Below are 57,671 nucleotides of genomic sequence, written 5' to 3'. Positions count from 1 at the left end.
TACCCGGGGCCAGGGCCCGAATGACCTGGCTGGCTTCCCCAAATTCGGGGCCGAAGACGGCCGTGAGCCAAGCTGTGGGCACGGCGGCCAGCACCAGCACGGCTCCGGCTGTGGCCAGCAGCGTGAGCCGGCTGCCGCGCAGGGCCGCGTAGGTCTGGCTGCGCTTGTCGGCGGCATTCACCAGGGCCACGTACTGAATAAGGGCCGTGCTGCGCGGAATCAGCCAAATGGCCTCGGCCAGGGCTACCCCCACCGAGAGGATGCCCAGCGCCCGGGCATCGGCTAGGTACGCCACGGCGTAGTAGCCAAAGCGGTAGTTGGCAAACGTGAGTAGGTTGGAAAAGTGCGCCCCCGGCTGTGCCGGGCCAGGCTCGCGGGCAGCGGCCCGGCGGCGCGACGCCCGGCTGCCCCACACGTCGGGCAGGCGCAGCAGCAGGGCCGTGCTCACCAGCCAGGGCAGGCCGTAGGCCACGTAATTGGCGTAATAGTACGCCCCTACGCTGGGCCACTGCAGGGGCCCGAAGGCCAGCACTAATGCCCCGGCCAGCAGGGCGGCCTGCGCCATTGTCAGCACGTTGTAGGTCCGCTCGCGTTGCCGCCCCAGCAGCAGAAACGCATTAATGGAAAGCAGAACCTGCACCAGCGTGACCCCGCCCAGATGCAGCACATATTCCAGGCTCACCGGCCGCAGCAGGCCCACCACGGTCGCGCCCACTACGCTCACCACCACAGCCCAGCCATAGGCCGGCAGCAGCAAGTGCCACACGTTGCGCCGCGGCACTAGGTAGATGAGCGACGACCCGCCCACCAGCCCGGCCAGCAGCACCAGCCCCGACATATCGGTAAAGAACAGGCTAACCTGCCCGCGCCCCGCCGCCCCCAAGTACCGCGCCGTGAGCCACACCACCGCGAAGCTGAGCCCCGCCGTGAGGACCCGCGCTGCGAAGTGCTGGAGGATGCGCTTTATCATACTGGATAAGGACTGGTAAACCTTAGATTAGGAGCACGCCAGGACTTCTCTGCTTGCCCGGCTGATTTTGCAGTGCTTCGTGCCAGCACCCCACTGGCACCTTGGTTGAGGTGCTACTGGTTGAGCTAAATCGGTGCTTTTGTACTCAATTCGCACTTTTATTACCCGTTTAATACTCTTTGATATAATTCCCCAAATGCCTGCCCTATCGCGGCCGGGGCGCAGCGCGCCGCGGCACCGGCCCGCAACCGGCTGGCGTCGAACTTCACGGTGCCCGCCAGCACGGCGGTGAGGGCCCTTTCCAGCGCTGCTTCGTCGTCGGGCGTCACCAGTAGGCCGAAGGCATTTTCGGGCTCGAATAGCTCGGGCACGCCGCCGGTGCGGGTGGCCACCACCGGGCAGCCGCAGGCCCGAGCTTCCAGCAGCACGCAGCCAAAGGTTTCGGCGCGGCTGAAAGACACCAGGGCCGTGGCGCGGGCCATTTCGGCGGCCACGGCCGTGTGGGGTAACTTACCCAGAAACTCCACCGTGCCATCGGCCAGCAAATCCAGCAAGGCCGCGTAGTCGCGCAAATGGGCTTCGTCGGGCCCGTAGCCGGCTATGCGCAGGCGCAGCCCGGGCCACCGGGCCCGTAGCCGGGCCACCACGCGCAGCACCCCCGAGAGGTTTTTGACTTGGTCGTGAAAAGCGGACACATGCAGCAGCGTCGGTCGAGCCGGGCTTGCGGTAACGGACTGGGCAGCATAGGGCTCGACTTCCTCTCCCGCCAATTGCCGGGGCCGAAACAGGTTTGTATCGACCACGTTGGCGATGACCACCGAGCGGGAATTTACGAAGCCAAGCGCCGCCATGGCATCGCGCAGCCCCGCCGATACGGTGTGCAGGGCCGCCGCCCGGCGCACCACAGCCCGCGTGAGCACCCGGCGTAGCCAGGAAATGTGGCCGGCCCGCTGCGGCAGGTACAGGGTCCAGTGCTCGGTGATGATGAAGGGAATGTTCCGAATGGCTTGCAAAGCCCAGGCGAACAGGCCGGTACGCAGCAGCACGTGCACGTGCACCATATCGGGGCGCTGCCCCCAGTGCCGACGCAGACGGCGGTAGCCCCGCAGCAGGCACCAGAAGTACAGCAGCAGCTTCAGCGGCTTGTCGAGCGCCGCCAGGCCGGTGGGCGCGGCGCGGTAGTAGTAGCGCAGCGTGGGCCAGAGGCCGCTGAAATCCTCCTCGGCCTCAACCAGTGCGGGCAGCGGGCCGCGTGCTACGGCCGCAAAAAGCACCGCCACGTCGGCGCCCGCGTGCGCGGCAATGGCCGCCACGTGCCGCTCCACAAAGTCGCCGTCCTGGTCGTCGTAGCGGTGCGGATACCACTTGGGCAGCATCAAGACGCGGGGCCGTTGCAAGGAGGAAGAAAAATGAGGCGTGAGGAATTCGGCACAAAGTACGGCCTCGGCTATTCCTCTTCCTCCCGGGGCCGGCATCAAGGAATCAGCTCAGGAAGGCGGGCCGCTCAATTTTGCATGAAAGCGAGTGCATAAGCCGGGAATCAACCCAGCCGTTAGGTCTTTCCCTGGGCCGGCCCAAACAGCAATCAACCGTCCACGGACGGTGGCGCTTGGCGGGTCGTTTCTTTGCGGCTCCATTCAGCCCCACGCACATGCTTATTTCCATGACCGGCTACGGCCAGGCCCACCGCGAAACCGATTCCTACACCGCCGCCGTCGAGCTCCGCTCCGTCAATTCCAAGACCTTCGACCTGACCCTGCGCCTGCCCCGGTTCCTGATGCCCCACGAGCTGGAAATCCGCAACACCGTAGCCAAGGCCTTGCTGCGCGGCAAAGTCAACCTCAACCTTGATTTTGTGCGGCCTGCGGCGGCCCGAGCATCGGCCACGCTCAACAAAGACGCCCTGGTGGCGGCGTATCTGGAGCTGAAAGGCGTGGCCGACAGCCTGGGCCTGCCCACCGGCGAAGACACCCTGCTGGCCGCCCTGCGTCTGCCCGGCGTCATCCCCAGCGCCTCCGAAGCACGCGACGCCGAGCCCGCCGCCGAAGAAGTAACCTGGGTTGAGCTACAGCCGCTGCTCACCGAGGCGCTGGCCGCCATGCAGCAGTTCCGACAGGACGAGGGCACCACGCTCACCGTCGAAATATTGGGCTACGTGTCGCTTATCCGCCAGCAGGCGGCGGCTGTGGAGGAGCACGACCCCGCGCGCATCGAGCACGTGCGCCAGCGCCTGGCCGGCCACCTGGCCGAGCTCACCAGCCACGAGCAGTTCAACGCCACCCGCTTCGAGCAGGAAGTGCTCTACTACATCGAGAAGCTCGACATTGCCGAAGAGAAAGTGCGGCTGGCCGCCCACTTAGCTTATTTCGAGCAGGCAATCCACCAGCCCGACGAGGCCGTAGGTAAGAAGCTCGGTTTTCTGGCCCAGGAAATCGGCCGCGAAATCAACACCATCGGTTCCAAGGCCAACGACGCGACGGTGCAGCACCTGGTGGTGGGCATGAAGGAAGAACTTGAGAAAATAAAAGAACAGCTGAATAATATTCTTTAAGAACAAGATATTAAGCGCGTTTAGGATTCCTGAAATACACTTCGGCAGACTCAAATCCTCAAAAAACTTGCCTTTAATTGCACTCTGCCATTATTTTTTACAACCAAACATCTCAATAAATCATTTTTAGAAGGGTTTTGAACCACAAATCAGGGCTTGCCTATACTTGTCGCAACCTGCCGAATCTTAAGCTGTTATTGATAAAAACACCTGGGCCTCCTGGGCACTTTGAAAAATAAATGCAATATTTGTTGCCACAAAGTTGGATAGTTGAATATTGTATCTAACTTGGGTTTATCAAACGGCTTTTTAGTTACTCACCCCTTATCCTCATTAGCATGAAATTTACACTTCTACTCTGTATTCTGGGATTGATACTGACATCGGCCAGCCCGGCTTCTGAAATTGAGCTGGTTAAAAAGCGCGTGCTCAGTGAGCGGGTGGAAATCCTGATTCCCAAGGGCTTCGAGGTGATGACCGAGGAACAGATGGACTTCGCTTACGCCAAAGCCCAGAGCCGCCCGAGTGTAATTTTCACGAACAACAACCTGGTGAGCCTCGCCTTCAACTACAGCGACAACGACGCCGACCAGGACATGGTCGACATCTACGCCGCCTCGTTTGGCAAGACCTACCACAAGCAGTACAAAGACGCCGAATGGTTTGGCGACGGCGTGAAAAACATCAACAACCGCAAAGTGGGCTACATCGAGTTCATGAAGCCGGAGATGGGCCACACGGTCTATACCCTGGTGTTCTTCACCGATGTGGAAGGCAAGCTGATGATTTGCACCTTCAACTGCGCCGACCGCCAGAAGCCCGAGTGGGAGCCCATCGCCAAGCAAATCATGCTGTCGGTGAAAGCCAAAGGCTAGCCTACCCTCCTCTATTCTAAGGTTATTGTTATCAAAAGCCTCTGCAGCCCCTGCAGAGGCTTTTTCGTGCCCGTTACCTGGCGGCGCCCAGGCTCGTTGAGAAAGTCGCGCACCAGCCCAAACGCCCCGGCGAAGCCCGCCAGGGACAGTGCCTCGGGCCGGTCTTGCACGTCATGGTAGGCCGTGCTGCCGCCCCGGGTGTACAGGAAGAATGCCGGCACGCCCGCTTCCGAAAACGGAAAGTGGTCGGAGTTGGCGGCGCGGCCGCGAGCGCCCAGGGCGGGCAGGTAGCGGTGGGTGTCGTTGAGGGCCAGCAGGCGCTGATAAGCGGCCGCGTACACCTTGCCATTGACGACGGTGGCGCCTTCTTCGCCGGTGCCCAGCAGGTCGAGGTTGACCAGGAACTTGATGCGCTGGAGCGGCACCAGGGGGTGCGCCACAAAGTAAGTTGAGCCAACCAAGCCGGCTTCTTCGGCCCCGAACAGCAGGAAGACCACGGAGTAAGCCGGCCGGTTTTCGGGGCGGGCGTAGTGAGCGGCCAGTTCCAGCAGCAGGGCCACGCCGCTGGCGTTGTCGTTGGCGCCGGGAAAGTAGGTTTTGCGGCCCATGCGGCCCAGGTGGTCGTAGTGAGCTGAAACCACCAGAAAGGAATCGGGCTGGGTGGTGCCACGGATGACGGCGGCCACGTTCTGGGTTTGGTAGCCGGATTGCAGCTCAGCATTTACCCGTATGTGCACGCCTTTCATTAGCATGGGAACGGTAGTAGCCACGGGCCAGGCCGCCGCCGTGGGCAGGGCCAGCAGGCGCACCTGAGTGGTCTGCTCACTGGCAATGGCCGCCGTGAGCTTGGGCACGAGCGTGATGCGAGCGGCGGCCGACTCTACGGCTTGGCGCAGGGCCGGCAGGTTGGCCAGGCGGTTTTCGTCGCGAGTTGTGAGCAGCACCGCGCCGGGCAACTTATTGAGCTGCGCAACGGCCCGGGTGCGCACCAGGGAATCGGTAAATGCCAGCGTATCGAGCCGCACCAAGCGGCTGCCCCAGTCCAGCTTGCCCTTGGCCGAGTTGGGCGCCGCGATAAAATCGCGCCCGGGCTGCAAATGCGCGGTATTGGGCATGCGGCGCAACGGGCCAAACGGAATCACATCCAGCTCAAGCTTCCCCGGAAAGGTGTTCACATTCAGCGTAAACGGCTGCGTGAAGTCCGGCGCCAGCGGCTCCAACTTTAGCTCAACAAAGCGCTTGCGCAGGTAAGCGGCTGCCTTCTGCTCCCCTTCCTTCACGTAGCCGCGGCCGTGCAGCCCCGGCGAGGCCAGCTTCGCGATGGTGCGGCGGGCGCGGGACAGGTCCTGCGCGCGGGCTGTTGTTGGCACGCCGCTAAGCCCAGCGCTAGCTGCGGCCAGCCCAAGCCAGCAAACCGACGCCAGCGAACGCGCCCGGCGCGATTGCCGCCTGGCAACCGCTGTGGCAATGCCCACCGCCAACGCGGCCCCGATGGCGTCGCTTATCAAATCGGTCCATTCGCCGTGGCGGCCCAGGGCCATGGTGTGCTGCAGCACTTCTATGAGCCCGCCAAAGAGGATGCTGCCCACCAGCACCACCCGCCCCACGCGCCGGGCCACCCGGGGCCAGCGGCGCTGCCGGCGCAGCGAAAACCAGCTCAACCCCGCCAAAACCACAAACACGCCCGCATGGGCCGCCGTGTCGAACGACAACAGCTCCCAAACGGGCGTGATGGGCATTTTGTAGGACGGCGTGAGCGTGAGCAGCAGCACCAGGGCCGCCCAGGCTCAGCGGCAGCCCCGCGTACGGGCGCGGCGCCGGGAGCTCGGGCTTGCCGTGAGATACCATGCTCGGCCGAACGATAGGCTTAGGCGCCTACCAGGCTCGCCGTAGGTTTCGGCGGTGAGCAGTTCCTTGAGCTCCTCGGGCTTGGCAATGGAGATTTTTACCATCCAGCCGTCGCCGTACGGGTCCGAATTCACGGTTTCGGGGGCGTCGGCCAGCTTGCTGTTCACTTCCAGCACGGTGCCGGTGATGGGGCTAAACAGGTCCGAAACGGTTTTCACGGCCTCCACGGTGCCGAACACGTCGTGCTGGGCCACGTCTTTGTCGAGCGTGTCGATGTCGACGTACACGATGTCGCCGAGCTCTTTCTGGGCGTGGTCGGTGATGCCGATGTAAGCAACATCGCCTTCAACGCGAATCCATTCGTGGTCCTTGGTATAGTGCAGGGTGGAGGGCAGGTTCATAAAGCGGGGAAGTGAGGGAATGAGGTAATGGCGTGGCGCCAAAATTAGGCAATCCACGGTTGGGGAAGGCCACCAGCCCCAAATTGTTTTGACGACAGATGGGGCTCGAACGGATTAGCTTTTCCGAACCTTTACGAAGCAGCAGCCCTGCCGTTTCATTCCCTACCGGTTATTGGCCCAGGCTGTAGCGCAGCTGCACGCCGCCTTCGGTGGTGGAGTTGCGGAAGGCGTTGCTGATGCGCGGTGTGGTGATGGTCTGGCTGTAGTACAGCTGCAGGTTGAGCCGGGTATTGAGCAGGTAATCGATGGTGGGACGCAGCTGGAACGTGCGCGAGCCGTTGGTAATCTGGCCCTGGGCGCGGCCCACGCGGCCCTCGGGAGTGGTGGGGTCCGTGAGGGGGTCTACCACGTCGAGGATGCTGCGCTGCACGCTGATGTTGTCGCGGATGCTCAGGTCGAGGCGGGCGGTGAGGTTGTTGCGCAGCACCCGCTGCTCGCCGCCTACCTTAAAGGGCAGCTTGAGGCTGTTGGTGGCGTAGCCCAGGCCCAGGATTACCTCGTTGGTGTAGAGCTCGGTAACCTGCGAGTTGGTGGTATTCAGCACCACGGCGCGGTCGGTGCGGTACTCGAGGCGGCCCGTGGCCCGGCTCACCGTCTGGAAGTTGACGCCCACCAGCGGCGCCAGGCGCTCGATGATGCTCACCTGCCCCACGATGTAGTACGGCACAAACTGCCCGGTGGCATTCAGCAGGTTGGGGAAGTCGCGGTCGGGGTTAAACACGTCGGGGTTGTACACCGTGGACGTGGTGTAGCTGCCCACGCTGTAGGTAGACGAGTAAGCGTGGTTGAGCGTGAACGACGTGAAGTACTTCTTTATGAGCGGCAAGTCGGCAAAGCCGTTGTAGTCCAGGCGCCAGTTGGGCAAAGGAAACAGCGAAAATGGGTCGAACTTCTTGGCCTCGTAGCCGTCCGACGACCGGCCGTGGTAGGCATCGATGAAGCTCTGAACGAGCACCTCCTGCGAGTTGAAACCGTACTGGCCGTTCTTGTTGGGGTTGGCATCGCGCAGGCGCTGCTGCACAAACTGCCGGTTTTTCACAAAGCGGTTGAACGCCCGGGACGTCTCGCCGTTTGCCCCCAAATCGCCGAACAGGGTCTGGATGGTAACCGTGGAGGCGTTGAACGAGCCGGTACCCAGCAGCGGGTGCTCGGCCAGCAGGAAGCGGCCGGGGCGGAACGGGTCGGGCACGGGCACCAGCGTCGAGTCGTTCACCAGGTTGCGGTAGTACACTTCGCGGTTGCGGGCCAGGCGGCGGCGGGCATCCACCTGGATGTTGAAGCCCCGGAAGGGCTCGAGCGCGGTGCGCAGCGTGATGGTTTCGGTGAGCAGCGAGCTCAGCGGCGTGTTCAGGTACTCGCTGCTGCCGGTGTACCAGCCGTTCTGGTTGGCGGCGATGTCGTACAGCTCGGGCAGGCCGTACTGCTTGCCCAGAATGAAGGGCAGGCCCGGCGCCGTCAGGTCGTGGTCGAGGCCGAAGAGGTGCGTTTTGGGCAGGTAGCCGGGCAGTAGCGTCCCGTCGGTGTGCACGTAGGTGAAGTTGATGGACCGGGCCGTCATCAGGGCGCGGAGCACGGATTTCACGAAGCGGTTGGTTTCGCGCGTGGTATCGGCCGCGGCCGGGCGCGGCGTACCGTCCGGGTTCTGGGCCGGCTGCATGGTGGCTGAGCGGCTGGGCCGCGCACCGGGCGGCGGCGCGTTGTTGATGATGTTGAGAAACTTCACCTTGTTGTACAGCTTCACCAGGTCGATGCGGCCGTTGGCGCTCAGGCTCGCGGTTGTTCTGAATGGTGTTGCCCAGCCGCAGGCTCGTAGGTGGCCGTGTCGCGGGCTTCGTCGCCGGTGGGCACGGGGTTGAGCGGGGCGCGCAACGACGCCGACGCGGCCTGCCAGGTGTAGCCGGCCGAGTAGCGGGTGTCGGCGCTCAGCCAGTCGGTGAGCGGAAACTTGTCCAGCGGCAGCCGGTAGGTGAGCGCCGCCACCTGGTTGAAATTGGTGGTGCGGCCGCCGCGCACCAGGTTGTCGCGCAGCAGGGAGCGGTTGCGGATGGCCTCGTCGCTCACCCCGATGGTGCGGCCGCGGCCCTCGTCTACCACGCCGCGGTTGGTGGCGGTGTAGTCGAAAATCAGGCTTTTGGTCAGGTCCCATTTAAGGTCGTAGATGCGGCTGATGAAGAACGACTTCTGAATCACGGGCGCAATGCCGTTGGTGCTTGGCAGGGTACCCGGCTCCAGAATGCGCTGCAGGAACCGCTCGTTGTAGCGCCGGTCCAGGTCGGTGCGGAACGAGAAGCGCGAGGGCAGGGGCGTGAAGTTGAGCTCCTGGAAAATATTCAGATACGGGTTGTCCAGGGCCTTTACCTTGCTGAGCGAATAGTTCTTGGGCGTGGTTTGGTACACGTAGGCCACGGCGGCCGTGTACGACTTGGTGTAGTCGCGGTCGGTGCGGATGTCGGTGTGTAAGCGGTCGGTGAGCGAGTAGCTCAACGCCAGGTTTTCCACGTCCCAGGGCTTGGGGGTGGTGGGCGGTGCGCCGGGCTTGCCGGGGCCGCGCTCCTTGCGCACGTTCAGCACCGACACGCTCCGGCTAGTGGTCTGGTCGAGCACCTTCTTGCGGTACTCGGCCTGGGCGGCGGCGTTCGTTTCGCCCTGGTCGTTGGTGAACTTCTCCAGGCTTTGCTTGAGCTTGGTGTCGGGGTCGAGGGGGTCGTAGAGCGGCGCGCGACGCTCGTGGCCGAGCTGCAGCAGCACGGGCACCCGCAGCTGCAGGCTGCTCGGGCAGGAACTTGTCGGCGGCCACGGTGGCCTGCACGTCGCCGCGGAAGGCGTCGTCGATGGAGCGCTGCTGCACCTTGTCCTGCAAGCCGCCAAAACCCACGCTCGTGAAGCTGCCGGTGGCCGTGAGGTTGGCCACGTCGGCCATCTTCACATTGAGCCGGGCCGTGGCTGCGTAGCCGGCCTGCTGCTCAAAGTCAAACACCCGGAATTCGTCGGCCCAGAGGTTGGCAGAAATGGCGCTGGTGTTGCCGTTGGTAGCATCGGCCGTGGGGTTCAGGATGCCGAGCATCACGCCCTGTACCGCCGAAAAGTCGGGGTTGCCGACCACCGTGATGGTGGCGCCGTTGGGCAGCCGCTTGGTGTACGGCACCAGGTAATTAACCGGGGTGCGCTTGTTGCGCTCCGATTTGGCGTCGATGAAATCCTGGAACGAAACGTCGATGCGGTTTTCCAGCGGCCACACCCGCTCGGGGTTGGTTTCGTTGGCCCGGGTCAGGTTCAGCGGCAGCGAGTACTGGTAGTAGTTCTGGGTGTAGTCGGTGCCGATGCGCAGGAAGGCCTGTACGTCGGTATTGCTCAGGTTGGGGTCTTCGCTGTCGCCGTGCAGGAACAGGCGCAGGCGCTTATAGCGCAGCATGTTGATGCTCAAATTCTTGTACGCGGCCTTGGCGTAGCCGTCGCGCAGGTTCGTTACCGACAGGCGCAGGCTTTGCTCGTTCTGCAGGCGCGAGGTGCTGCTGCTGCCGTACTCCTTGTCGCGCAGGATGCCGGGCGGCGACACGTACGGGATTTTGCCCGGGCCGCTGGCCACCGCCAGGCCGTTTTCTTCCACGCTCACGGTCGAGATGCTGAAGGCGTCGGCGTCGGTGAGCTGGCCCACGGGCGGCTGGGTGCCCTGGCGGGTATCCACGATGCGGTAGAGAAAGCGGCGCCACTGGTTGGCCACAAACTGCGGCTGCACCAGGCGCAGCACTACCGGCTGCTGCCAGCCGGTCATGTACATCCGCAGAAAGCGAATGGATTTGAACCCAAATTCCTGCGTGGCCCCGCGCACGGTGTAGCCCTCCCGAATCGGAATGCGGAACTGGTACCACGTCACCTCGTCGCCGTTGGTGCGCTGGTCCTTGTTGGTCACCTTGTCGATGATGAAGTTCTGGCCTACCTGGAGTGCGCCGGGCTTCATCGAGATTTTGTACTCGTAATAGCGCTCCACTTCCTGCACCACGTTGTCGCGGTTCAGGTCTTCTTTGTCGGGGTAGGCGGTTGAGCTGAGCTGGCTGTTTTCGGGCGAGTTGTTCTCGTAGCCGTTGTAGTTTTTGTAGCGGCCCAGCAGGTTGGTGTTGCCCTGGTCGTAGGCCGGGTCGAGGTGGTGGCGGAAGTTGTCGCCCGAGGGGTCGGGCAGGGCGCTGTATTGTGCCCCGTAGTTCTGGGTCTTCTCGTTGTTGTCGTTCAGGCCGTCGAGGCCCACGTCCTGGGCCTGCCGGGCGCCCGGGGCCGCGTTGAAGGCATCGGTAAGGAACTGCTGGCGCGTGACCTGGCCCCACACCGTGCGGCGCGACAGGCCCGTGGTGTCGGTGCCGGGCACGGGCAGGCCGTTCTCGAACTCGTGCTGGTTGTTGTCCTTCAGCACGTCTTCGCTCACGTTGCCGAGGTTGATGAGCAGGTCGCCGCCGGTGGTGTTGTTGGTGCCGGGGTTCTGCGAATCGTTCACCCGGCCGCGCTCGCCGCCCAGAAATGGGTCCATCATCCAAAACTCCAGGTACTCGATGTTGGCGTTGTCGAAGTCGGTGTCGAAGGTGATGGCCCGGCTGATGCCGCCAAACTTATCCTCGGGCCGCTCGGCGCCGGTAAACTTCTGGCCCGAGGCGTCGATGCGGGGGTTGTAGTTGTAGGGGCCCCGCTCGCTGGGGAAGTACGCCATGTCGAAGGTGTACTCGTAGCCGTTGCCGGTGGCGCCCAGGTCCTTGTTCGGGAACACCTCGTCGCGCTTGATGCCGCGGGTGTAGTGGTTGGCCAGGTCACCGGCCCCGATGTTGTTCGGCACGTTGGGGCCGCCGGTGTAGTAGCTCTGGTCCACGGTGTACCAGGCCAGCTTGGCGCGCTGGTAGTTGTAGGGCAGCCCTACGGCGTTGCTGCCCTGGACGGGCAGCGGCGTGGCAGCCAGGCGCCACGCCGGAATAGAGGCCAGCCCGCCCAGGGTGTAGGGCGTGCGGGCGTTCTCGAAGTCGTCGATGTACGACACGCCGTTTTCGCCGTTGCCCAGCCGCGAGCGGCCCGGCAGCAGCTTGGCAAACTCGCCGCTGAAGGCCACGGTCGAAATCTCCTTGGTGGAGATAAACGGCAGCATGTCGAGGTACTTGGTCAGCACCCGGCTGTCTTTGCGGATGCTGCCGTCCAGCCCCACAATGGTGTTGTTGCCCGGCTCGTCGCCGATGTTCACCCGGTTGATGCCCGGCGCCTGGTTCTCGAGCAGGTGCAGCGCGGTACCGCCGATGTTCACGTCCTTATTGAGCCGGTAGTCGAGGCGCACGCCCACCAGCCGGCGCGGCTGCACCTGCACCAGGGCATTTTTCTCAAACTCCACCCGCAGGCTCGTTGGCCGAATTCAGGTAGGCCGGGTTGAGGATTTTCACCTTGGCCTGGTCGTAAAACACCTGGTAATCGACGCCTTCAGTGAGCAGCGTGGAGCCCGACCGCACCCGCACCGAGCCTGGGCAATGCCGATGCCCGGCAGGCTGATTTCGTCGGAGCCGGCCCCGCCCTGGAAGCGCCCGCGCAGGAAGAACTTGTCCTTTTCCTGCCGCTGCTGGGCGTCGCTCTGGGTCTGGTTGTACAGCTCCGAATACACGTACTTGTCAATCAGGCCCGTTTCGCTGGGGTCGAACTGCGTGCGCAGGTACGAGCCGAACGGCTCAACATTGGGGAAGATAATCCGGCCCAATTCCGGGTCGATGGTCACGCCGGGAAAGAAGTCGAAGTTGCCGTCCGGGTTGCGGTCGTTGTTCGCGTTCACGTGGTCGAGGTTGAGCACCTCAATCAGCGGGCGGTTGGCGATTTTGGCGCCTTCCTTCAGCGAAATCAGGTCAACCCCGGTCTCGTCGTCTTTGTAAATGATTTGCAGCTGGAAGTTGTCGCGCTGCAGCTGCGAGGCGTTCAGGGGATAGATGTTTTTCATCATCAAATCCCAGGTCGGCGTGTTGCGCGTGAGCAGGTTCAGGTTTTTCGGGTTTTTGCTGGGGTCGGCCACGCCCACGCCGGGGTTGCTGGCCCGCAGCATCTTCAGAAACACCACTTCGTCGGGCTGCCGGGTGCCGTACTCGTCCTGGGTTTCGCCCACCTGGTAGGTCTTGCCGTTGTAGAGGTACTGGTAGCTCACGCCCAGCACCTGGTCGGGCAGCAGGGCGGTATTCAGCGAAATGTAGCCCAACTGCGCGTTGTAGGTGTACTCGCGCGAGTCGAGCTTGCGGGCCCGCACCCGCTCAAAGTCTACGTTTTTGCTCAGGCGCTGCCCGTCCTGCAGAAACACGTCCACGCCCAGGTTGTCGCGGGCCGGGGCACCGCCGCGCAGCAGCGTGGTGTAGAGCGAGTTGGCGTCGTTGCCGGCCGGGGTTTGGGGGCTGGCGTTGGGCTGGCTCTGGTACTGCTGCTGGTAGAGGCGCAGGGGCTCGGCCAGGTCGGTCAGCGTCACCACATTGCGCAGGTTTTCGGTGGTGCGGTTGTCGTTCGTGACGTACACTTCCAGCCGGGTGATGGTCACGCCGCTCTGGATAGTGGGCAGGTTGCGCAGGGCCTGGTCGTAGCGGTCGCGGAAGAACTGCGACAGGAAGAAGTGCCGGTCCCGCTCGTACTGGCTGGCCTTGATTTCGTACTGCCGGCTCTGGGCGCCGTTCTGGATGCGCACCTCATCGGCGGTGCCGCGCACGGTGGCGGCCACGGCCGTCACGCCCAGCTTGCCAAACTGCAGGCTGGGTCTTGATGCCGAACAGGTTTTGCCCGCCCTGCACCAGCGAGTTGGTCAGCGGCAAGCTCACGTTGCCCAGGTCCAGCTTCTGGATGATGTCGGTCTCCTCCCCCGCGTAGTCGAACTTCATCTGGTTGTCGAAGTCGAACGAGGCCTTGGTGTCGTAGTTGAACACCAGCTTGAGTTTGGTGCCAATGGCCCCCGTCAGGTTGACGTTGAGGTTCTGCTCAAAAATAAAATCGCCGACCCGCTGCTGGCGCAGGGTCAGGGCCGGGTTTTCGTTCTTGTTGAACCGTCCGCCAAACTTGAGCGCCACCGAGCCCGCGGGCCGAATGTCGACATAGCTGCCGCCAAAAATGCGGTTGGCAATGGGCCCGAGGTAGATTTTGGGGATGAGGCGCTGGGCCTGCGGCGTGCCCGCGGCCGCGTCGGGCCCGGCGATGCCGCCCTTGGCCTTCTGCCGGTAATAATTGCGGATGGCCTCGCGCTCCTGATACGCCTCGTACTCCTTGTAGGTGAGCACGCTCGGGTCGCGGTAGTCGATGTCGGCGCCCACTTTTTCCTTGACGTCGACCTGCTTGAGGCTGTCGTCGACCGTGACGTTCAGCTTGACGTTGCTGGGCAGCGGCAGTATCAGCGGCGACTCGCGCCGGCGCGGGCCAAAGAGGGTGCCGGGCCGGTCCTGGGTCCTCACCCGCGGGCGCCGGCTGGGCTTGTACTTCCGCGAGGTGTCGGCCACCGCACCCACCGGCTCGGGGGTGTCAGAGGCCAGCACGTGGCTTGCCCGCCGCCACGCCCCGCTCAGGCGCGAGCCGGCCACCGGTGTAGCCTGGGCCCACCACGTTAGCAAGGAAGCGACCGTAACGACCGACGCAGGGAGTAATTTCTGACCGAATTTCAAGCAGGATAGGTGAATAAAGGCGCGAGCCATTTGGCCCGCGCCAGGCACGGCAATTCAATAAAGTAGCAAGCCCGTCGGGGTGCCCAGACTTAATGCGACTTCAAAGCAAATTTAATCAATTCCTCTACGCTCAGTTCACTGCCGTGCTTGTGCTGAATCTGGTCCAGAAGCTTTTCGGCGGCGGCCCGGGCGAAGCCCAAAGTAACCAAAGCCTGCAACGCTTCTGAGCGGCGGGTATTGTGCTGGCGGGCCAGGGGCACGGTGTCTACGCCGGCTTTGGCCAGCAATTCGTCCTTGCGCAGCTTGTCTTTTAGCTCCAGTATCACACGTTGGGCCGTCTTGGGACCCACGCCCTTAATGCTCTGGATGGCCCGCACGTTTTCGTTCACAATGGCTTCGCGGATTTCGCCCACGCTCATGCTGCTCACCATCACAATGCCCGTGCCCGGCCCAATGCCCGACACCGAAATCAGCAGCATAAACAGCGCCTTTTCGCTGGGGTCGAGAAAGCCGTAGAGCGTCTGCCCGTCTTCCTTAATGTGCTGATAAGTATATATTTTGGTAGCCGCGCCTTCGGCCGGCAGCTTGGAATACGTGGCCAGCGAAATGCGGACCTCGTAGCCCACGCCCAGAATGTCGACAATGGCCTGGGTGGCGTCTTTGTAAGCAAGTTTACCGTCGAGGTAGGCAATCATAGGGTGCGGAAAGGATAAACGAAAGAAACGCTTCTGTGACTACCCAACACCAGGGCCGGGCTTTTATTTCCCAAAAATACTGGCTTTTTAGCCAAAGAATTTGGGCAAAATAAGGATGTTGCCCAACAAAGCAGCCGCCGAAAAAACGGGACGCCGGGCGCCGCAAGGTTGTGCGGTGCCCGGCGTCACGCCTGCTCCTAAAAGCGGCTTTACAGCGCCTTGCTGCCCAGCTGCGCGTCGACCACGGCAATGGCCGTCATGTTCACGATGTCGCGCACGGAGGCGCCCAGGCGTAGGATGTGCACCGGCTTGCGCATGCCCATGAGCACCGGCCCGATTACCTCGGCCCCGCCGATTTCCTGCAGCACCTTATAGGCAATGTTGCCGGACTCTACGTTCGGGAAAATCAGAGTGTTAGCGCCCTTTTCGGCCAGGGGCTGAAGTCGTAGTGTTCCTGTAGCAGGCTGGGGCTCAGGGCCACGTTGGCCTGCATTTCGCCGTCGATGAGCAGGTCGGGGAAGCGGGCCTTGGCCAGCTCGGTGGCGCGACGGGTTTTCTCGGGCAGCACCCCGGCGTTCGAGCCAAAGTTGGAGTAGCTGATGACAGCCATGCGCGGCTCGGTGTCGAAAAAGCGCACCGCCCGGGCCGTGAGGCCGATAATCTCGACCATCTCCTCGGCCGTGGGGTTGATGTTCACCGTGGTATCGGCAAAGAAGTACGGCCCCTTCTTGTGCTGAATGATGTACATCGACGCCACGCGCCGCACGCCTTCCTCGGTGCCAATGACCTGCAGCGAGGGGATGATGCTCTTGCCGTAGTCCTTAGTGAGGCCGGTGATGCAGGCGTCGGCTTCGCCGGTTTCCACCATCATGGCGGCGTAGTAGTTGCGCTCGCGCATCAGGCGGCGGCCTTCGTAGAGGGTCATGCCGCGGCGCTGGCGCTTCTTGTACAGGATGGCCGCGTACTCGTTGCGCTTGTCGTCCTGCTTGAGGATGTTGATGATTTCGCAGCCCTCCAAATCCAGGCTATTGGCCCTGGCAATGGCTTCAATCTTGTCCTGCGGGCCCAGCAAAATGGGCTTGCAAATGCCTTCATCGTGCAAAATCTGGGCGGCTTTGAGAATCTTGTAGTTGTCGGCCTCGGCAAACACCACCCGCTTGGGGTTGGCCTTGGCCGCCGAGGTGATGCGGTTCATCAGCTTCTGGTTCACGCCCAGGCGGGCGCGGAGCTGGTCTTCGTAGGCATTCCAGTCCTCGATGGGCAGGCGTGCCACGCCGCTTTCCATGGCTGCCCGGGCCACGGCCGGGCTGATGGTGGTGATGAGGCGCGGGTCGAGCGGCTTAGGAATCAGGTAATTGCGCCCGAACGACAGGGTGTTGTCGCCGTAGGCTTTGTTCACCATCTCGGGCACGGGCTCCTTGCTCAACTCGGCCAGGGCTCGCACCGCGGCCAGCTTCATCGCCTCGTTGATTTCGGTGGCGCGCACGTCCATGGCGCCCCGGAAAATGTAGGGGAAGCCCAGCACGTTGTTCACCTGGTTGGGGTGGTCGGAGCGGCCGGTGGCCATAATCAGGTCGCCGCGGGTGCTGGTGGCCAGGCTCGTAGCTGATTTCGGGCTCAGGGTTGGCCAGGGCAAAGACGATGGGGCTGTCGGCCATGCGCAGCAGCAGCCCGGGGGCAGCACCTTGGCCGCCGAGAGGCCAATGAAGACGTCGGCGCCTTCCATGGCTTCGGCCAGCGTGGTGATGTCACGCGAAGTAGCAAACTGCATTTGCAGCGGGTCGAGGTCGGTGCGGGCGTGGTTGATGATGCCGTCCTTGTCGAACACCACCACGTTGTCCTTATTCAGGCCCAGCGCCACGTACAGGCGCAGGCACGAAATGGCCGCCGCGCCCGCGCCGCTCACCACCATCTTAATCTGGTCGATGCGCTTCACCACCACTTCCAGCGCGTTGAGCAGCGCCGCCGAGGAAATGATGGCCGTGCCGTGCTGGTCGTCGTGCATCAGCGGGATGTTCATCTTCTCCCGTAGCTCGGTTTCGATGCGGAAGCACTCCGGGGCCTTGATGTCCTCCAGGTTAATGCCGCCGAACGTCGGCTCCAACGACTTCACGATGCGGATAAACTCGTCGGGGTCGTTGGCATCAATCTCAATATCGAAGCAGTCGAGACCGGCAAACTTTTTGAACAGCACGCCCTTGCCTTCCATCACCGGCTTGCTGGCCGAGGGGCCGATGTTGCCCAAACCCAGCACGGCGGTGCCGTTCGTTATCACGGCCACCAGGTTGCCCTTGGCGGTGTACTTGTACACGTCGTCGGGGTTGGCGGCAATTTCCTTGCACGGCTCGGCCACGCCCGGCGAGTACGCCAGTGCCAAATCGAGCCTGGGTGCTCATGGGCTTGGTGGGCACCACTTCCAGCTTGCCCGCCGGCTCCTGGGAGTGGTAATTGAGGGCGTCCTGTTTGTTTATTTTCAGCATCGGCGTAATCAGAGGAAGAAACGGCCCCGCCTATAGCGCGGCCGTATTGGCGAAATTAGCGCGAAATGCTCAGCAAGGCGCCGTTTATTTTGCACCTGGCTTACTGCCAAGCAGCAAGAGCCTCTACTGGAACAGCTTTCCGCATGGCAAGCCAGTTGGGCGTGAGGGCCTTGAACCACCGCGCCGGCCGTAAGCACAACCGCCCCGCGCCGGGCGGGCACGGGGCGGTGTACGGCAGGTTGTTTTGTCGAGCAAGCCGCCAGCGACAAGGTCATCAAACTAAGGAGCGGGTTTTATAGAGGCTGCTAAAGAGTTTCCCTCCGCCTAGCTCTGCGGCACCAACAGCTTCTGTCCCAGCTTCACCTCGTCGGATGTCAGGTGGTTCACTTCGCGCAGTTCCTTCACACTCACGCCGAAGCGACGCGAGATGTTGAACAAGGTATCGCCGGGCTGCACCAAATGCACCTTAGCCGGCCCAATTCGCTTGTCGAGCGTGGAACGCGACGCGGAAGAGGTCATCGTGTTTGAAATGGCTTTGGTCGATTTGCGCGGAACCTCCGGAGCAGCTTCCGTAGCGGCCGGCTCAGTGAAAACCAGGCGTTGACCGGCCACTACCGTTTCAGAATCCAGGTTGTTCCAGGCTACCAGTTGAGCCACGCTCACGTTATGCGCCCGAGCCAGCTTGGTGAGGTTTTCGCCCCGGCGCACCGTGTAAGGAGCCGCTGCTTCTTGCGCTGCGCTTGGCGCCGATTCGACGGCAACTTCCTCCTCTGGCGTGGCGGCTGCTTTCGCAGCGCTCAGCCTGGCTTCGGCCGCCTGGGTCTGGGCCAGCCGGCGGGCGGCCACGCGGGCCTGGGCCTCGGCCGCAGCTTGCTGGATGGCTTGGCGCTGCCGGATAGCAACCAATCGGATTTCCTGCGCTTTTTCCTGGCGCGCCACTTCCTTTAGCCGCGCTACTTCGCGGGCGTTGGCCTCGTCCTGCGCGCGCCGAGCCTCCGCTACTTCGGGAGAAATGGGCGCGCGAACCGGACGTGGAGCCACGGCAATTGCCTCCGGCGTGGGAGCCATCGACTTGGCGGGAGCAGCAGCGGGCACGGGCACGAATATTACCAGGCTGCTTGCCCGGCTTGAGCGAACGGCCTTTGGGCAGCTCGTTCCAGCGGCGCAGTTGAGCCGGGCTCACCTCAAACCGCTCGGCAATGCTGGCCAGGGTTTCGCCCCGGCGCACCTTGTGGGGCACCCGCCGGAAACGCGGAGCAGTGGCTTCCTCTCGGGCCCGGGGTCCTTCGGTGGCGGCCAGCAGCTGCCGGTTCTCCCACGGCTCAACTCCTTCGAGGCGCGGCGGCAGCATGGGCAGCGGCTGCGGCAGCGCGGCGGTGGGCTGGCAATACTCCAGCAGCGTGGCCCGGTCGACATCGCCCAGGTGCACGGCCGCGGCGGCCGGGTAGCGCACCACGTACGGCCGGTAGCCCGCCGGCAGCCCGGCCCGGCGCATCTCGGGGTTGAAGCGGGTGAGGTACAGGGAATCTTCGTAGCCGCAGGCCTGGCTCAGGCGCCGCAGGTCGAAGGCCTGGCCCCGCAGGCCCAGCGTGTCCATGGGCTCGGCGTATTGGTAGCTCAACTTGTCGGTGCGCAGGCCGTGGGACTCGGCGTACTTCATGCTGTACATGATGGCCGTAAACGTGGGCACGTAGTTGCGCGTCTCGGCGGGCATGTGGGGATACAGGTCCCAGAAGGTTTTCTTGCCGGTGCGGCGCATCACGCGCTGCACGCTGCCGGCGCCCCAGTTGTAGGCTGCCAGCACCAGTTCCCAATCGTGAAAGACGCCGTAGAGGTAGCGCAAGTGCTTGCAGGCCGCCTCGGTGGCTTTTTCGGGGTGCATGCGCTCGTCTATCCACTCATCGCGCTTCAGGCGCAGGTCGCCGGCCGTGGGGCCCATGAACTGCCACAGGCCGGTGGCGCCCACCGGCGACTTGGCCGTCGGAATCAGCGCCGACTCCACCACGGCCAGGTACTTCAAATCAAGCGGCAGGTTGTACTGGGCCAGGTATTTCTCGAAGATGGGGAAGTAGAAGTTCTCGCGCTCCAGCACGCGCTGCAGGTAGCTGCGGTTGCGGGCCGTGAAGAGCGTCACGTAGGCCATCACCGAGTTGTTGAACTGGTGGGGCACGTCGGTTTCGAAGCAGCTCACCCGGTCGCACACCAGGTCGCGCATGGTGGGCGGGGTGCGCAGCCACTCCAGCCGGGCCGAATCGATGGCCGCGGGGGTTACGGGCACGGCCACCAGCGAATCGGGCTGGAGCTCCAGGCGCACCTGTACGGTGTCGGCCAACAACGCTGGCATGGTGGAGTTTATCGGGTCCGCAGCGCTGGGCTTAGGCACTTGCTGGGCCCTGGTATCTGTCGTTTTCAGCAGCAGCCAAGGCAGCACCAGCGCAAGCCACAAACGGCCGCCTCGGATGGTTTTCACTTGCATAATCCCTTGCTTCATAGCACTAAGATAGAGCAGGGGTAAAGAACTTGTATAGGTTCTATTTACAATTTTCCATAAAATACGGTCGAGCAAGCGCGTTGGGCTACCCAAATGAGCCCCGAACGGCTGGCCATGCCCAAGCCATTTGTGCCGCTTTTAAACGGAATTCCTCAGCGGCATAGAGCCCCGAGAAATGTGACTGCTAATAATAGAGCGGACAAGACATTCCGCTCCTCAGCAACAACTGGCAATCCCGTATTAGTAAGGTTTATTACACTTCCCTGCCATCGCTTGGTATCGGATTTGGCTCCAGTGCGTCTAGCTATCGGCATGGAATTTTCCTAATTCCACGCCTCCGCATTTACCCCTACCAGTTTGTAGTGTAGGAATGCGATGTACCTTTCGCCCAGCCATGGCCCTTTTATTGAGCCAAATCACTGAACCAACCTACAAAAAGGTCATCGTATGAAAGTCGGAAAGTTTCTATTATTTGCGTTATTCATTGCCTTCTTCACCGTGGCAGCGAGCGGATGTAAAAAGTGCAAAGGCGAACAGCCCCGGGCGCGCATTACCAACAACGGCACCCAAAAGGCCAGCGTGCAGGTCAAGACGTCGGGCGGCAATACCATCAACATCAATAACGTGGACCCCGGCACGTCGTCGGACTACGCCAGCTACGCGCCGGGGCAGGTCACGTTTACCATCACGGTGAACAATGCCAACTACGTCAAAACCACGGACATCAGCACGTGCTACCAGTACGACATCGCCATCGACCGGGCCAATGTCATTACGGTAAACGGTACGGACCGCAACGACTAAGGGCCTATCCCAATAGGACGTCATGCTGAGCTTGTCGAAGCATCTTTACCGCAATACTAAAATCAATTAGTTCCGCGGTAAAGATGCTTCGATAAGCTCAGCATGACGTTTCATTTTTACGGCCTATTCGGATAGGCTCTAAGGGCCCGCCTGTTTGCTACGCGACTACCTCTTCCGTGAGCACGCTGGCAAAGGCCAGCAGTTCGGCTTCGCGGAAAGCGCCGGCCATCACCTGCAAGCCAATGGGCAGGCCGGTGGCGTCCTCCCCTACCGGCACCGAGATGGCGGGCACGCCCGCCAGCGAGGCCTGCACCGTGAAAATGTCGGCCAGGTACATGGAAACCGGGTCCTGCTTTTCGCCGATTTTGAAGGCCGTGGTGGGCGTGGTGGGCAGCACGAGGAAGTCGTACTGGCGCAGCAGGCTCGTCGGTCTTGTCCTTAATCAGGCGGCGTACGCGCTGGGCCTTGGTGTAGTAGGCGTCGTAGTAGTTGGCGCTGAGCACGAAGGTGCCGAGCAGGATACGCCGCTGCACTTCGGCCCCAAAGCCCTGCGAGCGGCTCTTTTTGTAGAGCGACTCCAGGTCGGTAGCATCCGGGGCGCGGTAGCCGTACTTCACCCCGTCGAAGCGGCCCAGGTTGGAGCTGGCTTCGGCCGTGGTGAGGATGTAGTAGGTCGGAATCATGAAGTCCAGGTAAGGAAACTCCACGGCTTCCACCACGTGGCCCTGGCCGCGCAGGATATCGAGCTGGGTTTCCAGCGCCGACTTGATTTCCGGGTTCAGGCCTTCGCTGTCGATAGCATCGGCGATGTAGCCGATGCGGTAGTGCGGGGCTGGCGCAAGCTGCTGGCTGTAGGCCGGCACTTCGCGCTGGCTGGCGGTGCTGTCCATGCCATCGGGCCCGGCCATTACTTCCAGAAGCAGCGCGGCGTCCTGCACCGAGCGGGTGATGGGCCCAATCTGGTCGAACGACGACGCAAACGCCACCAGGCCGTAGCGCGAAATGCGCGAGTACGTCGGCTTCAGCCCAATCACGCCGCAAAAAGCCGCTGGCTGGCGCACCGAGCCGCCCGTATCGGAGCCGATGGACGCTAGGCACATGTCGGCCTGCACGGCCACGGCCGAGCCACCCGACGAGCCGCCAGGCACCCGGTCGGGGTCGGCGGCGTTGCGGGCGGGGCCAAAGTGGGACGTTTCGTTGGAGCCGCCCATGGCAAACTCGTCGCAGTTCTGGCGGCCGATGATGATGGCGTCGGCGTCGAGCAGGCGCTGCACAGCCGTACCGGTATAGAGCGACTTAAAGCCGTCGAGCATCAGACTGCTGCTTTGCAGCGAATGCCCGGCGTAGGCCAGCACGTCCTTGATGCCGATGACCATGCCGGCCAGCGGCCCGGCGGTACCGGCCGCGAGCTTAGCGTCTACGGCGTCGGCCTGGGCGCGGGCCTCGTCGGGCCACACTTCCAGAAAGGCGTTGAGGTGCTGCTGGCGCTCGATGTTGCCCAGGTAATACTCAACGAGTGACGGCAGGACGTGGTGCCCGCCGCCAGCTCGTTGCGAACTTCGGATAAGGAATGAAAACGCTTCAAACGGTTTGCAGATTAGGTGGCCCAAAGGGCACTATACGTTAGGAGTCGGGGATGCCGGGATGTAGGGCTGGCGGGGCTGGGTGCCTTCGGGCGCCAGGTTGGGCGGCAGCGTGGGCGCCACGGGCGGGCCGGGCTCATCGTTGGGGTGCACAAAGGAATAGTCGGCATCGGCCGTCGGAGGTACCGAAGCCGTGGCCGGCGCGGCCCAGGGGTCGAAGCCCGAGCCGGCCTCGGCTACGGGTGCGGCGGGCAGCGGCGTGGTGGGCTGCTGGGCGCTGTAGTTGGGCTGCTGCTGGGCGTAGTTCGGCGGGGTGGGCTGACCGGCATTCTCGAACTCGCGGCGAATTTCGGTGCTGGCGTCCTTGAACTCGCGGATGCCTTTGCCCAGGCCGCGGGCCAGCTCCGGAATTTTATTGGCCCCAAAGAAAATGAGGATGACGACCATGATGAGCATGAGCTCGGAGCCGCCGATATCGCCCAAGAAGAGGATGAAAGGGGTTTGCATGATGCTGGAATGCGCTTACTGGCGCGGCTGGTTGGTGGGGTCGTTGGGGTTGTACACCGGCGGCACGGGCTGCTGGTAACCCTGTTGCTGCTGGTAGCCTTGCTGCGGCGCGCCCTGCTGGGGGTACTGCTGGTTGTAGGGCGGCTGCACCGGCGGAGCCATGGGCTGGTCGCGGTACTGGGGCTGCTCGTTCTCGGCCACTTTGCTGGCGTCCTTGAACTCGCGCACACCCTGGCCCATGCCTTTGAACAGCTCGGGAATGCGCTTGGCCCCGAACAGCAATATGATTACAAACACGATGAGCAGGATTTCGGTGGTACCGAAGCTGCCGATGAGGAACAGGGAATGAAGCATGAGCGGGTGGGCGCCGGGGCCCAATTGGGTTTATAAAGGAGGATATACGAGGTCGAAGGTCGTTTGGAGTTTCAAAGATACCCGATGCGAAGGTTTTAGCGGATATAGCCGGGCTTTAGCAGGCAAATTGAGCTGGTTCGGCGGCGGCAGGTTGGCGTTGAGCCGGATACCCTGCCTACACATCCGAAGAAGGATTAGTTTTGTTACGCTGTATACTGCGGGCTTTTCTACCGCCATTGGGCCCCGCCACTTTATTACCGACTTTTTCACTGTGAAACCATCCAAGCGCATTACCCAGGCCGACGCCACCCTGCGGCAAGTAAACGAGCCCGAGCGCCTGGAGGCCCTGCACACCTACCAGATACTCGACACCGACCCGGAACAAGTATTCAATGACCTGACGCAACTGGCGGCGTTTATCTGCGGCACGCCCATGTCGCTGGTTTCGCTGCTCGACGGGGAGCGGCAGTGGTTTAAGGCCAAAGTGGGCCTGGCCGCCCGCGAAACGCCCCGCGAGCACGCCTTCTGCCAGTACGCCATGCGGGCCGACGACGTGTACGAAGTGCCCGACGCCGCCGCCGATTCCCGCTTTGCCGAAAACCCGCTGGTGACCGGCGAGCCCAACATTCGCTTCTACGCCGGCGCCCCGCTGCTCAGCCCCGAAGGCCAGCCCTGGGCACGCTGTGCACCCTCGACACCGTGCCGCGCGAGCTCAGCGAAGACCAGCGCGAAGCCTTGCGCATCCTGGCCCGGCAGGTGATGGCGCACCTGGAGCTGCGCCGCACCCGCCTGCAGCTTGAAGACGAGCGCCAGAAGCTCGAAGGAGTGCTGCGCATGGCCAACAACAGCGGCGATTCGCTGTACGCCACCAACCGCACCGAAATCTTTGTCAAGCAAGACCAGCGCCTGGTGCGCATCGCCACCGCCGACCTGCAGTACGTGGAAGCCCTGGGCGACTACGTGAACCTGTACACGCCGCTGGAGTGCTACACTGTGCACGGCACCATGAAAGACCTGGAAACCAAGCTGCCGATACGGGACTTTGCCCGCGTGCACCGCAAGTACATCGTGCGCCTCGACCGCATCGTGGCCATCGAAACCGATTCGGCGCTGCTCGACAGCGTGCGCGATGCTTCTCTGGCCCACGCGCCGGTGCGGGTGCCCATTGGCAGCTCGTACAAGGCTGGGCTGCTTGGGCGGCTGAACTTGGTTTAATGTCCGTGCTTGCGGAACTATGCCCCGCTACAGATAGGCAAAGCAGTCATTCGCCGGGCGAATTCGTCCTTTCGCCGAGATAAGGGTTTTGCAGCCCCGTAATACTCCACCTTTGATTCGGTTATCGGTTGCAGCAGGCTAGTACCGCTGCTGCCGACAGCTAAGTTTGTTTTCATAGCTCAGAAAGACCCGCGCCTTTGGCCCGGGTTTTTTGCCCAGCCGCTTCGGGTTCTTTCTACCCTAGCGGTGACCCAGCCATGTTTGCGGGTTCAGGTTGGCCGAGTTGTGCCACACCTGAAACTGCACTTCCGACGTGCCTTCGGTGTCGGTGGCCACGGTGCCGATGACTTCGCGCGCGCTCACCCGCTGGCCTTCGCGCACCGTTACCGAGCGCAGCTTGGCGTACACTGTGAAGAAGTCGCCGTGCTGAATCATGACGATGGTGTTCATGCCCGCGATGTTGGCAATGGTGAGCACCTTGCCGTCGAAGCAGGAGCGCACCGACTCGCCGGCGCCGGTTTGAATGTCAATGCCTCGGTTTTCGACGGTTACGTTCTTGAGCACCGGGTGCGGATGCCGGCCAAAGCGCTGGCTGATAAAGCCGCGGCTTACGGGCCAGGGCAGGCGGCCCCGGTTGCCGGCGAAAGACGACGAGAGCAGCGCCGTTTCGGGCGTGAGGGCAATGCGCACGGCCCGGCGGTCGGCAGCAGCTTCGGCGGCGGTTTCCGGCGCGTCCGACTCGGGCGCGGCGGTGGCGTTGTCGCTATCGGAATTGCTGGCGGTGGATTCGGGTTCGCGGCGGGTGCGCGTTGGGCTGGCTCCACTGGCGGTACTGCGGGCGGCGGCCCGGCGGGCGGCGGCCGCGGCAGCCAATGCCGCTTCGCGGCGGGCCGCTAAGCGGGCAGCCCGGGCGGCGCGGGCAATTTCTTCGCGCACGCGCTCGGCAATCAGGTTGTCGAGGCGCACCACGGCGCGGCGGCGTTCCTCCAGCTCCTGGCGCAGGCCCTGCTCCTGCTGGCTGAGCTGCTGCACTATCTGGTCTTCTTTGGTTTTCAGCGTCAGCAGGTTTTTATTCTCGTTGAGCTGGGAACTGAGCAGGCTGCTTTTGCGGCGCTGCTGCTGCGTGAGGCCCGTGAGCTGCTGATGAAGCTGCTGCTGCGTGCCTAGGATGCGGGCCGCCTGCCGCTGCCGCTCCTCGGTGTACTGCCGGATGTAGCGCAGGCGCAGCGCAAACTGGTTGAACGAGTCCGAGGCAAACAAAAACATGAGCCGGTTGAAGCCGTTGGCCGTTTTCGAGGCCGTGTACAGCAGCCGGGCGTATTCAGCCTTGAGCTGCCCCAGGGTTTGCTGGGTTTGCAGCACCTGCTTGGCGGTTTGATGCACATTGCTTTCGATGCCCTGCAACTGAGTCGAAATACCCTGAATGACCTGCTTTTTCTCCGTCAGCTTCTCCTTAATGACGTGCAGCTGGCCCAGGCTCACCTTTTTCTTTTCCTGGGTTTGGTTCAGCGCCTGGCTGGTTTCCTGAATCTGGCGCAGGTTGGCCAGCCGCTCGCGCTCGAGCCGGGCTTTGCTTTTGGGGGCGCGGGCGCGGGTGGTCCGGGTAGCGGGCTTGCGGCTGCGGGTACGCGTGCCGGTGCTTTTGGTGCTCTTGGTAGTTTTGGCCGGCTGCTTTTTCTGGCGCTGCTGGGCGGTGGCGGGCGTTACTACCCACATAATCAGCAGGCACAGCAGGCCCAATAGCCACTTGTGCCCGCGGGATAGCCCGGCAGTAGGTTTCCCCGTAATGCTTTCCGTCATACCAACTCGTGTTACCTGCTTGTTCAAGGGGCGCCCCTCAAAACTACTACTTATTGCTGGCGCTTATAGCCCTTGGGCACGGTATAGGGAAACGCCAACCGCTCGCGTCCGGCGTTCACCTTGGTGTAGTTGATGGCCGCCGTAATCACCCCCAAGGCCGCCTGCTGGGCCTGAATGAAGGTGGCGTGGGCAAACGGCAAGCCGGCCTGCTCTTCCAGCTGCCGGAAATCGGTGTAGTCCACGGTAAGGTTGCGCTTGGTGGCTTCGTCGCTCACCTTGAGCTGCTGCACCCGGCCGGTAGCCGCCTGCAGCAGGCGCTCAATCAGCACGTCGGCCAGCGGATAGGTTACGCGCTGGCGGCCGGCCTCTTCGGTGGCCACCGTGGGCGTGGTACCCGTGGGGGCGGGCAGGTAGTCGCCCAGCAGCAGGGCCTGCATCTGCTCGAAGCTCACAGGCACGTTCAGCAGCTTGCTCAGGTAGTCGTATCCGCCGGTGAAGTAGGTGTGCTCGATTCGGTTGAGTACCCGCACCGAGTCGGGCGTGAGTACGGCGCGCACGCCTTCGATGCCCGCCAGCGAGGCCGACACCCAGATGATGCTGTCGCGGCGCATGCGCAGGGCTAGGTTGGCGCCCTGCTTGTTGCCCTTCATCGTGATTTGCGCCTTGCCCTTGGCGCTCAGGAAGGTAAACGAGGTGTTGGTGGCCCGCACCGATGGCTCGGCCACGGCCACCGACGTGCCGGGGCCGTTGGTGGAGGCGGTGGGCACCGCTTTGCGGTGGCAGCTGCCCAATAGCAGCCCCAGGGCCAGCAGCAAAGTCACTTTATTCATACAGTTTGCGGTCTTTCAATTTGCGCTCCAGCAGGTTGGAAGCCACGCCGGCTTTGCGGGCCCGCTGCCATTCGGCCACGGCTTTGTCTTTGTCGCCGAGCTGGTAGAGCACATCGCCGTAGTGTTCAATCACGGAGGCGTCTTTGGTGGTTTGCAGGGCCTTTTCCAGGGTGGTTTTGGCGCCGGCGTAATCTTTTAGTTTGTACAGCACCCAAGCGTAGGTGTCCAGGTAGGTGTCGTTATCCGGGAACTGCTTCACCACCTTGCCCGCCATCTGCTTGGCTTTGTCGAGCTTTTCGCCCCGCAACGATAAAAAGTAGCTGTAATTGTTCAGCACCTGCACGTTATTCGGGTCGCTGACCAGCGCGGCTTCGTATGCTGCGTCCGACTTGGCGTAGTCCTTCATCTCGTGGTAGGCGTCGCCGAGTTGCGCGTCGAACTGGCCCAGCAGGCTCGGGGTTGTTTACCACCAGCTTGCGGCCGTGCTCCAGGGCTTTCACCCCCTTCTGGGGCTGCTTTTTGAGCAAATACGCCACCCCGTTGTAGAACCACAGCGACGATTGGTTAGGAAACAGCTCCAGGGCGCGGTCGGTGTGCACCAGCAGCGAATCGGTCTGGTTGAGTTCGGCGTCAATCAGCACCACCTGCTGCCAGATTTGAAACTTGGAGTTGTCGTAGCGCAGAGCCTTCAGGTAGGTGTCGCGGGCGTCCTTCTTCTTGTCCGTCAGCGTCTGAATGTCGCCGGCCACGGCATACGACTTGGCTTCCTTGGGGTAGGTTTTGATGGTAGCCGCGGCCAGGTCCCGGGCCAGTTGGTTTACCGACTCCTTGGGGCTGGGCAGCTGCTTGATGTAGCCAACCAGGATGCGCACCCGCTCGTCGATGTCCAGCGCCGGGCTGGCGAAGGCCAGCTTGAGCTGCTCGGCGGCTTTGTCGGGCTGGTTTTGCTGGCGGTACACTTCGGCCAGAATCATGTGCGCCTGGGGGCTTTCGGCGTCAAGGCGCAGGGCCTGTTCGGCCACGCGCGCGGCGTCGGGCAGGCGGTTGTTGCTGGCGTACATCTCAGCCTGGGCCAGCACGTAGCGGCTTTCGTTGGGGTTGGCCTTGATGAGCTTTTCGCCCTCGGCCAAAGCCAGGTCGAGCTTATTCTGCTTGAGGTAAATTTGCTGCTTTTTGAACGAGACCTCGTCGACCGGTCCAAACTCCTTCTCGGCCAGGTCCAGCGTGGTCAGGGCCTCGGGCAACTTGTTCTGGGCCAAGTACAGGTCGGCAAGGTTGAACAGGTAGCTGCCCGAGTTGGGCACCTGCTTGATGAGCGCCGCGTAGGTCTTGGCGGCGCCGTCGTAAAGCTTCTGCCGCACCTGAATGTCGGCCAGCAGCAGGTAGTAGTAGGCGTTCTTGGGCTCCAGGCGAATGGCCGCATCCGCGTAGTTCACGGCGTCGCGCAGGTTGCCGCTCAGCAGGTTAGCCTCCGCTATCTTGTAGTTGATGGCCGCATTGTCGGGGTTGAGTGATACGCTTTTAGCAGCTGCTCGAGGGCCTTGGTGTAGTCCTCCAGCAGCACGTACTTCACGCCCTCCACAAACAAGGATTCGCTGTGTTCTTTCTCGCGCTCCGAAAGGGGCGGCGCGGCGGCCCGCTTGGCCCGGGCCTCGGCCAGCTTCTTGTCGAGGGCGCGCTGTTCTTTTCCAGCGCCCGCTGCTCTTTGCGGGTCAGCTTGGCGGGCGGGGTTGCGGCGCCGTTGGTGGGCTGCGCGTAGCCCGAGGCCATCAGCCCCCACCAAAACAACAGACTAAGAACAACTTGACGCATACGCAACAAAACCGGACCTTGGGCCCGGCTTACGAATTTACGGGTAATAATGCCCAACGACGCGACCCTACGCAGAAGGCCGCGTCGTTGTAACGCATTTCCGTATCAAAATGTCACACGCGGAGCTGGTTATAATCACCGAGGCTCAAATCGTCGGGCGTGCCGGTCACGGTGGCGAAGTTGCCAATCATCGAATTGGTGATGACAGCGTTGAGCACCGAGGCCGACTGCTGCACGATGGAATTCGACAGGCGCGAGTCGCGCACGTTGGCGTGGTCGCCCAGCGACACGTGCGGGCCCACCACCGAATCCGTAATGATGGCGTTTTCGCCGATGTACACCGGGTCGATAATGACCGAGTTCGTGATTTTGGCCGACGCCGCTACCAGCGACTCGCCGCGCTCCTTCAGGTACTCGAGGTAGCGCTGGTTGGTAAACACGGTGGCGTCCTTGTTGCCGCAATCCAGCCACTCGGTTACGCGGCCGGGCACGAACACCGTGCCTTTGTTCTTCATGTTTTCGAGGGCGTTGGTGAGTTGGTACTCGCCCTTGTCCTTGATGTCGTTGTCGAGCAGGTACTGCAGGCTCGTTGCGCAGGTACTCGCCGTCCTGGAAATAATAGATGCCGATGATGGCCAGGTCCGAAACGAAGTCCTGGGGCTTTTCCACAAACTCGGTAATCTGGCCCTGCTCGTTGAGCTTCACCACACCAAACGGCCGGGGGTCTTCCACCTGCTGCACCCAAATGGTGCCGGGCACGGAAGAGTCCAGCGTAAAGTCTGCCTTGAACAGCGTATCGGCAAAGGCGACTACCACGGGGCCGCTCAGCGACTCCTTGGCGCACAGAATAGCGTGGGCCGTGCCCAGCGGCTCGTCCTGGTACACAATGGTGCCCTTGGCGCCTACCGATTCGGCAATTTTCACCAGGCTCTTCTCCACCGCCTCGCCGAAACGACCGATGATAAAGGCCACTTCTTCTACCTGGTCGCCGCACACTTTGGCAATGTCCTCCACGAGGCGCTGCACAATGGGCTTGCCCGCAATCGGAATCAGGGGCTTGGGAACGGTGAGGGTGTGGGGACGCATGCGTTTGCCCATGCCGGCCATCGGTACGATAATCTTCATGTTACTGGTTGCTGGTTTCTAGTTTCTGGTTCTAATGAGTGCTCAGAAACCTATGCATTGGTATTATACAAAGGTTCTGGTTCTTGTAGGCTTTGGTAACGCTCGCCCTTTATTGCGGAAGAACTGAGATAGGTCAGCATTCCTTTTATGAGTCGGCTGTTATTATCTACTTTTTCGCATAGCGCTTCGAAAGTAGCAGAGTCGAGATAATTCTGGTCAAAAGCGCGATATAGCTGCGATTTTACTTCGCCTGCCGAGCCTTTGGCAAAACCTAAAAACTGCACAAACTCGCCTCGGCTGCCTCGGTCAAATCCCTCGGCGATATTATCCATTACCGAACCCGCCGCCCGACGAATTTGATTCACCAGCCCAAAATCGCGCGCCATTTCGCCAGCTTTGGAAATGCGATAAACGTCCTGCGCTACCGCGCGGGCCGTCTGCCAGCAAGTCAAATCCTCAAACCGTCGAATAGTGGCCATTATGGTTGCTAGTTTCTGGTTGCTAGTTTCTGGTTGTTGGTTTCTGGTTTAAGGCCGTGAGTTAACAAGAAACCAGCAACCAGAAACAAGAAACTACCCTACGCCCGTGCTTCCATACCCGCCCGCGCCGCGTTGGGTTTCGCTCAGGGCCTCGGCGGGCTGCCAGGCAATGGTTTCGTGCTTCGCAACTATCAGCTGGGCAATGCGTTCGCCGTCGTTCACCACAAAAGGTTCGTTGGACAAATTCACCAGCAGCACCTTGATTTCGCCGCGGTAATCGGCGTCTATCGTGCCGGGGCTGTTCACCAGCCCAATGCCGTGCTTGTAAGCCAGCCCGCTGCGGGGCCGGATTTGGGCTTCGTAGCCCACCGGAATTTCCAGGCTCAGCCCCGTCGGAATCAGGGCTCGCTCCAGCGGCCCGAGCGTCACGGGCACTTCCAAGTTGGCGCGCAGGTCGAGGCCGGCGGCGTGGGGCGTCTGGTATTCGGGCAGCGGGTGGTGCGAGCGGTTGATTACGGGGATTTGCATAAGGGCGAAGCAGCAGGTGAGGCCGACAAAGATAGGAACCGCCCCAAACCAGCCACCACCTTTAGGCCACCACGGCGGGCGTGGCGGTTCGGGGCCGCTCCACGAGGTACAGGGCCAGCAAAAAGACCACTGTGAGGCCCGCGTGCCAGGCGTGGCGCATCCACCAGTCGTCGAACTGCACCCACCAGCCCAAGCCCACCAGCGCCGACGCCGCGACCAGCCACAGGCCCAGCCGGAGCGCCGGGTACGGCACCGGGAAGTGGCGCTCGCCCAGCCGCCAGCACAGCACCGCCATGGTGAAGTAGCACACCAGCGTGGCAATGGCGCAGCCCAGGTAGCCCAATATCGGTATCAGCAGAAAGTTGAGCGCGATGGTGAGCACCGCGCCGCCGGCCCCGATGTAGGTGCCGTAGTACGTGCGGTCGGTGAGCTTGAACCATACCGAGAGGTTATAGTACATGCCCAAAAACAGGTTGGCCAGCAGCAGCACCGGCACCACCACTAGGCCCTGCAGGTACTCGGGCCGCCGCAGAAACAGCTGCCCAAAGTCTTCCACGTTCAGGCTGATGCCCACAAAAATCACGGCGCAGCACAGCGTAAACCACTTCAGTATCATGGCAAACGTGGCCGGCGAGTTCTTCTCCGTGCTCTGCGAAAAGAAGAACGGCTCGGCCGCGTAGCGAAACGCCTGAATCACGAGCGACATGAAGATGCTCAGCTTGTAGCACGCCCCGTAAATGCCCACCGCCGTGAGGCTGCTCTGACCGGGGTAGAAGTTGTTGGGCAGCCACTTGGGCAGCAGGATGCGGTCGAGGGTTTCGTTCACCATGCCGGCCAGCCCCATGAGCATGAGCGGGTAGGCATATTTGAGCAAGGGCCGCAGGGGCGCCAGATTCAGACGGAAGCGGAAGTCCAGCAGCTCGCGCCACAGCAGCAGCAGCGTAAAGCCGCTGGCCACCAGGTTGGACAAGAAAACGTAGCCCACGCCCACCGTGGGGTCGTAGAGCCGCGCCACCAGCGGCTGCAGCGCCGGCAGCCACTTGCCGCTAGCCACGGCCGGGCACAGCACAATAAAGAACAAATTCAGCCCAACATTGAGCACGATGTTGGCCAGCTTGATGGCCGCGAACTTGCGGGCATTGTTCTGCAGCCGCAGGCGGGCAAAGGGTATAGCCGACAGGGCATCGAGCCCCAAAATCAAGGCCACCCAGACGGCATACCGCTCGTGCCCGGCCGGAATGTCCAGCATGCCCAAAGGGGCTCGGCCAACAGCACGAGCAGCGTCGTAAGCACCACACTGCTCACCAGCATCAGGCTGAGCACGCGGCTATAGAGCTCACGCCGGTCGGCCCCGCGCTGGTTGGCAAAGCGGAAAAACGTCGTTTCCATGCCGTAGGTAAACACCACGTTCAGAAACGACACGTAGGCGTACAGCGCCGTGACGATGCCGTATTCCGCCGCCGCGAAATAGGCCGTGTACACGGGCACGAGCAGGTACGTGAGCACGCGGCCCACAATGCTGCTCACCCCGTACACGGCCGTTTGCGACGCTAGTTTTTTCGCTACACTCATCCTTGGCAATGAAGAATGAGGAATGAAGAATGAAGAATTGAGAACGGCCAGGTTAAGCCAATTCTTCATTCTTCATTCTTCATTCCTCATTAGAAAAGGCTTATTTACCGGTGAACACCGCCGCCCGCTTTTCCACAAAGGCCTGCGTGCCCTCCTTGAAGTCGTGGCTTTCGAACGCTTGGCCGAAGGACCGCACTTCCATCTCGTAGCCGTCGTCGTTCTTGGCGTAGTGGGCGTTTACGCACTCCAGTACCATGGCCACGGCCAGGGGCGCTTTGCCCAGAATCTTAGCGAGCAGTTGCTGGCAAAAGGGCAAGAGCTCGGCCTGCGGTACCACATGGTTCACCAGGCCCAGGCGCAGGGCCTCGTCGGCTTTTATCAGGTCGGCCGTGAGCAGCAGCTCAATAGCCTTGCCCTTGCCAATGAGCTGCGGCAGGCGCTGGGTGCCGCCGTAGCCGGGCAGCAAGCCCAGGTTCACCTCGGGCTGGCCGAATCGGGCGTTGTCGGAAGCCACGCGCATGTGGCAGGCCATGGCCAGGCTCGCAGCCCCCGCCCAGGGCAAAGCCGTTTACGGCCGCAATCACGGGCTTGGTGCTTTCCTCAATCCGACAGAAAGCTTCCTGGCCCCGCTCGGAGGCGCGCTGGGCCTGCGCGGGCGTGAGGGCGGCCAGGCTCGGCAATGTCGGCGCCGGCCACGAAGGCTTTCTCGCCACTCCCAGTCACGATGATGCCGCGCACCTCGACGTCGTCCAATGCCTGCTGCATGGCCGCGGCAATGTCATCAATGGTGGCCGCATTCAGCGCGTTGAGCTTGCTGGGGCGGTTGATGGTGAGGGTGAGGATGCCGCTGGTGGCGTCCAGGTCGTAGAGCAGGTTTTCGTAAGAAGCAGACATAGCGCAGAGGATAGCCCGGATGATTTGGTTCGGCCAAAGATAGGGCACAGGCACGGCGGGGATACCCGGACCACCCACACGGCGCCACCATGGGCCGCCTCTACCTTTCAAACCTGAACAGTAGACGTAGTTGCGTTTAACAACTTTCGGGGTAAACAGTCAATTGAATTTATATATAATCACTTAACTTTACCCGCATCCCTTACTTTTTTCTTTCACTTAACTGTTTACTGCAATGGGCTTTGTTTCCGAATTCAAAGAGTTTATCTCGAAAGGCAATGTGCTTGACCTAGCCATTGGCGTCATCATTGGCGCATCATTTGGCAAAATCGTCACCTCGCTCACCGACGACATCCTCATGCCCATCTTGAGCGTTTTTACCGGGGGAGTCGATTTCCAGAACATGTTCGTCACCCTCGATGGCAAGTCGTACGCTACGCTGGAAGAGGCCAAGAAAGCCGGCTCAGCCGCCATTGCCTACGGCAACTTCATCAACGCCATCATCTACTTTCTCATCATCGCCTTTGTCATTTTCTGGGTCGTTAAGCTAGCCAACCGCATGAAGAAAGCCCCCGTGGAAGTAGTGGCCGTGCCCGCCCCTCCCACCACCGAGCAGCAGTTGCTCATGGATATCCGCGATTCGCTGCGCGCCGGCCGCCCCTAACCGGCCCTTTCCGTTCGACGTGAAAAAACCGCTGTCCACCGCGTTGTGGGTAGCGGTTTTGTTGTTTTAAGCTCAAGTGTTTATTTTAATAACGACAGATAAGCGGCCGAATCAAAATAAGTTGCGAACTTAGTACTCTCTTAACTCCAGCCCGTGAGGGTTTGCGGTACTTCGTGAACCTCCTCCTGTCGGCATTCGTTAAGCGGCAACTTCTCCTCCCACGCCAACAGCTGTTGACATGAAAATTTTCCTTGCGGCCACGCTCCTGAGCGGCCTGACCTTAGTTGCCGCTTCTTCTGCCCACGCCCAAACCGGGCCTGCGTTTCCCACTCCCGGCCAAAACACCAGCGAAACCAACGCCCGCCGCAACACCGGTGTCAATGCCGAAGAGTTGGCCCGCAACCAGCGCCGCGCGGCCATGACGCCCGACCAAATCAAGCAGGACCAGCAAATGGAGCTGCTGCAAGCCCGCACCGGCAACACCAGCTTCGGCCGCAACGGCGGCCCCGAGCGCCAGTTCGACTCCAACCGCAGCGGCAACGGCTTTATGGTGCGCAAGTACAGGGCCAAGAAAGGCTTTGCGGACTTGAAGCGTGGCTCAACTCACGCGGTTGGCAGCTCCAATCCCAAAGGCAAGCCGCTCGTGCACAAAAGCAAAATGAAGAAGAAGTTTCTGGCCTTCTAGACCACGGATTAGCGCGGATTTTAGTGGATTTCACGGATTTTGTAGACGGCTCTACCAGGCTCCAATTCTAAGCTGGTATAATTAAAAACGAAAAAGGCCACTCACTTGAGTGGCCTTTTTCGTTTTTATGGAATAATTGTGGAGCTTAATCGTCCACAAAATCCGTGAAATCCGCGCTAATCCGTGGTCTAGAGTGTGCGCTTGATTTCCTTCTCTTCGAAGCCTTCAATGTTGTCGCCTTCCTGCAACTCGTTGAAGTTCTTGATGGAGATACCGCATTCGTAGCCTTGGCGAACTTCGTTCACATCGTCCTTGAAGCGCTTGAGGTCCTGAATCTCGCCGGTGTGCAGCACGATGCCGTTGCGCACCACCCGCACGCGGGTCTTGCGCTGGAACGTGCCTTCCGTTACCATACAGCCGGCAATTGAGCCAACTTTGGTGATATTGAACACCATCCGCACCTCGGCGTTGGCCGTCACCACTTCCTGCACCGTCGGGGCCAGCATGCCTTCCATGGCATCCTTCACCTCGTTGATGGCGTTGTAAATGATGCTGTATAGGCGGATGTCAATCTGCTCCTGCTCGGCCAGCTTGCGGGCACTCTGCGAGGGCCGCACCTGGAAGCCGATGATGATGGCGTCGGAGGCCGAAGCCAGCAGTACGTCGCTTTCCGAGATGGCACCCACCCCTTTCGAGAGGATGTTCACCTTCACTTCCGGCGTGCTCAGCTTCAGCAGCGAGTCGGAGAGTGCTTCTACCGAACCGTCCACGTCGCCTTTCACCAGAATGTTGAGCTCTTTGAACGAACCGATAGCCAAGCGGCGGCCGATTTCGTCCAGCGTGATGTGCTTCTTGGTCCGGATGGTCTGCTCGCGGGCCAGCTGCAGGCGCTGAGTCGCGATTTCGCGGGCTTCGCGCTCCGTCTCCATTACCTGGATGCGGTCGCCGGCCTGCGGGGCACCGGTGAGGCCGAGCACCTGCACCGGCGTAGCAGGCGGCGCTGACTTCATTTTCTTGCCGCGGTGGTCGGTCATGGCTTTCACGCGACCGAAGTGCGGGCCGGCCAAGATTACGTCGCCCACGTTCAGGGTACCAGTTTGCACCAGCACGGTGGTTACGTAGCCACGGCCTTTGTCCAGCGAGGCTTCAATTACGGTACCAATGGCGCCGCGGTCGGGGTTGGCTTTCAGGTCGAGCAATTCGGCCTCCAGCAACACCTTCTCGAGCAGGTCTTCAATACCAATGCCCGATTTGGCCGAAACCTCCTGGCTCTGGTATTTACCACCCCACTCTTCCACCAGAATGTTAATCTGGGAAAGTTCCTCGCGGATTTTCTCGGGATTGGCCGAGGGCTTGTCAATCTTGTTGAGGGCGATGATAATCGGCACCCCAGCCGCTTGCGCGTGGTTGATGGCTTCCTTGGTCTGCGGCATCACCGAGTCGTCGGCGGCTACCACGATGATGGCGATGTCCGTCACCTTGGCACCACGGGCACGCATGGCCGTAAAGGCTTCGTGACCAGGCGTGTCAAGGAAGGTAATGGGCTGGCCCGATTTGGTCCGCACCTCGTAGGCACCAATGTGCTGCGTGATGCCGCCGGCCTCGCCCTTGGCCACACTCGCGTCGCGGATGTAGTCAAGCAGCGACGTTTTGCCGTGGTCGACGTGGCCCATGATGGTCACGATGGGGGCACGGGGCTTCAAATCTTCGTCGGCGTCGCCGGCATCGATGCTGATTTCTTCCTCTTCTTTCGACAGGAACTCAACATCAAAGCCGAACTCGTCGGCGATTACCGTGATGGCTTCGGCGTCGAGGCGCTGGTTGATGGACACGAACATGCCCATACCCAGGCACACCTTGATTACCTCGTTCACGTTCACGTCCATCAACGAGGCCAGGTCATTGGCCGAGATGAATTCGGTAAGCTTGAGGGTCTTGGCGTCGAGCTCGTTCTGCGCGCGCAGGGCCTCGCGGTCCTCGGCCAGCATGCTGCGCTTGTCGCGGCGATACTTGGCGCGGTTGGCCTGGCCGGTGGCTTTGTTGCCGCCGAGCTTAGCCAGCGTGGCCTTAATCTGCTCCTGAATCTGCTTTTCAGCCTGCTCGGGAGTAAGGGCGGGAGCTGGCTTGGCAGCCGGCTGGCCGGGGCGCTGGCCGGGACCACCAGGGCGCTGGCCTGGGCCGCCCTGGCCGGGGCGGTTGCCCTGGTAGCCACCGCCTTGGCCGGGAGCACCGGCAGGGCGGTTGCCCTGGTATCCGGGGCTGGGCGGGCTGGTGGTGCTGCCGGGAGGGCCGGGCAGGCGCGTGCGCTTCTTCTGGCCGGGGCCAGCAGGCAAGCCGCGCTTGCTCACATCCGACGAGGCAATGGGACGGGGGCCACGGCCACCCGGACCACGACGGTCGTTATTGATGGACGACAAGTCGATTTTGCCCAGAACCGTGAGGCCCTTCAGCGTATCCGACTTGGCTACGATGGTGCTGGTGTCTTCCGGAGTCGCAGGAGCTTCAGCAGCAGGTGCGGCGGGGGCCACAGCTACCGGCGCAGCCAGTGCCTGGGCTACGGGTGTCGCCGGAGCCAGCGCTGCTGTCGCGGGGGCTGGTGCCACCGGTGCCGGAGCTTCCGTCTTAGCGACGGGTTGAGCTACCGGAGCAGCCAAGGGCGCAGTAGCCGGCGCTTCTACTTTAGGAGCAGCAACGGGAGCTTCCACTTTCGGGGCGACCGGGGCCGGCGCAGGCGCGGCCGCAGCCGGCGTTTCCGCTGGCTTGGGCTTGGGGGCCATCACGCGGCCTTTGCTGTCCAGCTCCATTTTGCCGAGCACCTTCAGGCCCGGTGCGGCAGGTGCCGCAGGAGCTGGGGTGGGCGCAGGGGCCGGAGTGGCTGCCACGGGTGCAGGGGTGCTACCGGAGCAGGCACCGGGGCGGGAGCCGCGGCCACAGGGGCTACTGGTGCCACCGGCTTGGGGGCCGGTGCAGCAGCATGTACCGGACGCGGGGCCGGAGCAGCAGGCTTCGGAGCCGCTTCCAGGTCGCTCTGGCGCTTGGCCTGAATGACTTTCTGAGCCTCCTGCCGGTCGTGGGCAGAGGCCGCGAATTCCTTCTCAAGCGAGGCAACTTGCTCACCGGTCAGCTTGGTGGTGGGCTTGTTCTCTACTTGTATGCCTTTCTTGGCCAGGGCTTCGACCACCCTGTCCATTCCAATGTTCAGGTCTTTGGCCGCCTGTTGTAGCCGTTTCGGGGTTGCTTCCGCCATTCTATCTTTTCTCGCGTACGATACGCTTCTAAGTGCAAAGGTATTACATTAAATCTTGCCAGCAGGGCGCAAACCGCGCCCACTGGCACGATTTGTTACCCTTGCCGTACCGGCCGCGCGGCCGTCATTGGGCTGGCTCGGCGGGAGAGCTTGCGCCCGCATCCTCAGTCGTTGCTTGGGTTTCGTCGGTCATTTCAGCCACCAAAGGGGTGTGTTCAGGGGTAGTATCGGTGGCGGAAGCGTGGGTAACAGCAGCTTCCTCAACCGTAGTGTTGGCTTCCGTCTCGGCGGTTTTATCCGAAGATACACGGCTTTTGGCCGCTTCCAAAGAGCTTTCGTCGAGGTCTTCGTCGTCGGCAAATTCCTGGCGGATAACGCGGTATACATCGTCCACCATTTCTTCCTCCAACTCGGTGCGGCGCACGATGTCGTCTTTCTTGACAGCGAGTACGGCACGGCCGGTGTCAAGGCCAATTTTCTTCAATTCGGCCAGTACCCAAGGCTCAATTTCGTCCTGGAACTCGTCCAGCGAAATATCTTCCTCGTAGTCGATGGCTTCGCGGAACACGTCGATTTCCATGCCCACCAACCGGCTGGCCAGCTTAATGTTGGCACCGCCGCGGCCGATGGCCAGGCTCACCTGGTCGGGCTTCATGAAAACCGAAACCCGGCCACTTTCCTGGTTTATCTTCATAGAACCCACTTTGGCCGGCGATAGTGCCCGGGCAATGTAGAGCTCCAGATTGTCGGTGTAGTTGATGATGTCGATGTTCTCGTTTTCGAGCTCGCGCACCACCGGGTGAATGCGGCTGCCCTTCATGCCGACGCAGGCGCCCACGGGGTCAATCCGCTCGTCGTAGCTCTCCACGGCCACTTTGGCGCGCTCGCCGGGCTCGCGCACCACGTTCTTGATGGTGATGAGGCCGTCGTAAATCTCGGGCACCTCCAGCTCAAACAAACGCTCCAGGAACGCCGGCGCGGCGCGGGAAAGAATGATTTTGGGCGTGCCGTTGATTACCTCCACGCGGTGTACTACAGCGCGCACGGTGTCGCCTTTGCGGAACCGGTCCTTGGGGATTTGCTCGCCCTTGGGCATCACCAGGCTCGTTGTCGTCCTTGTCCATGATGAGGGCCTCGCGGCTCCACACCTGATACACTTCGCCGGTCACGATTTCGCCGACCTGGTCTTTGTATTTCTGGTACAGGTTGTCGCGCTCCAGGTCCTTCACGCGCTGAATCAGCGTCTGGCGGGCCATGAGCACGGCGCGGCGGCCGAAATCTTCCAGCTTCACGCCCTCGGCCACTGATTCGCCAATCTCGAAGTCCGGCTCAATTTTCTGGGCTTCGGTCAGGGTAATCTTGTCGTGGTCCCAGATGTCCTCGGAGTTGTCGTCCACGATTTCGCGGTTGCGCCAAATTTCCAGGTCACCGTTATCGGGGTTGATGATAACGTCGAAGTTTTCGTCCTGGTCGTACTTCTTGCGAATCATCGTGCGGAACACGTCGTCCAGGATGCTCATCATCGTGGGCCGGTCGATGTTCTTGCTCCGGGCAAATTCGCTAAAGGACTCGATTAATTCGTGGCTGTTCATTTTTTGAGCTTTTAGCTGTTAGCTGATGGCTTTTAGCTTTTTTGAATGAATCTGGAACGTCAGCTAACAGCTAAAAACTATTAGCTGACAGCTCATTACTTAAAGGAGATAACCACCTTGGCTTCCTGAATATCCCCGAAGGAATAAAAGGCCGCGGGCAGGGTCGTTTTCTTGGTCTTTTGTTTAATCACTTCTTCAATTTCCACGCCTTCGGGCGTGGCCGCGGTGAGGACGCCGGTTTTCTCGGTGCCGTCGTTGAGCTTGAGGGCCAGCGAGCGGCCGATGTGGCGCTGGTACTGGCGGGGGTCCGTCAGGGGCTGGTCGGCGCCGGGGCTGGTGACTTCCAGCGAGTAGGCAGAATCCTCGCCGTAGTGCTCGTCGATGCGGCGCGCCAGGCGGCGGCTGATGGTAGCGCACGCCTGAATGGCCAGCCCGGTGGCGCCGTCGAGGGTGACGGTCACCTTCGGCATCACCGAATCGGATACGGTAAGGCCCACGATGAACAGCTCCTCGTCGCCGATGGCGTCCTGGAGCATTTCCAGCAGTAGGGTACGGTCGAAATGCATAAATCTTGAAACAAGCGGGCAAAAAAGAGGGGACTGCGCGTCCCCTCTTTGCTAAAGCGAATACCAACTTCGGGTGCAAAGATACGACAATGGGCGGCGGAATGCAAGGCGGGCCCGTCCGCGGCGGCGCCCGCAACTATGCAATAAATGATATAGTAAGCTGCACAGGCACGCAGAAAGCAACCGACAACCTAAATTGCTGACTTTAAAACCCTAATGCCGCCCGCAGGGTTTCACGGCGCGGGCAATGCCTCGAATCAACGCATTCCCTTCACTTTTAAAAGATTCCCGTTCATGAAAACCCTCCAATTACTTCGCCACATTACTTTCGGGCTGGCTACGGTGCTCATGGCTAACACCGCCTTTGCCCAAGCTACTCCGGCCACAGAGAAAAAGGTGCTTCCGCCGAACCCGCAGTCGCGTGCGCTTCTTGCTGACAAGCCCAGCCCCGCCGCCACGGCTACCGGCAAAATTGGCGCCGCTGATGTAACCATTAAATACAGTAGCCCGGCGGTAAAAGGACGTACCATTTACGGTGGGCTGGTTCCTTACAACCAGGTTTGGCGCGCCGGGGCCAACGAGGCCACCACAGTAGAATTCAGCAAGCCGGTGAAGGTGGAAGGCAAACCGCTGGCTGCCGGCAAATACAGCTTCTTCGCCATTCCTACCGAGAAGCAGTGGACGATTATTTTCAACAAGGTGCCCGAACAGTGGGGTGCCTTCAAATATGCCCAGAAGGATGATGCGTTGCGCGTGACCGTGACGCCCCGCAAAGCCGCTACCATGGCCGAGCGCCTGGCCTACGAAGTAAAGCCCACCGGCATGGTACTGCGCTGGGAAAACCTGGAAGTGCCGGTAGCCATCAAGTAACCAAGGCACGACACAAAAATAAGTTGAGCTAAAAGAGGAACGACGGACGGGGGCACACTGCCTCGGCCGGCGTTCCTCTTTTGGCGTTTGGCCGAAGGTTTCACGCCACGCTCGGCGACTCTAAAACTCTTTGCGGACTTTTGTAGTCCCTTACCCAGCGGGGGCGTACCCGATAGGGCGGCCCTGCTTTTCTCTTCTCTATGACTCCCACGACGGAATATAAACTGACCCAATACAGCCACGGCGCGGGCTGCGGCTGCAAAATCGCACCGGCTGTACTCGACCAGATGCTGCACACCAGCATCGTGCAGCCCCACGACGAGCGGCTGCTGGTAGGCAACGCCAGCCGCGACGACGCGGCCGTGTACGACATCGGCGGCGGCGAAGCGGTAATTTCGACCACCGACTTCTTCATGCCCATCGTGGACGATGCGTACGACTTTGGCCGTATCGCCTCGGCCAACGCCATTTCCGACGTGTACGCCATGGGCGGACGGCCGCTCATGGCTATTGCCGTGTTGGGCTGGCCCGTGGACAAGCTGCCGCCCGAAGTAGCACGCCGCGTGCTGGAAGGCGCCCGCAGCATCTGCGCCGAGGCGGGCATTCCGCTGGCCGGCGGCCACAGCATCGACTCGCCCGAGCCCATTTTTGGCCTGGCCGTGACGGGCATGGTCAACATCGTGGACCTGAAGCAAAACGACACCGCCACGGCCGGCTCCGAGCTGTTTCTGACCAAGCCGCTGGGTGTGGGCATCCTCACCACGGCGCAGAAGAAGGGCATTTTGCGCGACGAGGACGCGGCTATTGCCCCTACCCAAATGATGCAACTGAATAAGATTGGCGCCGAGTTGAGCAAGCTCGACGCCGTGACGGCACTGACCGACGTGACGGGTTTTGGCTTGCTCGGGCACCTCTCGGAAGTATGCGAAGGCAGCGGCCTGACGGCGGAGATTGAGTTTTCCAAAGTGCCCCGCATCGCGGCAGCTGAGCCGTATCTGAAGCAGGGCAGCGTGCCCGGCGGCACCGGCCGCAATTGGGCCAGCTACGGCCACAAGGTGGGCGCCATCACGGACGAGCAACGCACATGGCTCTGCGACCCACAGACTTCGGGCGGCTTGTTGGTGTGTGTGGCGCCCCAGGGCCGCGAGGCCGTGCTGGAGGTTTTGCCCGGCACGGGCTGGCGCTGGAAAGCTTTGGCCGGCTGCGGGCGCACCAGGAAGGCGAAGCCTGGGTGCAAGTCGGCGCGTAGCGGCGGCCTCGCGTTCAACTTATGAAGTCATCTTTTCTGCGCCCGCTGCTGGAGATAGCGGCGGTATTGCTGGTGGTGTTGAGCTCGGCCCGCTGGCTCACGGGGCTATTTTCGAAGCGTACCCACGTGTACCAGGCCACCGCGGCGCGGCAGGCTGCGGCTGCTGTTCTGGCCCCTGCTCGCGCTGGGCGCGGGCCTGAGCGTGCTGCCGGCAGTGGCCCTGGGCGACCAAAGCACCAGCTCGGGCGAATGGCTGCTGGCCGCTGGCTTCGGGCTGTTTACGCTGGCCCTGAGCGGACCGGCGCTGCTGCTGTTTGTGCGCTACTGGGCGCTGAACCACGAAACGGTGCTGGTTTTTCAGCCCAACGAAAACCGGTTTGAAGTGTACGAAGCCGGCCAGCGCGTTGCCTTTGAGCGGCGGGACCTGGCCACGGTGGAGCGGGTACGGTGCAGTGCCCGCCGCAGCTTCTGGGCCAAGTATGACTACCTGCGCCTGCACTTGGTAGATGGCCGCGCCATCGTCCTGACTTCGCTGCTCACGGACTTGGAGCCGCTGGCCGTATTCCTGCGCAACCTGCCCAGCGAGCGGCGCACCAAATCCTGGTGCTGGGTATAAAGCGCTATTGCCTGGGCTTGTTGAGCTGGCGGCGGTATAGGCCAGGGGTGCCGGCGGGCTCGTAAGCGCCAAACACGTTGGGCAGAAGCTGCTTGAGCCGGGGCACCTGCTTGGTTTGGTCGAGCAGGTAATCGGGCGGGGTGGGGCCCATGCGCTGGGCGATGCGCACCACGGCGGCGTATTCAGACAAATGCCCGAAATCAACCTGGGAAAGGGCCCAGTCCAGATAAGGCGTAGCGGGCCGGTTGTGGAAATAGGCGCGGTCGTCCTGCCCAAGAATGAGCAACGTCTGCCCCCGCAGGCTGGCGTAGCGCGGGTCGGGATGCAAGCCGAAGCGGCTTTCGGCGGGCATCTGCAGGAGGGCTTCGAGGCCCGGCACCTGCGCCCGGTAGCGTAGTACCACGGCCGCATTGAGGATGAGCAGCAGCAGCAATTCCAACATCCAAGCGTGCTCGTAGCGCTGCCACAAAAAGAGACTGAAATACGCCAGCGGCGGCAACAGCAGCACTAGTACGCCCGGCGCGGCCCCTGCTCCACGGCGGCGGTGGCCATGGCCACTACCAACCACACCAGCATCATTTGCCGGAATTTTATCTGAAACACCAGTCCCAGAGAGGTACCCAACGACCGCGCCAGCCCCAGCCCCAGCACCAGGCCCGGCACAATGAGCAGGCGCAGCTGCAGGCCGGCCGGCAGCCCGCTGGCAATCAAATCGGTGAGTCCCGGCTGCAGGTGCAACTGCACGAAACCCGGCAGGGCATCGGTGTAAAAGAAAAACGTGGCCACCAGGGCGTACGGAAAGAAAAAACCGCACAGCAGCAGCAGCGAGCTCCGGAAGGAATTGGCCGCGAAAATGACCACCGCAAACAAGCCCACTATTACAAACAAGCTGAGCGGCAGGTAGCAAAGCGCCCCCACACCAATGAGGAAGCCGGCCCGGAACAGGCGGCGGTTGTCGTAGCCTTCGCGGGAGGTGGGCAGCAGCGCACTCAGGGCAAAAACGATGAAAGTGTGCCCCAGCAGCAAGGGCGAGAGCGTGTCCAAATCGGTGCTGATGCTGCCCACCAGCAGGTAGGTAAGGGCCGCCAGGTATCCGCGCTCGGGGTGCACGTCGTAGCGGTTGAGCACCACGTTGAGCCGCAGGGCCTGCGCCAGCAGCAACACGAGGGCAAACACCCGGTAGAGCCAAACCGGACGCGGCACCAGGGCGTCGAGCAGGGCAAACGTGGCCGCGGCCAGCGGCGCGGTACCGTCGAACAGGTCGCGGTAGGGCAGGGCGCCGCCATGCAGCCGCTCCCCTACCAGCAGGGCCCGCAGCTCGGCCGCCGTCACAGGTAGGCCCAGCCAAAGCAGCGGCAGCCGCAGGGCCAGCACCAGCACCAGCAGAGCCAGCAGGCTGCGCAGGAAGAGAGCTTTTGAAAAAGCGAAGCAAAACTGGGTTTCTGGTTTCTCGTTTCTCGTTACTGACTGTAAAGATGGCCCCTTTCTCAGCACGTATGGTTGACAGCCAGAAACAAGAAACCGGAAACCAGCAACCCAAATCCTACCTTTGCCAATTATTATGGAAAGCAAACGACAACAAAAAATGGCCAGCCTGCTGCAGCAGGAGCTGGCCCAAGTGCTGCAGCGCGACCTGCCCCACCTTTTCGGAGGCGGCCTGGCGCCCGGCATCAGCCTGGTGCGCGTGACACCCGACTTGGGCCAGGCCCGCGTGTACCTGAGCCTGCTGCTGGGCTCCGACGCCAACGACCGGCTCGAAATTATTCAGGATAACGCCAAGGCCATCCGCCAGGCGCTGGCCAAGCGCATCCGCCAAACGGCCCGCGTGGTGCCCGAATTGATTTTCTTCCACGACGACAGCGCCGCCTACGCCGCCCACATGGACCAAGTGCTCGGCACGCTCGACATCCCGCCCGCGCCCAAAGACGACGCCGACGACGAAGAGCAAAAGCCCACCCGGCCGCGCCTCTTCAAGGGTGAATGAGCAAATGAGTGAATGAGTGAATGGCTTCTAGGTCCTGCGCTTGCTCACTCCATTAGTTCATTCGCTCATTCACTCATTCACCGATTCACTCCTTGTATTACGACCCGATTAAGAAGACGCTCGGCCAGGTATTTAACCGCACGCCGTGGCTGCGCCGACTGTTCTACCATTTGCTCGATTTGCTGCTGCTGCGCACCTGGCACGTGCACCGGGAGCTGCGCCGCTGGGCCAAGGGCCGCACCCAGGAGCCGCTCAATATTCTCGACGCGGGCTCCGGCTACGGGCAGTACACGTACTGGCTCAGTGGCCTGAGCGCGAAATGGAACATCCTGGCCGTGGATGTGAAGGAGGAGCAGGTGGCCGACTCCAACACATTTTTCGGCAGATTGGCCGGCGCAACGTGCAGTTTGCCGTGCAAGATTTGGTGCTCTACCAGGAGCCCAACTCGTTTGACTTGGCCTTGTCGGTGGATGTGATGGAGCACATTCTGGAAGACGTGGAGGTGTTCCGCAACATCCACGCCTCGCTCAAGGACGGCGGCATGCTGCTCATCTCCACGCCCAGCGACCAGGGCGGTTCCGACGTGCACGACGACGGCGAAACCAGCTTCATCGAAGAGCACGTGCGCGACGGCTACAACATCCGCGAAATCCAGCAGAAGCTCAGCAAAGCCGGTTTTGAGCGCATCGAAGCGCGCTACGCCTATGGCGAGCCGGGCCAGATTTCGTGGCGCCTGAGCATGAAGTATCCCATCCTGATGCTGGGCAAGTCGCGCCTGTTTTTCCTGCTGCTGCCCTTCTATTACGCCGTCACGTTTCCGTTCTGCCTGCTCCTGAACTGGCTCGACGCCCGGACCGTGCACGATTCGGGCACGGGCCTGATTGTGAAGGCCTGGAAGTAGCGCCGGCTGGCCAAGTAAGCCCAACGCTGAGGAGTTCGGTAGCTTTACCCGGAATTGATTAACTCTAGCTTGCCCACCCGCGTACCGTCCCAAATTTTTTAGGTGAACGTTCCCCTCCTCATTGCGCAGCGCTACTTCCGTTCCAAGAACAAGCGCAACATCATCACCATCATCTCGAATATTTCGATGATTGGGGTGGCGGTGGGCACCATGGCGTTGATTATCGTGCTGTCGGTATTCAACGGCCTGGAGGAGCCTGGTGCGCACGCTCTACGGCAAATCGGACCCCAACCTGGTGATTTCGGCCACCAAGGGCAAGGCCTTCGACGTGGACCGCACCTTCATCATGAAGCTGCAGAACACGCCCGGCGTGGCCCTGCTCACCGAAGTCATCGAGGACAACGCCCTGCTGCAGTACCACGACCGCCAGATGGTGGTGAAAATGCGCGGGCTGAGCGACAACTACTTCGGCCAGAGCCAGATTGACGCCAACATCAAAGAAGGCGACCACCGCCTGCGCCGCGACAGCCTGGAAGTGGCCCTGGTGGGCGCCGGCGTGCAACACGAGCTCAGCATTACGCTCAACAACCGCCTGGCGCCCATGCGCCTGCTCTACCCGCGCAACACCCCCGGCAAAAAAATGCTTGATACGAACCCCGACAAGGCGTTTAATGAGCAAAATCTGATTGCGGGCGGCGTGTTTCTCATCGAGCAGCACATCGACGACAGCTACATTTTTGTGCCGCTCAGCTTTGCCCAGCGCCTGTTGGGCTACACCACGCGCCGCACCGCGCTCTACGTGAAAGTGGGCTCGAGCTTCGAAATTGAGCAGGTGAAGGAGCAGCTGCGCAAGCAGCTGGGGCCAGGCTTCAAGGTGCAAGATTCCGACGAGCAGCACGTGAGCTTGTTCAAGGCCATTAAGGTGGAGAAGCTGTTCGTGTTCATCACTTTCACGCTCATTTTGCTCATCGCCTCGCTCAACATCTTTTTCTCGTTGTCGATGCTCGTCATAGACAAGAAAAAGATATTGCCGTGCTGATGGCCATGGGCGCCACCGAGAAAACGGTGCGGCAAACGTTTCTGCTGGTGGGAGCCATTGTGGCGCTGGTGGGGGCCGCTACGGGGCTGGTGTTTGGCGTGGCCTTGTGCTGGCTGCAGCAGCGCTTCGGCTTCGTGAGCATGGGCATGGCCACCAGCGTGGTGGATGCCTACCCCGTAAAAATGCAGCTTACGGACCTGATTTTCACCTGCGCGTCCATCATTCTTATCACCTTGGCCGTGAGCATTCGTCCGGCTCTGAATGCGAGCAAGTTGGATTTGCGTGAGAATTTATAACTTCTAATGTATCCCTGCTCGCCGGGGGCCGTAAGGGCCTAACTCACCTTTACTGCTGCAAAGCTCCGCCGTGCCTGTTTCTGCTTTCAGCCCTATCTTGCGCTTAAGGCGTGTCCGGCTATGAAAGTATCTACATCAGAACCGTTTGAAATTGTTTACTCGCTCTTTGAGCACGAGTTCCTGGGCCATTTGTTTGCGGCCTATGTGGTGCAGGCTGGGGCCCCGCGGCCAGCTAACGCTGCAGCATCAGACGGTTTCGGGTAAAAACGCGCACGAATTTGAGGCCGGCCTCGACGCCACCGACTTTGAGCCTGGTGGAGCTCTGCGACCAGATTCAGCAGGAAGCCGTGGTGAAAGAATTCTGGCCCCGCAAAATCGCGACGGCCGAATTCTTCCTCAAAACCTACAACGCCGAAAAGGGCGACAAGCCCCTGCAGGAGCTGATTTCGCGGCACGTGCAAACGCGCATGGCCGCGATTCTGGCGCGGCTGGCCGGCAAGCGCGTGTTCATCATGGGCCGCGACGGCGAGCCCACCTGGAAGGAAATTGGGCTGGCGCCGTCGAAGGCCTCCATCCTGTTCCACTTCCGCCGCAACGAGGAGGGCACGCACTACTTCCCCACCATTCAGTACCAGAACCAGCGCCTGGACTTCCAGTACAAGGACGCGCTGCTCGTATGCCTGCAGCCGGCCTGGCTGCTGCTCGGCGACCTGCTCTATTCCTTCCGCACCGAAGTTGACGGGCGCAAGCTGCTGCCGTTTCTGAAGAAGAAGTTCATTGTGGTGCCCCGCAACGTGGAAGAAAGCTACTTCCAGAAGTTTGTGGCGCCGCTCATGGAGTCGTTTGAGGTGCACGCCCGCGGCTTCGACATCCGCTCGGAGCGCTACGTGGCCCGGCCGCGCCTCACCTTCAGCGACGCCCTGCCGGCAGCACCCGCCCCGGAAGCGCCCGTGCGTCCGCCCGGGCCGCCGCGTCGGGGCCGCATTCCGCTGCCCAAGCCTGTCGCGCCGCTGCTCACCGGCGCCGAAACCGAGCAGATTCACTTTGGTGAGCTTCCGCTACGGCCCGCACCTGATGCCGCTGGGCACCAACAAGCCGGTGAGCGTGCACCTGGAGAAAACCGCCGAGAGCTACGTGTTTCACCGCCTGCTGCGCAACCCCGAGCAGGAGCAGGCCACGGTGGCCGAGCTGCGCGAGCGCCAGCTCACCGTGGAAAACGGCCACGCCACCCTGCCCAAGGGCGAAGCCTTCAAGTGGCTGCACGACAACACCGCCGTGCTCACCGAATTGGGCTATACCGTGGAAGCGGCCTCTACGGCCACCAAGAGCTATTTCATCGGGCCCACCAGCGTGCACGTGGGCATTCAGGAAGCCGGCGACTGGTTTGACGTGCGCGGCACCGTGCGCTTCGGCGACATTGAAGTGCCGTTTATCCGGCTGCGCGGGCACATTCTGCAGCGCCGGCGGGAGTTCAAGCTGCCCAACGGCCAGATTGCCATCATCCCCGAGGAGTGGTTTACGGACTATCTGGAGCTGTTTGCCTTCGGCGAAGAAACCTCTGAGGGCCTGAACCTGCGCCGCCACCACCTGGCCTTGGTGGCCGACCTGCAGAGCAACGAGCCTGGCCACCGTGCGCATGGGCCGCAAGCTGGCCAAGCTGCGCGACTTTGCCGAAGTAGAAGACCACCCCCTGCCCACAGGCTTCTTGGGTGAGCTGCGCCCCTACCAGAAAGCTGGCTACAACTGGCTGCGTTTCGTGCAGGACTACCATTTTGGGGGCTGCCTGGCCGACGACATGGGCCTGGGCAAAACCGTGCAAACGCTGGCCATGCTGCTGCACCGCCGCGAAAGCGGTGAGGCCCAGGGCGCTGCCTCTCTGCTGGTGCTACCTACCTCGCTGGTGTTCAACTGGCTGGCCGAAGCCGAGAAGTTCACACCTGACCTGCGCATTCTGGCCTACACCGGCACGTACCGCGACAAAAACCCCGACCGCTTTGCCGACTACGACGTGGTGCTGACCAGCTACGGCATCGTGCGCCTCGACACCGAGCTGCTGGCCAGCTACAAGTTCGACTACGTGATTCTGGACGAGTCGCAGGCCATCAAGAATCCTTCCTCGACGACTTCGCAGGCGGTGCGGCAGCTGCGCTCCAAGCACCGGCTCATTCTGACGGGCACGCCCGTGGAAAACAGCACCATGGACTTGTGGTCGCAGATGTCGTTCATTAACCCGGGCTTGCTGGGCACGCAGGCGTTTTTCCGCAAGGAGTTTCTCAAGCCCATCGAGAAGCACCAGGACGAAGGCCGCACCCGCCGGCTGCACGCCCTCATCAAGCCCTTCATTTTGCGCCGGCACAAGGCCCAGGTAGCCAAGGAGCTGCCCGAAAAGACCGAACAGCTCAGCTACTGCCCCATGACCGAGGAGCAGGCCCACGCCTACGAGGAAACCAAGAGCTTCTACCGCAACAAAATCCTGCGCAACCTCGACGAGCACGGCCCGGCCAGCACGCAGTTTCTGCTGCTGCAGGGCTTAACCCGGCTGCGGCAAATTGCCAACCACCCCCGCCTGGCCGACGACACCTACACGCACGAATCGGGCAAGCTGCGCGAAGTCATGCGCATGATTCGCAACGTAGTCGCCGAAGGGCACAAGGTTTTGGTGTTCAGCCAATTTGTGCAGCACCTGGCGCTGGTGCGCGCGGCTCTGGACGAGCGCCAGGCGGCCTACGCCTACCTCGACGGTGCTACCCGCGACCGGCCCAGCGAAGTGGCCCGCTTCCAGGAAAACGAGGACCTGAAAATCTTCCTTATCAGCCTGAAAGCCGGCGGCATTGGCCTCAACCTCACGGCGGCTGACTATGTCTTCATCCTCGACCCGTGGTGGAACCCCGCCGTGGAAGCCCAGGCTGTGGACCGGGCCCACCGCATCGGCCAGACCCGGCCAGTATTCACCTACAAGTTCATCACTCAAGGCACGGTGGAGGAGAAAATCCTGGCCTTGCAGCGCCACAAGCTGGCGCTGGTCAGCGAGCTAATTGCGACCGATGAGGCCGTGATTAAGCATCTCACCCGGGCCGATATTGAGGAGTTGCTGGGGTAAGGTCTGGGCTGTTGATTCAGCTCAATTTTCACTAGGGTGTGTGGACAATCGCCGACCTTTGGGTGGTGCGACGCTATGAACTCAAAGATGCCGATTGGGCGCGATTAGCGCCCCTGTTGCCGGGCAAAGCCGGCGATGCCGGCCGCTCGGCGGCAGACAACCGCTTGTTTTTAAACGCCGTGCTCTGGATTGCCCGCAGCGGCGCGCCGTGGCGCGATTTGCCCGAGCGGTTCGGGCCGTGGAACTCCACGTACCGCCGCTTCCGCCGCTGGGCGCAGAAAGGCGTCTGGCAACGCGTATTCGAGGCCGTACAAGACCCGGACCTGGACTGGGCCATGCTCGATTCCACCAGCGTGCGGGCCCACCAGCACGCCGCGGGGCAAAAAAGCAGTGCCCTAGCCGAAGCGCTGGGCCGTTCGCGCGGCGGGTTCACCAGCAAGCTCCACGTCGTCGTAGACGCGCTGGGCAACCCGCTGCGCTTGCGGTTGACGCCTGGACAGCAGGCCGATTGCACCGTGGCCGCGGACTTGCTGGCCGGATTGGCGGTGGGGGCCGTGCTGGCCGACAAGGCCTACGACACCGATGCCCTCGTGGCCGGCTGCGCCCAAACCGGCGCGGCCCTCGTCGTGCCCAGCAAGCGCAGCCGGCGCGTGGCGCGGGTGCTGGACCGCAACCTCTACGCTGACCGCAACAAAGTCGAGCGCTTCTTCAACCGCCTCAAGCAGTACCGACGCCTGGCCACGCGCTATGAAAAAACGGGCGCCTCCTTTCTCGCTTTCGCGCATTGCGCCGCTACTCTCGTCTGGTTGCTCTAATTGTCCACACACCCTAGGTCAGCCCGCACAATTTTGTGGCAGCTTATCTTTTTGGCGAAGCAGGCTGTTTCTTTGCTGAGAATGAGATTTTATTTGCCGAGGACAGTATTGTCGACATCCGAGTTACTGTTTATGAAGGGTTTGCTGGTGTTGGTGGTGTGGCTGCTTGGGTGCCCCGTGGTGGTACATGCGCAGCCCGAAAAGGCGCAGGGCCCGGCGGTGTACAGCGATGCCAACGGCCGCTACCAACTCACATACCCGCGGGCCTGGCAGCTGCGCAAGAACGTAGGCGGCGCGGAGGCGACCTTTACGCTGATGCTACCCGCACCCCGGGCTCTGCGGTGGTCACCTTGACTACGCAGGTGCTGCCCGACTCGCAGCGCGACCTGAAGCTGACCGCTGCCGGCGGGCAGGACACGGTGTGGAGCAGCATTCAGCGGCTGCCCCGGGCCCAGGTCCTCAGCGTGGAACAACAGGACATTGGCAGCTACGAGGAGGTGCGCTATGAGTATACTTATGCTCCCATAACAAGCGCACCGGGGCGCACGCACGTGGTGGGCCGGCGGGTGTGGCGCGGCGGGCTGCAGTTCCAAGTGGAGTACCGGGGCGATGCCAGCCAGGACAGCCGCTACCTGGCCGATGGCCGACAACTAGTGGCGTCCTTCGCGTTTACCGAGAAGTCCTGGCCCAGCCGCCGCTACTCGGCCCAGATGTGCGACGACAAATTGTACGGCATCGCGGCCATTCGCTACACCAACGGCAACTGGGAAGACGACTGCCGCACGATACACGAGTTTGCCCACAACGACCTGACCGAGGCGCCCGTGGTGCACCGGCAGGTGCTGCCTTTCCAGTCGTACGCCCTGGCCAAGGGGTTTGACAACTGCCTGTACTCCGTGACCAAAGCGCCCACCGACGCGCCCGAGTTTGTGTACCGCTACGACCCCGCCACCCGCAAGGGCGCCTACACTTCCTGGCGACTCCCGGCCCAGGGCCCCGATGTTACCTGGATTTCGGCAGCCACCGACGAACGCGGCGACCTCTACTTCCTGACCTCCGATGCCAACCAGGTTAAAGTGAGCCCGGCCAATGGCACAGTCACGCCCATCTGGTACGTCGACCCGCTGAAGAAAGCGCCATTTTACCCCAGCATTTCGTTTTCCGGCGCGGGCACCCATGGCAATTTCTGCCTCGACGATTCCAACACCATGTACCTCGTGTACAGCACCGACGGCTCCCTGCTGAAAGTCACCTTGCCCACGCAGCGGCCCAACCCCGACCTGATGCCCCTCAGCGGCCTGCCCGAGCGGGGTGGCTACAGCGACCTGCTGATGCAAAACGACGAAGCCGGCCGCCGCCGGCTCTACCTGGCTGGTCCCAAGGCCGTTTACAAGGTGGACCTGGCCCGGCGCCGCGCCACCCGGGTCCGCAAGGGCACCTACACGGACCTAGCCGGCTGCAACCTATTTCGCATCGTGCCCCGGCCGGCGCCGGCGCCGCCCCCACCCGCTACGGCCTCCTGGCGCGGCCGCGTGCTCAATGCCGACACCTACCAGCCCCTGCCCCAGGCCCAGCTACGCCTGGGTCTGAGCGGGTTTGGGAAGCTCGTTAAGCTGGGCCCGCAGGGCACGTTTTCGTACCCCGCCAAGCCCGGCCTCACTTATACTTACCGCGCCCAGCCTGAGCGGCTACATCACGACCGACAGCACCTGGACGGCCGCGCCCGGCCCCACCGTGCGGGACATTTTGCTCCGGCCCCTGGCCGTTGGCACCACCGTGCAGCTCGAAAACGTGCAGTTTGAGCAAGGCGAGGCCCTGTTGTTGCCCACTTCCTACGCGGCCCTCGACAAGCTGGTGAGTTTGATGACCGACAACCCGCGCATGACCATTGAGTTGCGCGGCCACACCGACAACGTGGGCCCGCCCGAAAAGAACGTGGTGCTCAGCGAGCAGCGCGTGGGCACCGTAAAGGCTTACCTCGTGGACCACGGCATCGGCGAAGCGCGCATCAGCGGTATCGGGTTTGGCGGCGCCCAGCCCACGGCCAGCAACGACCAGGAGCACACCCGCCGGCTCAACCGCCGGGTAGAATTCCGGATAACCGGCCTGCAATAGCCAGCCGCTGAGGAGCTGCCACAAACAATCCCCGGCTGGCCCCGTTGTGTTGGCTACTTATGCTCGTCACCCTCCGCACCGCCGTCGCCCAAGCTCCTGCCCAAGTGATGGCCGGCTTTACCCGCGCGCTTTTTGTGGCCCTGGCCCCGCCATTTCCCCGGCTGCGGGTACTGCGCTTCGACGGCTGCCGCACCGGCGACCATGTCGAAATTGAGCTGAACACGCTGGTGAAGCGCCTGCGCTGGACCTCGCTTATCGTAGACAACGGCGAGATGCCCGATGGGACCGTCTTTTTCGTGGATGAAGGCCAGGTGCTGCCCCCGCCCCTGCGCTTCTGGCGCCACCGTCACCTGATTCAGCCCGGCCCCCAGGGCGGCAGCGTGATTGTGGACGACCTGGAATACCGCACGGCCTCGCCCCTGCTCGATGTGCTGCTGTACCCGGCCATGTGGGCACAGTTTGCCTGGCGCAAGCCCATCTACCGGCGCTGGTTCGGCAAGCGGTAGCTAGAGGTCGAGCACCATTTTCACGTCGGTGCGCTCGTAGGGCGTGGGCGGCACGGGCACGTGCTGGAAGCCCAACTTTTCATAGAGCGCGAGCGCCGGCGTAAGGCGCGAATTAGAGAGCAGTTCCACCCGGCGCGCACCCAGCTGCCGGGCTTTGCCCAGAATAGCCTGACCCAAGGCCCAGCCGATGCCCAGGCCTTGCGCCCGCGGCGACACAGCCATTTTGGCCAATTCGTACACGCCTTCGTGCTCTTTGATGAGGGCGCAGGTGCCCACCACTCACCGCCGTAGCTGGCCATAAAAATGTGGCCGCCGGGCCGCAGGATGTAGCCTTCGGGGTCGTCGAGCATTTCGTTATCGATGGGCTCGATGGCGAAATACTGCGAAATCCATTCGTGGTTGAGGTCGCGGAAAGCCGGCTGGTGGGCGGGTTCGTAATCTAAAATGCGCAGGTCGGGAGTCATGGGGCGGGAATGGCGCGGCCGGGGCCGCAGGCGGTAGGCAAAGTTCGCACACGGGGCACCGTACCTTTGCAGTCTTATGCTGAATCCCGCCACCATCGTCCTCAAAAACGGAAAAGACCACTCCCTGCGCCGCCGCCACCCTGGGTATTCTCGGGAGCCATTGCCCGCGTAAAGGGCGATACCCACGAAGGCGACCCCGTGCGCGTGGAAGCCATCGACGGCGAACTGCTGGGCGTGGGCCACTTCTCGGGCGGCGGCTCCATTGCGGTGCGCATGCTCGATTTTGGCGTGAATGCCAACCTGCCCAGCCCCGAGTTCTGGGAGAAGAAGCTGCGGGAAGCCTACCACTGCGCCAGCGCCTGGGCCTCACCGGAACGGCCGACACCAACGTGTTCCGCCTCGTGCACGCCGAAGGCGACGGCCTGCCCGGCCTGATTATCGATGTGTACGGCGACGTAGCCGTGGTGCAGGCCCACAGCGTGGGCATGTACCGGGCCCGCCCCGAAATAGCGGCTGCCTTGCAAGCCGTGTTCGGCGATAAGCTGCGCGCCATCTACGACAAGAGCGCCGAAACCGTGCCCGGCAACGCCGTGCCCGACGCCCAAAACGGCTACCTGCTGGGCGAAAGTACCGGCACGGAACACCTGGTGAGCGAAAACGGCCACCAGTTTGCCGTGGATTGGGAAACCGGCCAGAAAACCGGTTTCTTCATCGACCAGCGCGACAACCGCGCCTTGCTAGCCCGCTACTCGCCCGGCCGCAAGGTGCTCAATACCTTCTGCTACACTGGCGGCTTTTCGGTGTACGCCCTGGAAGCCGGCGCTGAGCCTGGTGCACTCCGTCGATTCGAGCAAGAAAGCCATTGCCCTCACCGAGCGCAACGCCGAGCTCTCCAGCCACGCCGACCGCCACGCCGCCTACCCCGACGACGTGCTGGGCTTCCTCAAAAACCACTCGGCCCAATACGACCTGCTCGTGCTCGACCCGCCCGCCTTCGCCAAGCACATGGGCGCGCGCCACGCCGCCCTCATGGGCTACAAGCGCCTGAACGCAGGCGGCATTGCCCACCTCGCCCCCGGCGGCCTGCTGTTCACCTTCAGCCTGCTCGCAGGTAGTGAGCCCCGAGCTATTCGAAGGCGCGGTGCTAGCCGCAGCCATCGAGGCCGGCCGCCCGGCTCGCATCCTGCACCGCCTCACCCAGCCCGCCGACCATCCGGTAAGCTTGTTTCACCCGGAAGGTGCTTATCTGAAAGGGCTGGTGCTGGCGGTGGAATAGGCCTCAGCAAAATAGAAAGACAGAAAGAAAAAGAACGTCATGCTGAGCTTGCCGAAGCATCTCGCCCTCGATACTAAATCCAATTAGTTACGCGGTCGAGATGCTTCGGCAAGCTCAGCATGACGTTTTGATGTAGCTCATTTCAAAATGGTGTTTGCCTTAAATCAGAACCCCACAACTCCTGAGGCTGTTGCTGCCTAAATCAACCTGCTACCAGTGAAGCAAGCCAAAGGCCGACGGGGTCCTCCGTTTCTCCTAAACAACCCGTTGCCGTCATTGGCGCCGGCATTGCCGGGCTCGCTGCGGCCGTGCGCCTGGCCGTGACGGGCCATGCCGTGACGGTGTTTGAGGCCAGCGGCACGTTTGGGGGCAAAATGCACCAGTTCAGCCTGCCGGGTGGGTACCGGTTCGATGCCGGGCCGTCGCTGTTTACGCTGCCACAGTTGGTGGACGACATTTTCCGACTGGCCCACCGCGAGCCGGCCGACTACTTCCGTTACGAACGGCTGGATCCCATCACCAATTACTTCTTTGCCGACGGCACGCGCCTCACGGCCTGGGCTGATTCAGAGCAATTTGCCGCGGAGGTGGAGACCAAAATCGGCACGCCAGCGGCGGCAGTCACGCATTTTCTGGCCCGCAGTGGCAAGGCGTACGAGGCAACGGCGGGCACCTTCCTGCACAAGTCGCTGCACAAGGCCCGCACCTACCTCAGCCCCGAAACGCTGAAGGCCGTGGGTGCCCTGCCCAGTTTGGGCCTGCTGGGCACCATGCACCAGCGCCACGCCCAAGCCTTCGCCGACCCGCGCCTCGTGCAGCTCTTTGACCGCTACGCCACCTACAACGGCTCGGACCCGTACCAGGCGCCTGCCACGCTGAGCATGATTCCGCACCTGGAGCACGGCATTGGCGCGTTTTACCCCGAAGGCGGCATCTATGCCATTGCCAGCAGCCTGGCCCGGCTGGCCGAGGAGTTCGGGGTGAAGTTTCGGTACAACGAGCCGGTGGAGGAAATCGTGACGGCCGAAAGCCGCGTGACGGGCGTGCGCACGGCGCTCGATGTGTACGACTTCGGCCGGGTGGTGAGCAACATGGACGTGGTGCCCACCTACCGCCGTCTGCTGCCGCGCGAGCCCGCCCCGGAACGCACGTTGAGCCAGCCCCGCTCTTCGTCGGCCCTGATTTTTTACTGGGGCATTACCCGGGAGTTCGTTGAGCTGGATTTGCACAACATTTTCTTCTCGGCCGATTACCAGCGCGAGTTTCAGGCGATTTTTCAAGACAAAACCGTGGCCGACGACGTGACGGTGTACGTCAACGTCACGTCCAAGAAAACCCCCACGGACGCGCCGGCCGGCCACGAAAACTGGTTTGTGATGGTAAACGTGCCCCACGACCAGGGCCAGGATTGGGACACCCTCACGCAGAAAACCCGCCGCGCCGTCCTCCGTAAGCTGAGCCAGGCATTGGGCACCGAAATTGAGCCGCTGATTGCGGCCGAAAAGGTGTGGACGCCGCCGGGCATCGCCGCCGATACCTCGTCGTTTGGCGGCGCGCTGTACGGCAGCTCGTCGAACAACGCGCTGGCGGCGTTCCTAAGGCACCCCAATTTCTCGGGGCGGCTGGAAGGGCTGTACTTTTGCGGCGGCTCGGTGCACCCGGGCGGCGGCATTCCGCTGTGCCTGCTGTCGGCCAAAATCGTTTCCTCTTTAATTAATGAGGAATGAAGAATGAGGAATGAAGAATTGTCCCCGGCAAGTTTTTCATTCCTCATTCTTCATTCTTAATTCAAATACATGGTTGACTACACCGAGCCTCTCCCGGCTGTAAACACCGGCCGGCTGCGCGTGGCCCAGGGCCTGGTGCTGCTGTTTCACATCACGGGTTTTGTGGGGCTGGCTTTTTCGAATAATCCAAGTTTCTACCTGCGCTTCACGCCCCTCACGCTGCTGCTCACGGCGGGGCTGCTTTTTGCGTTTCAGCCGGGCCGGAGCGTGGGCTTCTGGAGCTTCTGCGTTTCGGTGAGCCTGCTGGGCTTTGCGGCCGAAGTGGTGGGGGTGTTTACCGGGAAGTTTTTCGGGCACTACAGCTACGGCCAAACGCTGGGTTTCAAGGTTCTGGACGTGCCCCTGGCCATTGGGCTCAACTGGCTGGTGCTGACATATGTGTGCGGGG

48 protein-coding genes and 10 pseudogenes (2 of these 58 cut by a window edge) are annotated in these 57,671 nt (G+C 62.0%); 26 read left to right on the top strand and 32 right to left on the bottom strand.

What is annotated here, in order from left to right:
• Both ACFQT0_RS05090 and ACFQT0_RS05085 read right to left on the bottom strand, forming a co-directional pair.
• Positions 1–970 carry the 5' portion of a lipopolysaccharide biosynthesis protein gene (locus ACFQT0_RS05090; RefSeq protein ID WP_380200919.1) on the bottom strand. 299 nt of this gene lie to the left of the window's left edge, so only the first 970 of its 1,269 coding nucleotides appear in the window; it begins with the start codon at positions 968–970; the stop codon falls past the left edge of the window.
• 161 nt (positions 971–1,131) lie between these two features.
• On the bottom strand, positions 1,132–2,367 hold the full coding sequence (locus ACFQT0_RS05085; RefSeq protein WP_380200917.1) for a glycosyltransferase: 1,236 nt from the start codon (positions 2,365–2,367) through the stop codon (positions 1,132–1,134).
• A gap of 254 nt (positions 2,368–2,621) precedes the next feature.
• Here ACFQT0_RS05085 and ACFQT0_RS05080 point away from each other — a divergent pair, with 254 nt between their 5' ends.
• Together ACFQT0_RS05080 and ACFQT0_RS05075 are read left to right on the top strand one after the other, a co-directional pair.
• On the top strand, positions 2,622–3,521 hold the full coding sequence (locus ACFQT0_RS05080) for a YicC/YloC family endoribonuclease (RefSeq protein ID WP_380200915.1): 900 nt from the start codon (positions 2,622–2,624) through the stop codon (positions 3,519–3,521).
• 338 nt (positions 3,522–3,859) lie between these two features.
• Entirely contained in the window at positions 3,860–4,396 is a 537-nt protein-coding gene (locus tag ACFQT0_RS05075; RefSeq protein ID WP_380200913.1) for a hypothetical protein, read from the top strand.
• 11 nt (positions 4,397–4,407) lie between these two features.
• On the opposite strand, the gene ACFQT0_RS05070 is transcribed toward ACFQT0_RS05075, so the two are convergent.
• From ACFQT0_RS05070 to ACFQT0_RS05025, 10 genes and pseudogenes are all read right to left on the bottom strand, one after another.
• On the bottom strand, positions 4,408–6,168 hold the full coding sequence (locus tag ACFQT0_RS05070) for a M28 family peptidase (protein ID WP_380200911.1): 1,761 nt from the start codon (positions 6,166–6,168) through the stop codon (positions 4,408–4,410).
• A 95-nt stretch (positions 6,169–6,263) separates the two neighbouring features.
• A pseudogene (gene gcvH, locus ACFQT0_RS05065) lies at positions 6,264–6,645 on the bottom strand (glycine cleavage system protein GcvH).
• Between the two features lie 169 nt (positions 6,646–6,814).
• Positions 6,815–8,446: a T9SS outer membrane translocon Sov/SprA gene (gene sov, locus ACFQT0_RS05060; RefSeq protein WP_380200909.1), complete on the bottom strand. Its 1,632-nt coding sequence runs from the start codon at positions 8,444–8,446 to the stop codon at positions 6,815–6,817.
• Positions 8,447–8,469: 23 nt separating this feature from the next.
• Positions 8,470–9,453 (bottom strand): hypothetical protein, encoded by a 984-nt coding sequence (locus ACFQT0_RS05055; protein ID WP_380200907.1) that lies wholly within the window; start codon positions 9,451–9,453, stop codon positions 8,470–8,472.
• Positions 9,454–9,532: 79 nt separating this feature from the next.
• Positions 9,533–13,402, bottom strand: a pseudogene (sov, locus tag ACFQT0_RS05050) (T9SS outer membrane translocon Sov/SprA); the annotation flags it as partial.
• The gene (gene sov / locus ACFQT0_RS05045; protein WP_380200905.1) at positions 13,383–14,291 is read right to left on the bottom strand and encodes a T9SS outer membrane translocon Sov/SprA; all 909 of its coding nucleotides are present in this window, start codon (positions 14,289–14,291) and stop codon (positions 13,383–13,385) included. The gene sov (ACFQT0_RS05045) and the pseudogene sov (ACFQT0_RS05050), both read right to left, overlap by 20 nt.
• Before the next feature lie 140 nt (positions 14,292–14,431).
• A complete protein-coding gene (ruvA, locus tag ACFQT0_RS05040; protein ID WP_380200902.1) occupies positions 14,432–15,037 on the bottom strand; it encodes a Holliday junction branch migration protein RuvA in 606 nt (201 codons plus the stop codon).
• A gap of 209 nt (positions 15,038–15,246) precedes the next feature.
• Positions 15,247–17,517: pseudogene (locus ACFQT0_RS05035) on the bottom strand (NADP-dependent malic enzyme).
• A gap of 324 nt (positions 17,518–17,841) precedes the next feature.
• On the bottom strand, positions 17,842–18,225 hold the full coding sequence (locus ACFQT0_RS05030; protein WP_380200900.1) for a LysM peptidoglycan-binding domain-containing protein: 384 nt from the start codon (positions 18,223–18,225) through the stop codon (positions 17,842–17,844).
• On the bottom strand, positions 18,182–20,008 hold the full coding sequence (locus ACFQT0_RS05025; RefSeq protein WP_380200898.1) for a lytic transglycosylase domain-containing protein: 1,827 nt from the start codon (positions 20,006–20,008) through the stop codon (positions 18,182–18,184). The genes ACFQT0_RS05030 and ACFQT0_RS05025 overlap by 44 nt, the downstream gene beginning before the upstream one ends.
• A 498-nt stretch (positions 20,009–20,506) precedes the next feature.
• On the opposite strand from ACFQT0_RS05025, the gene ACFQT0_RS05020 reads away from it, so the two are divergent.
• Positions 20,507–20,812 carry a hypothetical protein gene (locus ACFQT0_RS05020; RefSeq protein ID WP_380200896.1) on the top strand — a complete coding sequence of 102 codons (306 nt, stop codon included), beginning with the start codon at positions 20,507–20,509 and terminating at the stop codon, positions 20,810–20,812.
• 157 nt (positions 20,813–20,969) lie between these two features.
• On the opposite strand, the pseudogene gatA reads toward ACFQT0_RS05020, so the two are convergent.
• The 3 genes and pseudogenes from gatA to ACFQT0_RS05005 all read right to left on the bottom strand — a co-directional run bounded on the left by gatA (position 20,970) and on the right by ACFQT0_RS05005 (position 23,256).
• A pseudogene (gene gatA / locus ACFQT0_RS05015) lies at positions 20,970–22,397 on the bottom strand (Asp-tRNA(Asn)/Glu-tRNA(Gln) amidotransferase subunit GatA).
• Between the two features lie 31 nt (positions 22,398–22,428).
• The gene (tatA, locus tag ACFQT0_RS05010; RefSeq protein ID WP_380200893.1) at positions 22,429–22,902 is read right to left on the bottom strand and encodes a Sec-independent protein translocase subunit TatA/TatB; all 474 of its coding nucleotides are present in this window, start codon (positions 22,900–22,902) and stop codon (positions 22,429–22,431) included.
• Between the two features lie 15 nt (positions 22,903–22,917).
• The gene (locus tag ACFQT0_RS05005; protein WP_380200891.1) at positions 22,918–23,256 is read right to left on the bottom strand and encodes a Sec-independent protein translocase subunit TatA/TatB; all 339 of its coding nucleotides are present in this window, start codon (positions 23,254–23,256) and stop codon (positions 22,918–22,920) included.
• A 271-nt stretch (positions 23,257–23,527) separates the two neighbouring features.
• On the opposite strand from ACFQT0_RS05005, the gene ACFQT0_RS05000 reads away from it, so the two are divergent.
• Both ACFQT0_RS05000 and ACFQT0_RS04995 read left to right on the top strand, forming a co-directional pair.
• Positions 23,528–24,016, top strand: coding sequence for a GAF domain-containing protein (locus tag ACFQT0_RS05000; RefSeq protein WP_380200889.1), 489 nt, complete (start codon positions 23,528–23,530; stop codon positions 24,014–24,016).
• Positions 23,956–24,471 carry a LytR/AlgR family response regulator transcription factor gene (locus ACFQT0_RS04995; RefSeq protein ID WP_380200887.1) on the top strand — a complete coding sequence of 172 codons (516 nt, stop codon included), beginning with the start codon at positions 23,956–23,958 and terminating at the stop codon, positions 24,469–24,471. The genes ACFQT0_RS05000 and ACFQT0_RS04995 overlap by 61 nt, the downstream gene beginning before the upstream one ends.
• Positions 24,472–24,711: 240 nt before the next feature.
• Here ACFQT0_RS04995 and ACFQT0_RS04990 read toward each other — a convergent pair whose 3' ends face one another.
• From ACFQT0_RS04990 to ACFQT0_RS04940, 11 genes and pseudogenes are all read right to left on the bottom strand, one after another.
• A complete protein-coding gene (locus ACFQT0_RS04990) occupies positions 24,712–26,187 on the bottom strand; it encodes a murein hydrolase activator EnvC family protein (RefSeq protein WP_380200885.1) in 1,476 nt (491 codons plus the stop codon).
• A gap of 134 nt (positions 26,188–26,321) precedes the next feature.
• Positions 26,322–27,101 (bottom strand): DUF4292 domain-containing protein, encoded by a 780-nt coding sequence (locus ACFQT0_RS04985; RefSeq protein WP_380200883.1) that lies wholly within the window; start codon positions 27,099–27,101, stop codon positions 26,322–26,324.
• On the bottom strand, positions 27,094–27,507 hold the full coding sequence (locus ACFQT0_RS04980) for a tetratricopeptide repeat protein (RefSeq protein WP_380200881.1): 414 nt from the start codon (positions 27,505–27,507) through the stop codon (positions 27,094–27,096). Before ACFQT0_RS04980 ends, ACFQT0_RS04985 begins: the two co-directional genes overlap by 8 nt.
• Entirely contained in the window at positions 27,446–28,537 is a 1,092-nt protein-coding gene (locus tag ACFQT0_RS04975) for a tetratricopeptide repeat protein (protein ID WP_380200880.1), read from the bottom strand. Before ACFQT0_RS04975 ends, ACFQT0_RS04980 begins: the two co-directional genes overlap by 62 nt.
• Positions 28,538–28,575: 38 nt before the next feature.
• Positions 28,576–28,884: a hypothetical protein gene (locus ACFQT0_RS04970; RefSeq protein WP_380200878.1), complete on the bottom strand. Its 309-nt coding sequence runs from the start codon at positions 28,882–28,884 to the stop codon at positions 28,576–28,578.
• Positions 28,885–29,026: 142 nt separating this feature from the next.
• Positions 29,027–30,038 (bottom strand): annotated as a pseudogene (locus tag ACFQT0_RS04965) (sugar phosphate nucleotidyltransferase).
• A 50-nt stretch (positions 30,039–30,088) separates the two neighbouring features.
• Entirely contained in the window at positions 30,089–30,517 is a 429-nt protein-coding gene (locus tag ACFQT0_RS04960) for a four helix bundle protein (protein WP_380200877.1), read from the bottom strand.
• A gap of 93 nt (positions 30,518–30,610) precedes the next feature.
• Entirely contained in the window at positions 30,611–31,045 is a 435-nt protein-coding gene (gene dut / locus ACFQT0_RS04955) for a dUTP diphosphatase (RefSeq protein ID WP_380200875.1), read from the bottom strand.
• Between the two features lie 61 nt (positions 31,046–31,106).
• On the bottom strand, positions 31,107–32,294 hold the full coding sequence (locus ACFQT0_RS04950) for a lipopolysaccharide biosynthesis protein (protein WP_380200873.1): 1,188 nt from the start codon (positions 32,292–32,294) through the stop codon (positions 31,107–31,109).
• Positions 32,243–32,617, bottom strand: a complete 375-nt coding sequence (locus ACFQT0_RS04945; RefSeq protein WP_380200871.1) for a lipopolysaccharide biosynthesis protein — start codon at positions 32,615–32,617, stop codon at positions 32,243–32,245. The genes ACFQT0_RS04950 and ACFQT0_RS04945 overlap by 52 nt, the downstream gene beginning before the upstream one ends.
• 100 nt (positions 32,618–32,717) lie before the next feature.
• Positions 32,718–33,511, bottom strand: a pseudogene (locus tag ACFQT0_RS04940) (enoyl-CoA hydratase/isomerase family protein).
• Positions 33,512–33,746: 235 nt separating this feature from the next.
• On the opposite strand from ACFQT0_RS04940, the gene mscL reads away from it, so the two are divergent.
• Together mscL and ACFQT0_RS04930 are read left to right on the top strand one after the other, a co-directional pair.
• The gene (gene mscL / locus ACFQT0_RS04935) at positions 33,747–34,175 is read left to right on the top strand and encodes a large conductance mechanosensitive channel protein MscL (protein ID WP_380200869.1); all 429 of its coding nucleotides are present in this window, start codon (positions 33,747–33,749) and stop codon (positions 34,173–34,175) included.
• A 238-nt stretch (positions 34,176–34,413) separates the two neighbouring features.
• Positions 34,414–34,860: a hypothetical protein gene (locus tag ACFQT0_RS04930; RefSeq protein WP_380200867.1), complete on the top strand. Its 447-nt coding sequence runs from the start codon at positions 34,414–34,416 to the stop codon at positions 34,858–34,860.
• A 188-nt stretch (positions 34,861–35,048) separates the two neighbouring features.
• On the opposite strand, the pseudogene infB reads toward ACFQT0_RS04930, so the two are convergent.
• The 3 genes and pseudogenes from infB to ACFQT0_RS04915 form a co-directional block, all read right to left on the bottom strand.
• Positions 35,049–38,107: pseudogene (gene infB / locus ACFQT0_RS04925) on the bottom strand (translation initiation factor IF-2).
• A gap of 358 nt (positions 38,108–38,465) precedes the next feature.
• Positions 38,466–39,699, bottom strand: a pseudogene (gene nusA / locus ACFQT0_RS04920) (transcription termination factor NusA); the annotation flags it as partial.
• A 95-nt stretch (positions 39,700–39,794) separates the two neighbouring features.
• Positions 39,795–40,265 (bottom strand): ribosome maturation factor RimP, encoded by a 471-nt coding sequence (locus tag ACFQT0_RS04915; RefSeq protein ID WP_380200865.1) that lies wholly within the window; start codon positions 40,263–40,265, stop codon positions 39,795–39,797.
• 294 nt (positions 40,266–40,559) lie between these two features.
• On the opposite strand from ACFQT0_RS04915, the gene ACFQT0_RS04910 reads away from it, so the two are divergent.
• The 3 genes and pseudogenes from ACFQT0_RS04910 (at position 40,560) to ACFQT0_RS04900 (ending at position 43,000) form a co-directional block, all read left to right on the top strand.
• On the top strand, positions 40,560–41,135 hold the full coding sequence (locus tag ACFQT0_RS04910; RefSeq protein WP_380200863.1) for a DUF2911 domain-containing protein: 576 nt from the start codon (positions 40,560–40,562) through the stop codon (positions 41,133–41,135).
• Between the two features lie 200 nt (positions 41,136–41,335).
• Positions 41,336–42,384: pseudogene (gene selD / locus ACFQT0_RS04905) on the top strand (selenide, water dikinase SelD).
• 202 nt (positions 42,385–42,586) lie between these two features.
• The gene (locus tag ACFQT0_RS04900; RefSeq protein WP_380200861.1) at positions 42,587–43,000 is read left to right on the top strand and encodes a hypothetical protein; all 414 of its coding nucleotides are present in this window, start codon (positions 42,587–42,589) and stop codon (positions 42,998–43,000) included.
• A gap of 4 nt (positions 43,001–43,004) precedes the next feature.
• On the opposite strand, the gene ACFQT0_RS04895 is transcribed toward ACFQT0_RS04900, so the two are convergent.
• Both ACFQT0_RS04895 and ACFQT0_RS04890 read right to left on the bottom strand, forming a co-directional pair.
• Entirely contained in the window at positions 43,005–43,508 is a 504-nt protein-coding gene (locus tag ACFQT0_RS04895) for a hypothetical protein (RefSeq protein WP_380200858.1), read from the bottom strand.
• Positions 43,508–44,380 (bottom strand): hypothetical protein, encoded by an 873-nt coding sequence (locus tag ACFQT0_RS04890; RefSeq protein ID WP_380200856.1) that lies wholly within the window; start codon positions 44,378–44,380, stop codon positions 43,508–43,510. Before ACFQT0_RS04890 ends, ACFQT0_RS04895 begins: the two co-directional genes overlap by 1 nt.
• Positions 44,381–44,561: 181 nt before the next feature.
• Between ACFQT0_RS04890 and ACFQT0_RS04885 the strand changes: the two genes are divergently transcribed.
• The 13 genes from ACFQT0_RS04885 to ACFQT0_RS04825 all read left to right on the top strand — a co-directional run bounded on the left by ACFQT0_RS04885 (position 44,562) and on the right by ACFQT0_RS04825 (position 53,756).
• Positions 44,562–44,984, top strand: a complete 423-nt coding sequence (locus tag ACFQT0_RS04885) for a ribosome-binding factor A (RefSeq protein WP_380200854.1) — start codon at positions 44,562–44,564, stop codon at positions 44,982–44,984.
• A 92-nt stretch (positions 44,985–45,076) separates the two neighbouring features.
• Positions 45,077–45,460, top strand: a complete 384-nt coding sequence (locus tag ACFQT0_RS04880) for a hypothetical protein (RefSeq protein WP_380200852.1) — start codon at positions 45,077–45,079, stop codon at positions 45,458–45,460.
• Positions 45,397–45,885: a class I SAM-dependent methyltransferase gene (locus ACFQT0_RS04875; protein WP_380200850.1), complete on the top strand. Its 489-nt coding sequence runs from the start codon at positions 45,397–45,399 to the stop codon at positions 45,883–45,885. The genes ACFQT0_RS04880 and ACFQT0_RS04875 overlap by 64 nt, the downstream gene beginning before the upstream one ends.
• A gap of 259 nt (positions 45,886–46,144) precedes the next feature.
• A complete protein-coding gene (locus tag ACFQT0_RS04870) occupies positions 46,145–46,924 on the top strand; it encodes a hypothetical protein (protein WP_380200848.1) in 780 nt (259 codons plus the stop codon).
• A complete protein-coding gene (locus tag ACFQT0_RS04865) occupies positions 46,924–47,220 on the top strand; it encodes an FtsX-like permease family protein (protein WP_380200846.1) in 297 nt (98 codons plus the stop codon). Before ACFQT0_RS04870 ends, ACFQT0_RS04865 begins: the two co-directional genes overlap by 1 nt.
• Before the next feature lie 314 nt (positions 47,221–47,534).
• Complete coding sequence (locus tag ACFQT0_RS04860) at positions 47,535–48,608, top strand: hypothetical protein (protein ID WP_380200845.1); 1,074 nt, start codon at positions 47,535–47,537, stop codon at positions 48,606–48,608.
• Complete coding sequence (locus ACFQT0_RS04855; RefSeq protein ID WP_380200843.1) at positions 48,520–48,933, top strand: hypothetical protein; 414 nt, start codon at positions 48,520–48,522, stop codon at positions 48,931–48,933. Before ACFQT0_RS04860 ends, ACFQT0_RS04855 begins: the two co-directional genes overlap by 89 nt.
• A complete protein-coding gene (locus tag ACFQT0_RS04850) occupies positions 48,857–50,320 on the top strand; it encodes a DEAD/DEAH box helicase (protein WP_380200841.1) in 1,464 nt (487 codons plus the stop codon). Before ACFQT0_RS04855 ends, ACFQT0_RS04850 begins: the two co-directional genes overlap by 77 nt.
• A gap of 65 nt (positions 50,321–50,385) precedes the next feature.
• Positions 50,386–51,135 (top strand): IS5 family transposase, encoded by a 750-nt coding sequence (locus ACFQT0_RS04845; protein WP_380200245.1) that lies wholly within the window; start codon positions 50,386–50,388, stop codon positions 51,133–51,135.
• Positions 51,136–51,267: 132 nt separating this feature from the next.
• Positions 51,268–51,489 (top strand): hypothetical protein, encoded by a 222-nt coding sequence (locus ACFQT0_RS04840; RefSeq protein WP_380200839.1) that lies wholly within the window; start codon positions 51,268–51,270, stop codon positions 51,487–51,489.
• Positions 51,477–52,937 carry a hypothetical protein gene (locus ACFQT0_RS04835; protein WP_380200837.1) on the top strand — a complete coding sequence of 487 codons (1,461 nt, stop codon included), beginning with the start codon at positions 51,477–51,479 and terminating at the stop codon, positions 52,935–52,937. The genes ACFQT0_RS04840 and ACFQT0_RS04835 overlap by 13 nt, the downstream gene beginning before the upstream one ends.
• Positions 52,912–53,250 (top strand): OmpA family protein, encoded by a 339-nt coding sequence (locus tag ACFQT0_RS04830; RefSeq protein WP_380200835.1) that lies wholly within the window; start codon positions 52,912–52,914, stop codon positions 53,248–53,250. Before ACFQT0_RS04835 ends, ACFQT0_RS04830 begins: the two co-directional genes overlap by 26 nt.
• 59 nt (positions 53,251–53,309) lie before the next feature.
• Entirely contained in the window at positions 53,310–53,756 is a 447-nt protein-coding gene (locus ACFQT0_RS04825) for an SRPBCC family protein (RefSeq protein ID WP_380200833.1), read from the top strand.
• Here ACFQT0_RS04825 and ACFQT0_RS04820 read toward each other — a convergent pair whose 3' ends face one another.
• Positions 53,757–54,035: a GNAT family N-acetyltransferase gene (locus tag ACFQT0_RS04820; protein ID WP_380200831.1), complete on the bottom strand. Its 279-nt coding sequence runs from the start codon at positions 54,033–54,035 to the stop codon at positions 53,757–53,759.
• Positions 54,036–54,296: 261 nt separating this feature from the next.
• Here ACFQT0_RS04820 and ACFQT0_RS04815 point away from each other — a divergent pair.
• The 3 genes and pseudogenes from ACFQT0_RS04815 to ACFQT0_RS04805 all read left to right on the top strand — a co-directional run.
• Positions 54,297–55,496: pseudogene (locus ACFQT0_RS04815) on the top strand (class I SAM-dependent rRNA methyltransferase).
• Between the two features lie 275 nt (positions 55,497–55,771).
• On the top strand, positions 55,772–57,223 hold the full coding sequence (gene crtD / locus ACFQT0_RS04810; RefSeq protein ID WP_380205913.1) for a 1-hydroxycarotenoid 3,4-desaturase CrtD: 1,452 nt from the start codon (positions 55,772–55,774) through the stop codon (positions 57,221–57,223).
• A gap of 69 nt (positions 57,224–57,292) precedes the next feature.
• Positions 57,293–57,671, top strand: partial view of a carotenoid biosynthesis protein gene (locus ACFQT0_RS04805; RefSeq protein ID WP_380200829.1) — the 5' portion only. 284 nt of this gene lie beyond the right edge of the window; 379 of the gene's 663 nt are visible here — the first part of the coding sequence; its start codon is at positions 57,293–57,295; the stop codon falls past the right edge of the window.

This window comes from Hymenobacter humi, assembly GCF_042665855.1.
Lineage (GTDB): Bacteria > Bacteroidota > Bacteroidia > Cytophagales > Hymenobacteraceae > Hymenobacter > Hymenobacter humi.
This window is presented reverse-complemented; position numbering and strand designations above follow the sequence as displayed.

Coding starts and splice junctions, on each gene's coding strand:
- ACFQT0_RS05075 (WP_380200913.1), top strand. CDS start 3,860: ATGAAATTTACACTTCTACTCTGTATTCTGGGATTGATACTGACATCG.
- ACFQT0_RS04980 (WP_380200881.1), bottom strand. CDS start 27,507: ATGAAGGACTACGCCAAGTCGGACGCAGCATACGAAGCCGCGCTGGTC.
- ACFQT0_RS05025 (WP_380200898.1), bottom strand. CDS start 20,008: ATGAAGCAAGGGATTATGCAAGTGAAAACCATCCGAGGCGGCCGTTTG.
- ACFQT0_RS05005 (WP_380200891.1), bottom strand. CDS start 23,256: ATGCTTCATTCCCTGTTCCTCATCGGCAGCTTCGGTACCACCGAAATC.
- dut (WP_380200875.1), bottom strand. CDS start 31,045: ATGCAAATCCCCGTAATCAACCGCTCGCACCACCCGCTGCCCGAATAC.
- ACFQT0_RS04910 (WP_380200863.1), top strand. CDS start 40,560: ATGAAAACCCTCCAATTACTTCGCCACATTACTTTCGGGCTGGCTACG.
- ruvA (WP_380200902.1), bottom strand. CDS start 15,037: ATGATTGCCTACCTCGACGGTAAACTTGCTTACAAAGACGCCACCCAG.
- ACFQT0_RS04960 (WP_380200877.1), bottom strand. CDS start 30,517: ATGGCCACTATTCGACGGTTTGAGGATTTGACTTGCTGGCAGACGGCC.
- ACFQT0_RS04930 (WP_380200867.1), top strand. CDS start 34,414: ATGAAAATTTTCCTTGCGGCCACGCTCCTGAGCGGCCTGACCTTAGTT.
- ACFQT0_RS04950 (WP_380200873.1), bottom strand. CDS start 32,294: ATGCTGGACATTCCGGCCGGGCACGAGCGGTATGCCGTCTGGGTGGCC.
- ACFQT0_RS04885 (WP_380200854.1), top strand. CDS start 44,562: ATGGAAAGCAAACGACAACAAAAAATGGCCAGCCTGCTGCAGCAGGAG.
- ACFQT0_RS04865 (WP_380200846.1), top strand. CDS start 46,924: ATGGCCATGGGCGCCACCGAGAAAACGGTGCGGCAAACGTTTCTGCTG.
- ACFQT0_RS04990 (WP_380200885.1), bottom strand. CDS start 26,187: ATGTGGGTAGTAACGCCCGCCACCGCCCAGCAGCGCCAGAAAAAGCAG.
- tatA (WP_380200893.1), bottom strand. CDS start 22,902: ATGCAAACCCCTTTCATCCTCTTCTTGGGCGATATCGGCGGCTCCGAG.
- ACFQT0_RS04825 (WP_380200833.1), top strand. CDS start 53,310: ATGCTCGTCACCCTCCGCACCGCCGTCGCCCAAGCTCCTGCCCAAGTG.
- ACFQT0_RS04985 (WP_380200883.1), bottom strand. CDS start 27,101: ATGAATAAAGTGACTTTGCTGCTGGCCCTGGGGCTGCTATTGGGCAGC.
- ACFQT0_RS04945 (WP_380200871.1), bottom strand. CDS start 32,617: ATGAGTGTAGCGAAAAAACTAGCGTCGCAAACGGCCGTGTACGGGGTG.
- ACFQT0_RS05080 (WP_380200915.1), top strand. CDS start 2,622: ATGCTTATTTCCATGACCGGCTACGGCCAGGCCCACCGCGAAACCGAT.
- ACFQT0_RS04840 (WP_380200839.1), top strand. CDS start 51,268: ATGAAGGGTTTGCTGGTGTTGGTGGTGTGGCTGCTTGGGTGCCCCGTG.
- ACFQT0_RS04915 (WP_380200865.1), bottom strand. CDS start 40,265: ATGCATTTCGACCGTACCCTACTGCTGGAAATGCTCCAGGACGCCATC.
- mscL (WP_380200869.1), top strand. CDS start 33,747: ATGGGCTTTGTTTCCGAATTCAAAGAGTTTATCTCGAAAGGCAATGTG.
- ACFQT0_RS04850 (WP_380200841.1), top strand. CDS start 48,857: ATGGGCCGCAAGCTGGCCAAGCTGCGCGACTTTGCCGAAGTAGAAGAC.